This window comes from Mycobacterium sp. E2497 (assembly GCF_001668695.1).
In the GTDB taxonomy this organism is placed as follows: domain Bacteria; phylum Actinomycetota; class Actinomycetes; order Mycobacteriales; family Mycobacteriaceae; genus Mycobacterium.
The window spans coordinates 1-57,671 of sequence record NZ_LZKD01000010.1 but is presented as its reverse complement, the minus strand read 5'-3'; the positions used below and the strand labels follow the sequence as shown (position 1 = coordinate 57,671).

The window sequence follows — 57,671 nt, the reverse complement described above, 5'->3', positions numbered from 1 at the left end:
AGTCGAACTGCGGCTCGATGGCCTCGAACAGCCAATGCCGTTCGGACTCGGGCACTCCCAGCAGGATGCAGATCATCTGCATCGGCAGCTCTGCGGCGATGTCAACCAGGAAGTCGAACGGTTCGCCGGGCACCACGGCATCGAGCAGCCGGCGCGCCCGTGCCCGCAGATCGTCTTCGACCAGCCGGATCATCCGCGGCGTCAGCCCCGAGCTGACAAGTCGCCGGATCTGCGAGTGACGCGGGTCATCCATCATGTTCAGTACCTGGCCGGCGATGGCCAGGTCCTGCAGCAGCGTGCCTCCGTATGGCCGCCCGCCGCCGGTGACCGACGAGTATGTCGCCGGATCCTTCAGCACCTCGAGCGTTTCCCCATACGTGGCGACCGACCAGAAGCCCTCGCCGTCGGGGGTGTTGTCGGTCGGCTCGTGCCAGTACACGGGCGCTTCGCGCCGGTGGATGGCGAACAGCTCGTGGGGAAAACCGTTGGCGAAGTTGTCGAGATCGGTGAAGTCGATCCCCGCGAGCGCCCCGGCGAGAGTCACAGGATCGCGCCCGGCGCGTACTTGGCGGCGTCCGGATAGCGGCTCACCAATGCGTCGATCATCGCCGCCACCTCGTCCACCTGGTCACCGGCCGCACCGACGAACGCCTCCTTGTCGGCGAGCGCGGCATCGAGCGCGGACCGGTCCAGCGGCAGCCGCTCGTCGGCGGCCAACCGATCCAGCAGGTCGGGTTCCGCGCCGCGCTCGCGCATGGCCAGGGCCGTGGCGACAGCGTGTTCGCGGATCACGTGGTGCGCGGCCTCGCGGCCCATTCCGGCCCGGACCGCGGCGATCAGCACCTTGGTGGTGGCCAGGAACGGCAGGTAGCGATCCAGCTCGCGGGCGATCACCGCGGGGTAGGCGCCGAATTCGTCGAGCACCGTCAGGAACGTCTCGATTTGCCCGTCGATGGCGAAGAAGCTGTCAGGCAACGCAACCCGGCGCACCACCGAACAGAACACGTCACCCTCGTTCCACTGCGCGCCCGCCAGCTCGGCGGCCATCGAGGCGTAACCGCGCAGCACCACCTGCAACCCGTTGACCCGTTCGCAGCTGCGGGTGTTCATCTTGTGCGGCATCGCCGACGAGCCGACCTGGCCGGGGGCGAATCCCTCGGTGACGAGCTCGTGCCCGGCCATCAGCCGGATGGTGTGGGCCAGCGACGACGGGCCCGCACCCAGCTGCACCAGAGCGGACAGCACGTCGTGGTCGAGCGAACGGGGGTAGACCTGCCCGACGCTGGTCAAAACGGTTGCGAAGCCGAGGAATTCGGCCACGCGTCGCTCGAGTTCGGTCAGCTTGGCCGGGTTCGCGTCCAGCAGGTCCAGCATGTCCTGGGCCGTGCCCATCGGGCCCTTGATCCCGCGCAGGGGGTAGCGGTCGATCAACTCGCGCAGCCGGGTCAGCGCGATCAGCGTCTCCTGCGCGGCGGACGCGAACCGCTTGCCCAACGTGGTGGCCTGCGCGGCGACGTTGTGGCTGCGCCCGGCCATCACCAGGTCGCGGTATTCCACCGCGCGCTCGGCAAGCCGCGCCGCCACCGCGATCCCATGGGAGAAGACCACTTCCAGGGATCGCCGGATCTGCAGCTGCTCCACGTTCTCGGTCAGGTCGCGGCTGGTCATGCCCTTGTGCACGTGTTCGTGCCCGGCCAGCGCGTTGAACTCCTCGATGCGGGCTTTCACGTCGTGGCGCAGCGCCCGCTCGCGTTCGGCGATCGAGGACAAATCGACGTCCTCGAGCACCCGCTCGTAGTCGGCGATGGCGTCCTGCGGAACGTCCACCCCGAGCTCCGCCTGCGCGCGCAGCACCGCGAGCCACAGCCGGCGCTCGGCGACGACCTTGGCCTGCGGCGACCAGATCGCGACCATTTCCGCGCTGGCGTACCGGGTGGCCAGGACATTCGGAATGCTCACAGACATAGAGCTTACGATCCGCCGCCCTACCCTAGGCAGGATGTACTTCGCCGGCGTCGATCTGGCCTGGGCCGGGCACAACCCCACCGGCGTTGCGGTCGTCGACTCGAGGGGCCTCCTGGTGCACATCGGCGCCGCCTGCGATGACGCCGGGGTGCTCGCCGCGTTGTCGCCCCATGTGCGGGGGCCGTGCGTGGTCGCCTTCGACGCTCCGCTGGTGGTGACCAACCCGACGGGCCAGCGTCCCGCCGAGGCCGCACTCAACCGCGACTTCCGCAGGTTCGAGGCCGGGGCGCACCCGGCCAACACGGCGAAACCGGAGTTCGCCGACGGGCCGCGCGCGGCGCGCTTGGCGCACGCGATGGGGCTCGACATGGACCCACGGTCAGCGGCACCGCGCCGCGCCATCGAGGTCTACCCCCATCCGGCCACCGTGGTGTTCTTCCGGCTGGCGCGAACGCTCAAGTACAAGGCCAAGCCGGGCCGGGGAGTCGACCAGCTCAAGTCCGAGCTGCTCTTGCTGATGGACGGCATCGAAAAGCTCGCGCACGCACCGGTGCCCTTGCGCGTGGCGGGTCATGAGGATTGGGTTCGGCTGCGCCACCGCGTGACCACCGCCCAGCGCAAGAGTGAGCTGCGCCGCGCCGAGGATCCGGTTGATGCCGTCGTCTGCGCCTACGTGGCGTTGTACGCGCAGCGCCGCCCGGCGGAGGTAACGATTTACGGGGACTTCGCCACCGGGTACATCGTGACGCCGTCGTTGCCGGCCGACCGGACCGGCCGCTGATCAATGGGCGCGAGCACGTCGATGAGATCGACCACCGTTCCCACCGCCGCCGCGCGAGGGTCGCGGCCCTCGACCAAAGCGGACACCACGCAGCCATCGACCGCACAGATCAGCGTGCACACCAGCTCGATGTGCACCGTGCGGCCCGAACGCTCGATGGCCTCGGCCACGGCCTCGGCGCGCTGCCGCAGGCTGCGACGCATGGTCTCGCGCAACGCGGGGAGCCGGGTGCACGCGATGTGTCGCTCGTAGCGCGAGATCAACTGGTCGCTGAGCGCCGGGCTGGACACGTCTCCGACCAGCAGGTCGACCAACACCTCGGCGATGGTTTCGGGTCCGCGACGCCGTCGGGACAGGGCGGAGACCCGAGACCGCAGCTGCGCCACCTCGATCATTGCGATGTGTTCGACGGCGCGTGCGATCAAATCGTCAAGGGACGAGAAGTAATACGTCGTCGACGCCAGCGGCAGTCCGGCGCGCCGAGCGACCGCGCGGTGACCCACCGCATCGAATCCGCCTTCGGCGAGCAACTCGGCGGCGGCGCTCACCAGCGCATACCGTCGACGTTCTCCCTTGGGAGTGACTGCTGAGGTCACGAGTAGCCATCGTGCCAGTCAAAGTGGTACTGCATTGCCATTTCCGTCAAACGGCCCGCGAGACCAACGTGGCATGATGGCCCGCATGCCCGAAATGAGCCGCCGCGCCTTGCTGGTCCTCGGCGCCGGCGCCGCGGCGGGCGCAGTGGGCACGTATGGGCTCGACATTTTGTTCAAGCCCCGACCATCTCAGGCCGTGCCGCTGTCACCGGTCGGCACCCAGGGGCCGCTGGCGCCGCCGCCGAGCGCGCCTCTCGAGCCCGCTCCCCCGGGGCAACCAGCACCCACCATGGTGACGGGTTCCTTCGTTTCTGCGGCGCGCGGCGGGATCAACACCAACTGGGCCATCGCGCGCCCGCCCGGCCAGACCAAGGCACTGCGACCGGTGATCGCGCTGCACGGCAAGGGCAGTGATGCGTCCACGGTGATGGCCGGCGGCGTGGAACAGGGTTTGGCGCAGGCCGTCAATGCGGGGCTGCCGCCGTTTGCGGTGGTCGCCGTGGACGGCGGTGGCAGCTATTGGCACAAGCGGGCTTCCGGCGAGGACAGCGGGGCCATGGTGCTCGACGAGCTCATTCCGATGCTCGGGAGCCAGAACCTGGACACCTCGCGGGTGGCGTTTCTGGGATGGTCGATGGGCGGCTACGGCGCCTTGCTGCTCGGCGGCCGGCTGGGTCCGGCACGCACCGCGGCGATCTGCGCGGTCAGTCCCGCACTGTGGCTCTCCTCCGGTGCGGCCGCGCCGGGCGCGTTCGACGGGCCCGACGACTTCGCGGCGAACTCGGTGTTCGGCATGCCTGCGCTGGCGTCGATTCCAATCCGGGTGGACTGCGGCGACAGCGACCCGTTCTACGCCGCGACCAAGCAGTTCATCGCGCAGCTGCCCCATCCGCCTGCGGGCGGGTTCTCGCCCGGCGGGCACAACGGAGAGTTCTGGAGCTCGCAGCTGCCGGCCGAGTTGACCTGGATGGCGCCGCTACTGACGGCCTGAGGCCTGGGCCTGGGGGTGTCCCCCGTCACGCCAGTCACTTCGGCACCAGCACACGGGCATCATGCAATTGTGAAACTCGATATCGCGCGCGATATCAAAGTCGGGGAGAACACAATGCCTTTCGCGGGCCGGATTTCCGTTGGGCCCGCTTGAGGACTCGTGCGACGATCGCAGGGTGACCGCGCCCTTCGACTGGAACTTCCCGTACGCCTGGCCGCGGAAACCGATGCTGGCGGAAAACGTCGTGTGCACGTCACAACCGCTGGCCGCCCAAGCGGGCCTTCGAATGCTCGCCGAGGGTGGTAGCGCGGTCGACGCGGCCATCGCCACCGCCGTCGCCCTCACCGTGGTGGAGCCGGTGTCCAACGGCATCGGCTCCGACGCCTTCGCCATCGTCTGGGATGGCCGGCAGTTGCACGGGCTGAACGCGTCCGGCCGCTCGCCCGCCGCCTGGACACCGGAATACTTCGGCGCCAAGGCCGTTCCCGCGCTGGGCTGGAACGCGGTGACCGTCCCGGGCGCGGTGTCGGCATGGACCGAACTGCATGCCAAGTTTGGCAAGCTCCCGTTCGGCACACTCTTCGAGCCTGCAATCCGATACGCCCGCAACGGGTTTCTGGTATCGCCGACCGTCGCGGACCAATGGAAGGCGCAGCTACCGCTGTTCGAACGACAGCCCGGCTTCGCGGCGGCATTCATGCCCGGGGGGCGGGCACCGAAACCCGGTGAGCGGTTCCAGTTTTCCGAACAGGCCACCACGCTCGAGAAGATCGCCGCGACCAATGGCGAGGCGTTCTACCGCGGCGAGCTGGCCGCCCAACTCGAGGCGCACGCAGCGGCCAACGACGGCGTGATGCGGGCCAGCGACCTCGCCGCTCACCGCGCCGACTGGGTGGGCACCATCAGTGGCTCCTACCGCGGCTACACCGTGCACGAGATCCCGCCCAATGGCCACGGGATCGTGGCCCTGATCGCCCTGGGGATCCTGGAGCACTTCGACATGGCTTCGCTCGCGGTCGATTCCGCCGACAGCGTGCACCTTCAGATCGAGGCGGTGAAGCTGGCATTCGCCGACGCGCAGGCTTACGTCGCCGACATCGAGCACATGCCGGTGCATCCGCAACAGCTGCTCGACGCCGACTACCTGAGGCAGCGCGCGGCCCTGATCGACCGGGGGCGGGCGCTGCCGGCGTCGGCGGGCACGCCGGGCGGGGGAACCGTTTATCTGACCGCAGCCGACGCCGCGGGAATGATGGTGTCGATGATCCAGTCGAACTACATGGGATTCGGATCGGGTGTCGTGGTGCCGGGCACCGGCATATCACTGCAGAACCGCGGGGCGAATTTCGTTGCCGCTGAGGGTCATCCGAACCGGGTCGGGCCCGCCAAACGGCCCTACCACACCATCATCCCGGGCTTCGTCACCAAAGACGGCGCCCCGGTGATGAGCTTCGGCGTGATGGGCGGAACGATGCAACCTCAGGGGCACACCCAGGTGATGGTGCGCATCGCCGACCAGGGGCAGAATCCCCAGGCCGCGTGTGACGGCCCACGGTTCCGCTGGGTGCAGGGCCTGCAGGTCGCCTGCGAGAAAGGCTTCCCCGCCGCGACGCTGGACGAGCTCGGCCGCCGCGGGCATGACCTGGTTGCGGTGGACGACTACAACCAGTTCGGCAGCTGTCAGGCGATCTGGCGGCTCGACGGCGGCTACTTCGCGGCGAGCGATCCACGCCGCGACGGCCAGGCCGCGGGGTTCTAGACGCTGATCTTGCCCTCGGCGGCCAACAGCGCGATATCGCGCCGAAAGTGGCTGCCGGGCAACCGGATCGACCCCATCAGCCGGTACGCCTGCGCTCGGGCCGCAGCGAGGTCGGCGCCGGTGCCCACCACCGAGAGCACCCGACCGCCCGACGAGACGACCTCGCCGTCGTCGCGTCGCGCCGTACCGGCGTGCAACACCCCCTCGGTCTCCACGCCGGTGATCACGTCACCGACGCGGGGGCGGCCGGGATAGTTCTCCGCGGCCAGCACCACCGTGACGGCGGCGCCCTCGTGCCAACGCAGGTCACCGAAGTCGGCGAGCCGGCCGGCACCCGCCGCGTACAGCAGCTGCCCGAGCGGCGATTCCAGCAGCGCCAGCACGGCCTGGGTCTCCGGATCGCCGAACCGGCAGTTGAATTCCACCACCGCCGGTCCTTTTGCGGTGATCGCCAGCCCGACGTACAGCAACCCGCGGAACGGGCTGCCCCGCCGAACCATCTCGGCCGCAACGGGTTCGACGATGTTGGCGACGATGTCCCGGTACAGCTCGTAGGGAAGCCACGGAACCGGTGCGTAGGCGCCCATGCCACCGGTGTTGGGTCCGGTATCGCCCTCGCCGACACGTTTGAAGTCCTGCGCAGGCAACAGCGGCACCACGGTCTCGCCGTCGACGACGCAGAACAGTGACACCTCGGGACCGTCCAGGTAAGACTCCAGCAGCACCGGGTGGCCCGCCTCGAGCAGCGCGGCGGCATGCGCGCGGGCCACCCCGCGATCCGCGGTCACCACCACGCCCTTGCCCGCGGCCAGCCGGTCGTCCTTCACCACCCAGGCCGGGTCGCCCGCCGGCGGCCCGAACCGGTCCAGGGCCGCATCCAAATGGGCGGGGTTGTCGACGGTTTCGCTGGCCGCGGTCCGCACGCCCGCCGCGGCCATGACCTCTTTGGCGAACGCCTTCGACCCTTCGATCCGGGCGGCATCCTTGCTGGGCCCGAAGCAGACGATGCCCGCGGCGCGCAGCGCGTCGGCCACGCCCAGCACGAGTGGTACTTCGGGACCGATGACCACCAGATCAGCCCGGACGTCACGGGCCAGGGCGACGACGTCGTCACCCGAACTGATGTCGACGTCGTGCTGCTCGGCCACCCGGGCGGTGCCCGCATTGCCGGGGGCGACGATTAGTGCCGTGACCTGCGGGTCTTTCCGAAGCGCCAGCAGCAGCGCATGTTCACGGGCGCCCGAACCGATTACCAGGACTCGCACGACACGTCAGACTAGCCCGGGCAAATGCCGCACGCCCACGGCACCCGTATTCGGGTCAGTCCTTGTCCCCGGAGTGCATCTTCAGGGCGGCGTCCACGTTGGCCTTCTTGTCCTCTCCGGCGCCCTTCGCCGCGGCCTTCCTGCGCTTGGCGACGACGGCGTCGACGGCGCCGTTGAGCGCCGAACCCAGCGGGAACCCGAGATAGTGGGTGAGGAAGACGGCCATCTCCTTCAGCTCGGTCTCGGTGAGCTCCCCGTTGAGCAGCGCGGCGTTGATCTGGATCTCGGCCAGGTCGCGGTTCCCGACCGCGGTCACCGCCGTCAGCGTCATGATGCGCTTGTCGCGCATCGACAACCCCGGTCGCGTCCAGATGCTGCCGAACAGGTGGTCGACGGTCAGGTCGAAGTACGCGTCGCCCTCGATGTTGGGCATCTCCCAGCCGTAGACCTCGTTCATCTTCTCGAGGCCCTTGCGGCGAAGTTCGTCCATCACGCCTCTTTCTCTGTGTGTGGCAACCCGAGGCCGGCCGCCAGTCCCTCGTAAGCCAACCGGGCCAGCGGCAGGTCGACCGACAACGCGTCGCCCAAACCTAGCGCCAGGCTGAGGTCTTTTTCGCCGAGGCCGCGGGTGTGCATAAAGGGCTGGTACAGGAAGTTTTCTGGTTCAAGGTCTTTCATGTCGTTGCGGACCATGATGGCTCCCGGCCCGCCGGTGAGGGCGTCGGTGTGACGGACCACCCGGCCCAGCGCCTGCAGGTCCAGGCCCGCCGCCTCGGCCAGTTTCATCGCTTCGCACGCCGCGACATACGACGTGAACGTCAACATGTTGCGCGCCAACTTCATTCGTGTCCCCGCGCCCGGCTCGCCGGCGTGGATGACGACCGCTGCCCAGTGTTTGAACGCCGGCTTGATCCGCTCGTACACCTCGCGATCGGCCCCCACCATGGTGGCGAGCTCACCCTTCGCGGCGGCGGCCGCGCCTCCGCTGACCGGCGCGTCGACGATGTGGATCCCCCGTGGTTTCAGATCGCTGGCCAGTTCCGCGGCCGTGGTATCGCTGATGGTCGAGTGGATCGCGATGACCGTGCCGGACTTGGCGTGAGCCGCCAGTTCGCCGACCACCTCGCGCACCTGCGCGTCGTCCAAGACCGTGACGTGGATGATGTCGGCGGCCGCGACGTCTGCGACGCTGTCGGCCAGCCCGGCGCCCTTCGCGGCCAGGGGCGTCATGGCCTCGGTCCTGATGTCGTAAACCGTTACTCCGCCGGGCCATTCGGTCATCTTGCTGGCCATCGGCGCGCCCATGTTGCCCAGGCCGATGTACCCGAGCTTCGCGTGCTCAGTCATGACCGGATGATCTGCCCGCCGTCGACGTTGAAGATCTGCCCGGTGATCCACGACGCCTCATCGGACAGCAGGAACAGGCACATTCCGACCAGGTCTTCGGGAGTTCCCATGCGAGACAACGGCAGACCCTTGACGATGTCGGCGACCATCTCCTGCGGCGTGGTGGTCCGGTTGGCCTCGGTGTCGATGGGCCCGGGCGCGATCGCGTTGATGCGGATGTTCTGCCCGCCCAGTTCGCGGGAGAGCTGCTGGGTCAGGCCGTTGATGCCGACCTTGGCCAGGCCGTAGTAGTTCGAGTACAACCACGCGGCGGTGGACGACTGGTTCAGGATCGCCCCGCCGCCACGCTTGGCCATCTTCTTGTACACCGCGCGGGTGCACCACAACGCGCCGTCGAGGTTGACGCTCATGAACTTCTTGTAGTAATCGGGGTCGATGGTGAGCAGGAAGTCCAGCTTCATGCCCCCGAAGATCGCCGCGTTGTTGACCAGATAGTCGATGCCGCCGAATTCGGCCAGTGTGCGGTCGGCCATCGCCTTGGCCGACGCCGGGTCGGACACGTCGACCGGGACGGCCAGGGCGGTGCCGCCGTCGGCCACGATCTGCTTGGCCACTCCCTGCGCCGCCTCTGCCTTGATGTCGGCCACGACGACCGCCGCGCCCTCCCGGGCCAGCGCCTCCGCGTAGGCCTGGCCGATGCCGCCGCCGGACCCGGTGACGATGGCGACTTTGTTCTCGAATCGCATGCTTCAAACTCCTCTAGTTGACGGCCGTCGCAATGGTCTTGGTCTCCAGGTACTCCTCGAAACCGGCCAGCCCCATCTCGCGGCCGTTTCCGGACTGCTTGTAACCGCCGAACGGCGCGTCGGCCGAGTACCAGACGCCGCCGTTGACGTTGATCGTGCCCGCGCGAACCCGCGCGGCGACGGTCGCCGCCCTGTCCGGGTCCGCGCCGAACACGGTGCCCGACAACCCGTATGGCGAGTCGTTGGCGATGCGCACGGCGTCGTCGTCGCCATCGTGCGGGATCACCGTCAGGACCGGGCCGAAGATCTCCTCACGCGCGCAGCGGGCATCGTTGCCGAGGCCCGCGATCAACGTGGGCTCGATGAAGAAGCCGACGTCACGGTCGGCCGGCCGCCCGCCCCCGCAGGCGAACGTTCCGCCCTCGGCGATCGCCGAGTCGAGATAGCCCTGGATCCGGTCGCGCTGGCGCGCGGAAATCACCGGCCCGCAGATGGTTCCGGGATCGGTGGGGTCGCCGGCCTTGATGCCGCCCATTGTCGCGGCCGCGATGGAAACCGCTTCGTCATACCGCGCCCGCGGCACCAGCAACCGGGTGGTGATCGCGCAGCCCTGCCCGGCGTGCATGCAGACCGAGAATCCGGCCACGCCCACCGCGCCGCCCAGGTCGGCGTCGTCCAGGACGATGAACGCCGACTTGCCGCCCAGCTCGAGGAAGACCTTCTTGATGGTCGCGGCGCCGTCGGCCATCACGCTGCGGCCGGTAGCGGTCGACCCGGTGAACGAAACCATGTCCACCCGAGGGTCTTTGGCCAACAGCGCGCCCACGCCGTGGTCGCTGGACGTGACGATGTTGATGACGCCGGGCGGAAAGTCGGTGTGCTCGGCGATGAGTTCCCCCAGCACGGCCGCGCACCAGGGGGTGTCAGGGGCGGGCTTGAGGACGACGGTGTTGCCGGCGGCCAGCGCGGGCCCGATCTTGGCGAGGTTGATCTGGTGGGGGAAGTTCCACGGGGTGATGGCGCCGACGACGCCCACGGCCTCACGGGCGATGGTGCGCCGGGTGGGGATGCCCATCGGCGACGCCAGGCCGAGATCCTGGTTGTAGACATAGGATTCGGCGGTGTCCGCCGCGAAGGCCAGGTCGCTGACCGGGATCTCGAGCTGGGCGATGCTGGTGAGCATCCGCGGCGCGCCGACTTCGGCGATGGTCAGGTCGCGCAACTCTTCGAGGTGCCGTTGCATCGCCTGCTGCAGCTGGCGGACGCATCGCACCCGCAGCTCGGTGTTGCGTGACCAGTCCGTCTCGTCGAAAGCGCGGCGCGCGGCGTCGATGGCGCGGCCCATGTCGTTGGCGTCGGCATCGGCCGCGACCCCGAGCACCTCCTCGGTCGCCGGGTTGATCGTCGGGAAGGTGCCGGCGCTGCCGGGCGACATCTTGCCGTCGATGAAGAGTGCACTCACGCCGTCGGCCAGCAAGGCCATCTCCCGCTCCCGTCTGTGCGGACCACATTGACTACGCGAAATCCAGGAGACATTTCGGTGGACAGTTGTCCGATATTCTCCGATGGAACCATAGCCGCCGGGGCGTCGGCGGTGCAAGGGCCGATCCCGGCTACGGCGGCGACGCGCCAAAAAACGCCACATTAACCGGCATCTTCACCGGTCGGGCTTGCCTCAGTCCGAGTCGGTCCGATAGCTTGGACATGTGTCCAGCGATGCACTGGTGGCGATCACGTCGCAGGCCGACCACCAGACCGGCCGGCCGGCGCGCAACCGCCGGCAGGAGGAGACCTTCCGCAAGGTGCTCGCGGCCGGCATCGAGACGCTCCGCGAGAAGTCTTACGCCGACCTGACGGTGCGCGCGGTGGCTGCCCGCGCCAAAGTCGCGCCGGCGACCGCCTACACCTACTTCTCGTCGAAGAACCATCTGATCGCCGAGGTCTACCTGGACCTGGTGCGGCAGGTCCCCTACTTCACCGACGTCAACGACCCGATGCCCCACCGGGTGGAACAGGTGTTGCGGCACCTGGCCCTGGTGGTCGCCGACGAGCCCGAGGTCAGCGCCGCGTGCACGACGGCGTTGCTCAGCGGCGGCGCCGAGCCCGCGGTGGCAGCCGCGCGCGACCGGATCGGCGCGGAGATCCACCGCCGCATCACCTCGGCCATGGGCCCCGACGCGGACCCCACCGCCGTGTCCGCGCTGGAGATGTCCTTCTTCGGCGCGCTGGTGCAGGCCGGCAGCGGCGAATTCACCTACCGCGAGATCGCCGACCGGCTGGCCTATGTGGTGCGGCTGATCCTCACCGGCGCGGCAGAGACGAGCCAGGAGACAACCACCGAATGACCGTTCACGTTGGCGACCACGACCTGGTCCTCGATCCCTACGACTACGACTTCCACGAAGACCCGTACCCGTACTACAAGCGGCTGCGCGACGAGGCCCCGCTGTATCGCAACGAGGAGCTGAAGTTCTGGGCGCTGTCGCGGCACCAGGACGTGCTGCAGGGATTCCGCAACAGCACAACGCTATCCAACAAGTACGGCGTTTCGCTCGACCCGGCGTCGCGCGGTCCGCACGCGTCGAAAACGATGTCGTTTCTGGCGATGGACGATCCCGCGCACCTGCGGCTGCGGACCCTGGTGTCGAAGGGATTCACCCCGAGGCGGATTCGCGAACTCGAGCCCCGCGTCACCGAGATCGCCACCCAGCACCTGGACACCATGCTGGAAAACGCCAAGGGCGGCACCGTCGACTACGTCGACGAGTTCGCGGGGAAGCTGCCCATGGACGTCATCAGCGAGTTGATGGGCGTCCCCGAGCCGGACCGCGCCCAGGTCCGGGCCTGGGCCGACGGGGTGATGCACCGCGCCGACGGTGTCACCGACGTGCCACCGGAGGCTGTCGAGGCCTCCATCAACCTGATCGTCTATTACCAGGGAATGGTGGCCGAACGGCGCAAGCAGTTGACCGACGATCTGACCTCGGCCCTGCTGGAGGCCGAGATCGACGGCGACCGGCTGACCGACGAGGAAGTCCTCGGGTTCATGTTCCTGATGGTGATCGCCGGTAACGAGACCACCACCAAACTGCTTGCCAATGCCGCCTTTTGGGGTCACAAGAATCCGGACCAACTGGCCCCGGTCTACGCCGACCTGTCGCGGGTGCCGCTGTGGGTCGAGGAGACCCTGCGCTACGACACGTCGAGCCAGATCCTGGCGCGCACCGTGTCCGGTGAGCTCACCCTGTATGACACCACGATTCCCGAGGGCGACGTCCTGCTGCTGTTGCCCGGTTCGGGCCATCGCGACGAGCGGGTGTTCGACAACCCCGACGACTATCTGATCGGGCGCGAGATCGGGCCCAAGCTCTTGAGTTTCGGTAGTGGCGCGCACTTCTGCCTGGGCGCGCATCTGGCGCGGATGGAAGCCCGGGTCGCGCTGACCGAGTTGTTCAAGCGAATCCGCGGATATGAGGTGGACGAGGCCAACGCCGTCCGCGTCCACTCCAGCAATGTCCGCGGATTCGCTCACCTACCCATGACCGTGGAGGTCCGCTGAATGCCCCGCTTTGACCCCCTGCCCGCACGCCGGCCGGCCATCGTGGCGGGTGCCTCCTCCGGCATCGGAGAGGCCACCGCCATCGAGCTCGCGGCGCACGGCTTCCCGGTGGCCCTCGGCGCCCGCCGGGTGGAGAAGCTCAACGACATCGTCGGCAAGATCAACGCCGAGGGCGGCGAAGCGGTCGGATTCCACCTGGACGTCACCGACCCCAACTCGGTGAAAGCCTTTGTCGCGCAGTCCGTCGACGCGCTCGGCGACATCGAGATCCTGGTCGCCGGCGCGGGCGACACCTACTTCGGCAAACTCGCCGAGATCACCACCGACGAGTTCGAGTCGCAGCTGCAGATCCACCTCGTCGGCGCCAACCGGCTGGCCGCCGCGGTGCTGCCCGGCATGCTCGAGCGCCAGCGCGGCGACCTGATCTTCGTCGGGTCCGACGTCGCCCTGCGTCAGCGGCCGCACATGGGCGCCTACGGCGCGGCCAAGGCCGCGCTCGTCGCGATGGTCACCAACTTCCAGATGGAGCTCGAGGGCACCGGCGTGCGGGCGTCGATCGTGCACCCCGGCCCGACGAAGACGTCGATGGGCTGGAGCCTTCCGGCCGAGAAGATCGGACCCGCGCTCGAGGACTGGGCCAAGTGGGGCCAGGCTCGCCACGACTACTTCCTGCGCGCGGCGGACCTGGCGCGAGCCATCACGTTCGTGGCCGAGACCCCGCGCGGTGGCTTCATCGCGAACATGGAGCTTCAACCCGAAGCGCCGTTGGCCGACAAGAAAGACCGCCAGAAGCTCGCGCTCGGCGAAGAGGGGATGCCGTCATGACAACAACCGCCATCGTGCCGCGGGTATCCGGCGGTGAGGAAGCGCACGGTCACCTCGAGGAGTTCCGCACCGACCCAATCGGTTTGATGAAGCGCGTCCGGGAAGAATGCGGCGACGTGGGCTGGTTCCAGCTGGTCGACAAGCACGTCATCCTGCTCTCCGGGGCCGGCGCCAACGAGTTCTTCTTCCGTTCGGCGGACGAGGAACTCGACCAGGCCGAGGCGTACCCCTTCATGACGCCGATCTTCGGCAAGGGCGTGGTGTTCGACGCCAGCCCCGAGCGGCGCAAGGAGATGCTGCACAACTCCGCGCTGCGCGGCGAGCAGATGAAGGGCCACGCCGCCACCATCGAGGGCGAAGTCAAGAAGATGATCGCCAACTGGGGCGACGAGGGCGAGATCGAGCTGCTCGACTTCTTCGCCGAACTGACCATCTACACCTCGACCGCGTGCCTGATCGGGCTGAAGTTCCGCGAGCAGCTCGACCACCGGTTCGCCGACTACTACCACATGCTCGAGCGCGGCACCGACCCGCTGTGCTACGTCGACCCCTACCTGCCGATCGAGAGTTTCAAGCTGCGCGACGAGGCCCGCGTCAAGCTCGTCGCCCTGGTGCAGGAAATCATGGATCAGCGAATCGCCAACCCACCCAAGGACAAGAGCGACCGCGACATGCTCGACGTGCTGGTCTCGATCAAGGACGAGGACGGCAATCCGCGCTTCTCCGCCGACGAGGTCACCGGCATGTTCATCTCGCTGATGTTCGCCGGGCACCACACCAGCTCCGGAACGTCGGCGTGGACGTTGATCGAGTTGATCCGCCATCCCGACGTCTACGCCGAGGTGCTGGCCGAACTCGAGGAGCTCTACGCCGACGGCCAGGAGGTGAGTTTTCATGCGCTGCGGTCGATTCCGAAGCTGGACAACGTGGTCAAGGAGACGCTGCGGCTGCACCCCCCGCTGATCATCCTGATGCGGGTCGCCAAGGGCGAGTTCGAGGTCGAGGGTTTCCCGATCCACGCCGGTGACTACGTCGCCGCCTCACCCGCGATCTCGAACCGGATTCCCGAGGACTTCCCCGATCCGGACGCCTTCAAGCCCGATCGCTACAACAAGCCCGAACAGGCCGACATCGTCAACCGGTGGACCTGGATTCCGTTCGGCGCGGGACGTCACCGCTGCGTCGGCGCCGCGTTCGCCCAGATGCAAATCAAGGCCATCTTCTCGGTCTTGTTGCGCGAGTACGACTTCGAGATGGCCCAACCCGCCGACAGCTATCACAACGACCACTCCAAAATGGTCGTCCAACTCGCCCGGCCGGCGAAGGTCCGCTACCGCAAGCGGAAAGCCGGATAAGTCATGGGATTTCGAATTGAAGTGGATCTGGATTTGTGCCAGGGCCATGCCATGTGCGAACTGGAGGCGCCCGACTATTTCCGGGTGCCTAAACGGGGCAAGGTCGAAATAGTCGACCCCGAACCGCCCGAAGACGCCCGCGACGAAGTCGAACGCGCGGTCGATATGTGCCCAACGCATGCACTGTTCATCAGAGAGAAAGAAGACCGATAATGGCGTCACGCGAGGAACTCGAGTCATGGGTCGACCGCTGGCTGCAGGCCAACAAGGACTGTGAGAAGGCCGGTGACTGGCGGCCGTTGGCCGACTTCTACGCCGCCGACGCCACCTACGGCTGGAACATCGGCCCCAAGGAAGACGTGATGTGCGTCGGCGTCGACGAGATCCGCGACATCGCCCTCGGCCTGGAGATGGAGGGCCTGGAGAACTGGGTGTACGAGTACCAGAAGGTGCTCATCGACGAGAAGCAGCGCGAGATCGTCGGCTTCTGGAAGCAGATCGTCAACAAGTCCGACGGCACCCAGGACGAGATCTACGGCATCGGCGGCAGCTGGTTCCGCCTCAATGCCGACAACCTCATCGAGTGGCAACGCGACTTCTTCGACTTCGGCCACGTCGCGAAGATGTTCGCCGACCTCATCGAATCGGGCGACCTCAGCGACGGCATGCAGAAGCGGATCGAGCGCAGCATCGCCGGCGAGAAGCTGCCCGGCTACTACCCGCTCGGCCAGGCGCCGGTCCCGATCTGGTGAGCCGGAGCCCGGGCGGACCAACCAAGCATTTGATTTGTTCCACGCGCTATGCTGACGCGACAAGGGTGCCTGTGGCGCCCGTCACCAAGTTGTCCGGCATGAAGGAGCCGGGCAGCTCTGATCGATTCAAAGGCGAAATGGGGTCAGGACCATCGTGAAGACAAAAGGCGCATTGATCTGGGAGTTCAACCAGCCGTGGTCCATCGAGGAAATCGAGATCGGCGACCCGCAAGCACACGAGGTCAAGATCCAGATGGAAGCGGCGGGCATGTGCCACTCCGATCATCACCTCGTCACCGGCGGAATCCCGATGGCAGGCTTCCCGGTGCTGGGCGGGCACGAGGGTGCCGGCATCGTGACCGAGGTCGGTCCGGGCGTGGAGGACATCGCCCCGGGCGACCACGTGGTGCTGTCGTTCATCCCGTCCTGCGGGCAATGCCCGACGTGTCAGGCCGGCCTGCGCAACCTGTGTGATCTCGGGGCCGGGCTGCTCGGCGGCGCCGCGGTCTCCGACGGCACCTTCCGCATCCAGGCCCGCGGCCAGAACGTCTTTCCCATGACGCTGCTGGGCACCTTCTCGCCGTACATGGTCGTGCACCGCAGCTCGGTGGTGAAGATCGACCCGTCGGTACCGTTCGAGGTGGCCGCCCTGGTCGGCTGCGGCGTCACCACCGGCTACGGCTCGGCGGTCCGCACCGCCGACATCCGGCCGGGCCAGGACGTCGCCATCGTCGGCGTCGGCGGGGTCGGCATGGCAGCGCTGCAGGGCGCCGTCAACGCCGGCGCGCGCTACATCTTCGCGATCGACCCGGTCGAATGGAAGCGGGATCAGGCGCTGAAATTCGGTGCCACCCACGTCTACCCGGACATCAACGCCGCGCTGATGGGCATCATGGAGGTCACCTACGGGCTGATGGCTCACAAGGTCGTGGTCACGGTCGGCGAACTGCACGGCGCCGACGTCGACAACTACCTCAACATCACCCAAAAGGGCGGCACCTGCGTACTGACCGCCATCGGTAGCCTGTTGGACACCAACGTCAACCTGAACCTGGCGATGCTCACCCTGATGCAGAAGAACCTGCAGGGCACCATCTTCGGCGGCGGCAACCCGCAGTACGACATCCCGCAGCTGCTGTCGATGTACAAGGCCGGCAAGCTGAACCTGGACGACATGGTCACCACCCAGTACCGCCTGGAGCAGATCAACGAGGGCTACCAGGACATGCTGGACGGCAAGAACATTCGCGGCGTCATCCGGTACACGGACGCCGACAGGTAACAGCCGCCCCCACCGACTGGGTCCGAATGACCGAGTTCGGGCACCTGCTGGCGCCGGGACGGATCGGCGCCATGACGGTGCGCAACCGCGTCGTCATGTCTCCGATGGAGACGATGTACGGCACGCCGGACGGGCTGCCGTCGCAACGCACCCGCGACTACTTCGCCGCGCGCGCCAGGGGCGGTGTCGGCTTGATCACGGTGGGCGCCACCGGGATCGACCACCACCACCCCGAGACGCCCGGGGGCCTGCACCTGGCGACCGACACGGCCGTCGACGCGCACCGGGCGCTGGTGGACGTGGTGCACGAGCACGGCGCCAGGATCCAGCCCCAGATCGTGCACGCGGGGCCCGACGGCCTGGGGCCCGAGATGTTCGGTGTCCCGTCCCTGGGCCCGTCGGTGATCCCCTCCTACCTCACCGGGCGACCGTCGGTCGAGATCAGCAAGCAACAGCTGTGCGAAGTGTTCGACTTGTTCAAGGCCGCGGCGCGGCGTGCGGTCGAGGCCGGGTACGACGGCATCGAACTGCACGCCGCGCACGGTTACATGCTGCTGGGCTCCTTCCTTGCCCCGCAACGCAATCGGCGCACCGACGACTATCGGGGTGATTCGGCGCGGGGGCGGGCGCGGGTGGTGCTCGACGCGCTCGCCGCGATCCGCTCCGAGATCGGCGACACGCTGCCGATCACGCTACGGATCTCCGGCTACGAACGAGTCGCCGGTGGACGGCCCATCTTCGAGACCGCGCAACTGGCACCGGAATTCGTGGCCGCGGGCGTCGACGCGTTCCACGTCAGCGGCGGGGTGATCGATCGGCTGGTGACCGGGATGGTCAACGGCGCCGACGACGGCGACGAGCTCAACGTCGGGGCCGCGGCGGCGGTCAAGCAGGTGGTCGACGTGCCGGTGATCGCCGTCGGTCGCATCCACGACCCGGTCAGGGCCGAGCGGATCCTGGCCGACGGGCGGGCCGACTTCATCGCGATGGGGCGCCCCCTGCTGGCCGATCCCGACCTGCCGAGCAAGCTGCGCAACGGTCAGGCGCACCGGATCCGCCGGTGCATCTCCTGTGAAAACTGCATCGACGCAATGGAACAGCGATTCTCCGTCGACTGCGCCGTCAATCCCCGCACCGGCAAAGAACGCGAGATGTCCCCGGCTCCCGCCGCACGGGCCAAGCGCGTGGTGGTGATCGGGGGCGGGCCCGCAGGGCTGGAGGCCGCCCGGGTGGCCGCCGAACGGGGCCACCGCGTGATCCTGTTCGAGCGCAGCGCCACGCTGGGCGGGGCCCTGCGCTGGGCTTCGATCCTGCACCCAGAGAATCAGCCGTTCCTGCGCTACCTGCGTGATGAAATCAACCGCAGTGGCACGGAAGTCCATCTGGGCCAGGATATTTCGGCTCAGGACATCGTCGAATCCGCACCGGACGCGGTGGTGGTGGCCACCGGCGGCCGGGTCGCCGTGCCGGAAGTCCCCGGCTCCGAGCTGCCGCACGTGCGGACGGGGCCGGGGCTACGCGAATTACTCGGCGGGCGAGCCGAATCCGGCCCGGCCTGGCAGCGCCTGGGGGCCGCGGCGCTGGGCGGCTGGCGGCAGCGGCTGGTGCGGCCCGCCGCGGTCCGGCTGGCCAGCCGCGCCTGGATGCCGCTGGGGCGGCGGGTCGTCATCGTCGGCGGCGATCTGGTCGCCCTGGAACTGGCCGAATTCCTGGCCAGCCGCGGCCGGCTGGTGTCAATACTCGAGTCCGGCAGGAACATCGCCCCCGAAGTGGGCAACAAACGCAAGACCGAGCACATGGACCGACTCGACCGGCTGGGCGTCACCGTGCACGTCCGGGCCACCGTGGAGCGGATCACCACCGAAGCGGTGGTATTCGCCCCCGCCGGTGGCACCGGCCGGCGGCTGCCTGCCGACAGCGTGGTGCTGGCCGGCGCCGTCGAACCCGACACCACCCTGTTCGACGCGCTCGTCGCCGCACTCCCCGGCGCCCAGGTGCACGCCGCCGGCGACTGCACCGGGCTGGGGCTGATCCGCAAAGCCACAGAGGAAGGCGCGCGCGCCGCGTGCGCGATCTAGTGACAGGAGAGATAACCATGACGCAAACCGCCCAATCCCCGGCACTGACCGCGTCGCAGTCATCATGGCGCTGCGCACAGGCCAAAGATCGGGACGGCTGGCTGGCGCTGATGACCGACGATGTGGTCATCGAGGACCCGATCGGCAAGTCCGTCACCAACCCCGACGGCACCGGTGTGCGCGGCAAGGCAGCCGTCGGCGAGTTTTTCGACAACAACATCGCCAAGAACCAGCTGACCATCACTTGCGAGGAGACTTTCCCGTCGAGCTCGCCCGACGAAATCGCTCATATTCTGGTGCTGCAGAGCAAGTTTGAGGGTGGCATGACCAGCAAGGTACGTGGCGTGTTCACCTACAAGGTCAACGATGCGGGACTGATCACCAACATGCGGGGCTATTGGAACCTCGACGTCATGGAGTTCGGCCAGGAGGACTGACGCGGGCTCGTCCGGCCCCCGCCCCTATGCTGGGGCCATGGCGTCGATCTTCACCAAGATCATCAACCGTGAACTTCCCGGCCGCTTCGTCTACGAGGACGACGACGTCGTCGCGTTCTTGACGATCGAGCCCATGACCCAGGGGCACACGCTCGTCGTGCCGCGGGCCGAAATCGACCAGTGGCAGGACGTCGATGGCGCGACGTTCGCCCGGATCATGGCGGTGAGTCAGCTCATCGGCAAGGCGGTCTGCAAGGCCTTCAAGACCGAGCGTGCGGGGGTGATCATCGCCGGCCTGGAGGTGCCCCATCTGCACGTGCATGTGTTCCCCACCCGCCGCCTCAGCGACTTCGGCTTCGCCAACGTCGACCGCAACCCGTCACCGGAATCGCTGGACGAGGCGCAAGCCAAGATCAAGGCGGCCCTGGCTCAGTTGGCGTGAACCGGTTCCTGCGCCGGCACCTCGCTGACGCGCGGCAGCGTGACGCGGAAACGGCAGCCCTCGCCGGGCGAGGTGGTCACCGTGACGGCGCCGCCGTGCGCGCGGACCAGCGAGTCGACGATCGATAGCCCCAACCCCGTACCGCCGCTGGCGCGCGCCCGCGACGAGTCGGTGCGATAGAACCGCTCGAACACCCGCGACGCGTCCTGCTCGGTCATGCCGGGGCCCCTGTCGGCCACTTCGAGCACCGCGTCGTCGCCGGCGGTGCCGACCCGCACGGTGACGTCGGCGTTGGTCGGGGTGTGCTGCAGGGCGTTGGCGATGAGGTTGCTCAGCACCTGCCGGATCCGCGGTTCGTCGCCGAGCACCTCAGGGGTGCCCGGGCCGTCCAGCACCTCCATGGCGATGTTGCGTTTCGGATCCATCGCCTGCGCGTCGTGCACGGCGTCGCTGGCCAGCGCGAGCAGGTCGACCCGGTTGTGTTCGAGCGGTCGTTGCACATCCAGGCGGGCCAACAGCAGCAGGTCGTCGACCAGCAATCCCATCCGGCTGGCTTCGCTCTCGATGCGCGACAACAGCATGGCGACGTCGCGCGCGGCGCCCTGGCGATACAACTCCGCGAAGCCCCGAATGGTCGTCAGCGGGGTGCGCAGCTCGTGGCTGGCGTCGGTGATGAACCGCCGCATCCGCTCCTCCGAACCGCGCGCCTTCTCCGCCGAGGACTCCGAGGACGCGAGGGCTTCCTGGATCTGCGCGAGCATTCCGTTGAGGGCGAGCGACAGCCGGCCCACCTCGGTGCGCGGATCACGTTCCGGGACACGGCGATCCAGCTGGCCCGCGGCGATCGCCGCGGCGGTCTTTTCGACCTCGGACAGCGGCCGCAGGCTGCGCTGAACCACCGCGAACCCGGCGATGCCGACCACGACGAGCACCGCGACCCCGATGCCGATCTGCAGCCACACCAGGGAGCTGACCGTGTGTTGGACGTCGGACAGGTCGATCGCGACGGTCGTCAGGCCGTGCGGGCCGCGCACCGACACCGCGCGCCACTGGATGTCCGACCCGTTGACCGACGGCAGCGTCGTCGGGTTGGGGCCCACGTCGTTGTTGGGCGGCAGTGCCGGTTCGGAGTTGCGGTCGTTGATGGCGGTGAACGGGGTGCCGTCGGTGCTGATGCCGCGCACGTAGAACTTGGACGGCGGGCGGCCCGGATCGGGGCCCTCGTAAGGGGGCGGCGACTGCTTGCGCGGGGCCTGCGCCCAGCCGCGCGACGCGTCGAGCAGTGTCTGGTCGATCCGGGAGACCAGGCTGTGCCGCAGGATCGACGTGACCGCGATGCCCGACACGGCCAGGCCGCAGGCCACCAGCACCAGGGTGGCGGCGACCAGCCCCACCCGAAGCGGCAATCCACGTCGATACTGCTTGGCCATCGAGGGTGACGCTTCGCTACCGGCGGTGACCGACCGCGGGCTCAACGCGGTTCCCGCAACACATAGCCCACCCCGCGCAAGGTATGCAGCAGCCGCTTCTCCCCGGTATCGATCTTGCGCCGCAGGTACGACACGTAGGACTCGACGACATTGACGTCACCTCCGAAGTCGTAACGCCACACATGGTCGAGGATCTTGGGCTTGCTGAGCACCGTGCCCGCATTGATCACAAAGTAACGCAGCAGCGTGAACTCGGTGGGCGACAACGAGACCGGTTCACCGGCCTTCCACACCTCGTGGGTCTCCTCGTCGAGTTCGATGTCGGCGAAGGTGAGGCGGGCGCTGCGGGGCTCCGCTCCCCCCTTGCCCGCGCGACGGAGGATGACGCGCAACCGGGCAACCACCTCTTCGAGGCTGAACGGCTTGGTCACGTAGTCGTCGCCGCCCAGGGTCAGGCCGGCGATCTTGTCCTGCAAGGAATCCCGGGCCGTCAGGAACAACGCCGGGGCGTCGATACCGTCGGCGCGCAGGCGCCGCAGCACCCCGAACCCGTCCATGCCGGGCATCATCACGTCCAGGATCACCGCGTCGGGCCGGGCTTCCCGCGCCCGGTCCAGCGCCTGGGCTCCGTTGGTCGCGGTATAGACCTCGAACCCCTGGAACTTCAGGCTCACCGAGAGCAGCTCGACGATGTTGGCCTCGTCGTCGACCACTAGGACGCGAGCCTCCGGTTTGGTTTCGCTTGGGGTTGCCGCGGTCATCAGGTTCTTCTACCCCTTGGTTGTACGTTAGCTATGTGAAGATTGTGTGGTTGCTGAGAGCTCAGTGCCAACACTCTGATAGTAGTCTGCCAGGAATCGCGACCGTGGCGTGGACCTGCGCAGCTTGACGCCCTCGCGTCGCGAATAAACTCGTGGGATGAACCTCGCCGCACGCATCGTCTCGGCCGCGACCGCCCCGGCGCGCGTGGGGCTTGCGGCCGCGGACGCCAGCCTGACCGTCGCCAGCGCGGCGGTGGGGGTGGCGAAACGAGCGCTGGGTGACGGCGGTGCCGCCGGAACGACGGCCATGACGTCCATGCTCGGAATCGACGACGCGATCGTTCGCGCCAACCGGCTCGCCCGGTTGCTCGACGACGACGCGCCACTCGGGCGGGCGGTCGCGCCGGACGGACCGATCGACCGACTGCTGCGCCCGGGCGGCGTGGTCGACATGCTCACCTCGGATGGCGGTCTGCTGGACCGCCTGACCGCCGAGGGCGGCGGACTGCACCGCACGCTGCAGCCCGGCGGGCTGGCCGATCAGCTGGTCTCGGAGGACGGCTTGATCGAGCGGCTGCTGGCCGAGGATGGGCTGGCCGATCGGCTGCTGGCCGACGGTGGCCTGGTCGACAAGCTGACAGCGAGAAACGGGCCGCTGGATCAGCTCGCCGACGTCGCCGACACCCTGGCGCGGCTGACGCCCGGGATGGAGGCGCTGGAGCCGGCGATCGCCACGCTGCAGGACGCCGTCGTCGCGCTGACCATGGTGGTCAACCCGCTGAGCAACATCGCCGACCGCATCCCCCTGCCGGGCCGGCGCCGTCCGTCGTCGCGGGCGGTGCGCTCAACGCGCATGATCGACACCGGCGAGTGACCGATTAGGCTTGACCCCGCTTGACCCGGCCTCCTTAGCTCAGTGGTAGAGCACTCGCCTTGTAAGCGAGCGGTCGTCAGTTCAATCCTGACAGGGGGCTCCCACTTTCGGTTCCGGTCGGTGCTGGTAGAGGCGTTTTCGCCGTCGAACGATCGTGCGGTTGCGACGTTTTTGCCCACAGTTTGCCCACACTCTCTGCAACAGATGAGAGGTCTGAGTCGAACAAATCGGCGTAGACGTCCAGGGTCATCGCGGCGCTGGCGTGCCCCAACATCCGTTGCACCACCTTCGGATTCGCCCCGGCACTGATCGCGAGCGACGCCGCCGTGTGCCGCAGGGCGTGAGCCGTCACGCGCGGAAACGTGGGATCGGCCTTTCGGCACCGTGCGACCGCGCCGGATAGCCAGGAGTCCTTTGACGCGGGCGGCCCCATGTAGCGGCCGGACGGCGTCGGCCAGAACAGATCGTCGCGGCCCTTGCCCCGGGCGACCTCGGCGAGTGCGTCAATGACGAACTCGGGCAGCACCACAGCCCGGTTCTCATTCGACTTCAGGGTGCCGACCACGATCTTGGTGCCCACCTGCACGGCGTTGCGGTGCAACTCGATGCGTCGGCGCAAAAAGTTGACGTCGCCAACCCGCAGCCCCGCCGCCTCGCCCCAGCGCAGTCCTCCCACACCCAGGAGAAGCACAAGCGAGCGGTAGCGCCCCGATTCGTCGGCGAGCGCGTTTAGCTGGCCTGCGGTCAGGTACACGTTGCGCCGTGGGGGGCGCTTGGGCAGCTTCACGCCGCGGGCGGGGTTCGACGCCAGAAGGCGGTCCTGCACCGCGTCGTCCAGTATCCGTGCCAGTACCGAGTAGGCCGTCTGCACAACGACCGGACCTCGGTTTGTAGCGAGTTGCGAGACCCATGCCTGCACCGCGGTGAAGCGGATCTCGGACACCCGGCTGCGTCCCCAGGTGGGCTCGACGTGGACCCGCCAGGCGCTTTCGTACGACCGGAAGCCAGACGGCTTCATGTGACCCTGGCGGCGCTCCAGCCACGCCGGGCCGAGTTCCCGTATGGTGATGCGACCCAGCGTCGGTGAAATGTACTCCCCGCGCAGCTTGGCCACTTCCACGGTGGCGGCGAATTGCTCGGCGTCCCGCTTGGTCCTGAAACCGCGCTTGTCGGTCTGCCTGCGGTCGGGCGTGCGGTACCGGACGCGATAGCGCTTTCCGTGTGCAGTGTCGTAACTACTTATCGTCGCCACGAGCCGCCGCCTCTATCGCAGCCTGGAGCTCTTTCCGCAGCTCACGGCTGACTTGGCCACGCTTCTGGGCGTTCGCCCCGGCGCCAGCTCGTCGATCGCGTTCCTCCGAGAAACTCTTCTTCCACAACGTTGTCGACCATTCCTTCAGCTCCGCCCGCGAGATACCAAGAGCCTTCCTCGTCCGCTCCTCGGTTGCGCCAGGGGCATCGGTTATCCCCCCCGCGATCAACGATGCTCCCGCCAATATCGACTCTTGATGGGCCTCCCAGCCAGCGGTTATCGCAGCGGTTACCCACTCGGGTGACGGCAGCCCCCTGAAGCCTGGCTGATATGTGACCAGGTCGACGATCTGCTCACTCGACAGCAACAGCGATTCGTTGAGCTGGATGGGGGCTTCGGAGCGAAGCAGCTCGGGCAGTGCGGCATCGGCGCAGCCTGCGTCCTCCAACGCCAAGCAAAGGGCGACGAGCGTCGCGAGGTTTGGCGCAACCCGTCCGGATTCGAAGTCCGCGACACGAGATTCCGACCAATTTAGCCCCCGCTTGCGCGCCGCGATACTCACCTGGTCAAGCGTCAATTCCGCAGCTTTTCTCAACCGATGGGCGTTCTTGCCGATCACCTCGGCCAACCGCATGGCAGCGCCGCCAGCTTCCGGAGCTGGAGTATCCATAATCACAGCCTACTAGAAAACGGGAGAGTTGACTCCGCGCTGTCCGAGGCGTATCAAGATAACAGCCCTCCAGAAAACCAGAACCTTGACGGGAGTCTCCGAATGATCTCAGAGCTGGCCACACCGGCCGAGGTTGCGGACGCCCTGCGCACTACGTCCGCGAGCCTCGCACAGATGCGATACCGAGGCGATGGGCCAAAGTTTGTACGCGCTGGGCGTCGGCGCGTGCTGTACCGGTGGGTCGATGTTGAGCAGTGGCTCGAGGAGTCCCTGCACGTCCGCACTGATATGTAGCGGAGCGGAGGGGGTGGCCAAACGACCAACATAGGCGCCCACGCCGCGGGCTGACAAAACATCACCGACTCCATTGAGGGGGCACATCACATGTCGAGGACACCGGCGGTCAACGAGAACCCGCAGGCTATCGCCGACAAAGCGAAGTACGAGTACGTCATGCTCACTGAGCAGCTTGGGGCCTTGGAAGACCGAATGACCGAGCTCGCAGAGGCTGGGCTGCTCGATGCCGACGAGTCATCAAATTTGCGGGACGAGGTGTTCCGCATCTGGGAGGGCGTTTGTGCGGCCACACTATTCGCGTTGGTGCCCGACGACTGGGATTTGGAGGCGGACTGGGACACCTTTGCGGAGGATTGGAACACCTACAGCGACGGCCGAACGGTGCTCACCCGGATCCGGATAGAGCCCCGGCCGCACACCGACCCTAACTCGGTACACAACGAAGAAGACGACACGTACTTGCTCCTTGACGACACCGGTGATGAGGGCGTGATTTATTACCTCGCGCCGCCTGGCCCCGCGGACGACCAACTCGTCGATGATGTCCCGCAACAGTCCGACCGGTAAGCCCGAAGGCCTGAGATGCTCACCGAGAGCCTCTTTGCCGACCCCCTGTGGGGTAACCACAGCCCCCTTGTCCTGAGGTGGCACCATGACCAACTACGGCCGTTGGTCGAGCCACTTCGCCCTTTCCTGCCGGACAACGCGACCGATCGAATGCGGTACGCGGTCGCGAGTGTCGCGCGGTCGATGGTGGTGGCGAAAAAGCAGACCGGTTACGGGGTGCACTACGCCCGGGCAAAGGATTTCTACCGCGTGCCCAAGCGGTACCGGGAAGGCGACGCCTTCTACACCTGGCACTACGTGACGGGCGCCATGGACATCTTGCGGGGCGCCACGCTAATCGAGCAAGAGGTCGGGCGCTGGTCGGGAACCTTGCGCACCTGGAGGGGATTGCAGTCGGTGTCCTGGGCGACCGCCACGCTCATGGGACTGATCGGGCCACTGGTGGACCCCTCCGAGCCCCGGGGCGTGCCCAGGCGCGTGGAGACCGTCGTCTTGCGTGACCGCGCCGACAAGGCCGACATCGACTATGTCGAGACGGCGGAGACGACGACGATGCGAGACCAGCTGCGCGTCATCAACGAAGAGGTAGCGCTGCTCGAGCTGCACCACCAAGGAGATCGGCTCGGCGTCCCGCCGCTCCGCCGGATCTTCAACGGGTCCTTCGACCGCGGCGGGCGCCTCTACTGCCACGGCGCCTCGTACCAGAACATGTCGTCCGGGCAGCGCCTCGAGATAACGGTGGCCATCGACGACACCACGCGCCCAATGGTCGAAATCGACTACTCCAACATGCACATCAGCATGGCCTACTGCGAAGCCGGGACGGCGCTACCGCCCGACGACCAATACGCCATTCGCGGATTCAGTAGGGGGCTGGTCAAGATGGCGGTGAACACGCTGTTCAACGCCGCCACCGTCCGCAAGGCGACACTCGCGATCACCGAGGCACTGCGTAAAGACCCCGAGTTGCGGGCGGCGAGCGGCCTCACTTCGAGCGATCGGGCACCATGTCTCAAGCTGGCCGAAGGGGTAGTGGCCGCGATCGAGACCAAGCATTCCGGGATCAAGGAGCACTTCGGTTCAGACTGCGGGGCGGCGTTCCAGCGCAGGGATTCCGACATGGCGATCAAGGTCCTGACCAGGATGCTCGACAGCACCGGGCGGTGCCCCCTGCCGGTCCACGACTCCTTCCTAGTAGCCGACACCGATGCCGACATCCTCGGCCGAACCATGACCGACGTGGCCAGCGAACACGGCCTTCAGCTGCGCCTCAAAGACTCCAGGCGCCCCTGATTCGACCCTGCCGGGCGCCCTCGATCAGAGCAGGTCACGGCCAGTTACCTCCTATACGAGGGGTAGGGGGGTAGAGGGAGAGGAAGCAAAGCAGTCTGGCAGGGGGGAACGAGGGGGCGATGACCAGCCTCACGCCGTTCTTCCCCTAGCTGACTCGGCCGTGCCCGCCTGCCTGGGGGTCACACGTAGGTCAACGAGCCGCTGCCCTCGGGTCCTTGCGGCACACTCGCCGCAGCTCACGACGTTGGCCTACCCATGCCGCCACTACTACCCAGCGGTTGCCGACTGGATGCTGGGGTGCAGCGATAAACATCGCACAGGACCCGCGACACCAGCGCATCATCTCCAGCGACACAACTACATCGCAAGTACGAGCGTCTGGACCCCGTGCACGCAGATGGCACGGTGGCCTCCCTGCTTGCGAGCAGGCTTTTTTGTATCGGGACTGTGCGGGAATCATCAAATCTTCCTCAAATATCGGGCCGTTAAGTACGACCCAATCGCCAGTTCGGATTCGCGCTTCGGATGGGCGGCCGAAAGCTCGGCGCCGAGCCTGGGCAGGATCTCCCACTCGGATCAACGATGTCGAGCTGGGCGACGGAGCTCAAATGCGACGCTGACGGGAGCCCAGCGGGAAGTGAACCGCCCAATTCTGACTTTCGTCACGCAGGTTCTCCGGGCGGTAATGGCAATTCGCTTACGAGGTCTCCAGCGTCGATCTCGAGGCCGTCGGCGATCTTCACGATGGTCTCCAACCTAAGGCTTCGTTGTCCCCGTTCCACCTTGCCGAGCTGAGTCCAATGGATTCCGCAGCGGACAGCTGCGGCTTCCTGGGCTGAGGCCCAGGGCCATGCGACGGTCGCGGACCCGTTCGCCGAACACGCGGGTGGTCTCGTTGAGAGGTGGCTTGGATCCGTCGTCAGACACGAGGGCAACCACATACGGCCCACGCGGAATCGACCAGAGCGTGAGGTACGCATGCGTATTGACCCCATGTCTAACCGGCCTATAAAGTTGCCACGTTGGCTCGATCACCGGCGTCCTGGGGCATCGGGCAGGCGGCTCTCAACTCCGGTTCTCCAAGAATGCGACAACCGAAATGAAATTCACGAAAGCATTTGCTGGAGGACTTGCCGCCGTCGCGTTCAGCGTGCCAGTAGTCGCCGCCACGGCGACCACGGCTGCTGCCCAGAACTACGAGCCACATGACAAGCACTTCGTGGTGGCCGACGCGTTCAAGCCGGATCGCCAAGTCTGCAACGCCCAAGGCGTGTGCTGCACCTTCGACGCGCTCGGGAATGTCGCCGACTGCCTAATTCCTGGGTCCCCTGGCTCCCCAGGCAACCCGGGCCAATACTCCGATCCCTATCCGACCAACGCCGTACCGATCCAACCGCGCGGCCCCATCGACCCAGCCCACAGCACACCCTGGGGACCCTGATTCTAGGCCGTCGAAACTGGCGACCTGGAAAGAATCGAAGAGGCAAATGATGCTCAACACCGTCGCCGCGGTAGCTGTCGCAATGGCGTTGGTCGGGGCGCCGCTGGGCTCGCTGGCGCCGCAGGGATGCCCTGCGAACTGGGTGGCCAGACCCGCCTACACCTGGCCGTACCAAATGGGGTGCTACCCGCCGGAGCCACCACCACCGCCCAACGGGCACTTCCCACCGTGCAACAGCGTCGACCCTCGATATTGCCCAGGGTTGTGGAACTGATCCGAGCCCGGCCATTGCGACTCCACGAACCGCATGCCTTGAAGGAGCGACCATCTGATGAGGGTTATCGGGGCGGTACTCGCCGCAGCTGCCCTCGCTTTAACGCCGTTGTACGCCTCGGGTAGCGCCCACGCCGACGCCGCGCAGGCGGGTTACGTCAACCAGCTGAAGGCCCACGGCACCCCGGGAACGAGCGACCAGCTGCTGGCCAACGGCTACACGATGTGCCACGCACTGGACGCCAACCACCAACCGTCGTGGGCCAACGTCGCAGCCAACTCGGCAGGCCCCTCGGGGTTGTCCTTCGTCGAGACCGCCTACGAGGTCGGCGCCGCGATCCGGTGGCTGTGCCCGGCGCAGGGCTGGCAGATCGAGGAACTGGCCCAGGCGGTCCAGGCGCCCGAAGTCCGCGCTGTGCGGGCCGGGTACGCAGGAGGCTGACCCGATGCGGCGCTTACCGGCTCGGACCATTAGGGAGGAGGAACGTGCACACCAAACGTAGTCTCACGGTGGCAGCACTTGTCGCGGCGGCCACCGTTGGCTACGCATCCCCCGCGCGGGCCGACGACGGGTTGAGTGGCACCTACAACTACGTGAACGAGACGGGCTTCACCTCGACCTGGACGGTCACCCCCTGCGGTCCCGGGTGCGCCCACGTGTTCACCAGCCACAGCGCCGCCAACTACGACCTCAAGTTGAGCAATGGCCGATGGGTCGCCACGGTCAACCCACCGGACGCGGTGCACTGCAGGGACGGCACCACGGCCCAGGCGACGGTCACCATTTCGGTCGACGCCGCAACGCTTACCGGCACCAGCACCACGACGAGCACGGCCGGGGTGTGCGGCGACCCGCCCCGAACGTACGGCCCCGACACGTTCACCCTCACCAAGGTGTCGTGATGCCCTTTCGTGCAGGGGACGACCGATGACCGCCCTCCGGATCGTGTTGCCGCTCGGCATCGTCGCCATCATCGCGGGCCTGGTCATCGGCAACACCAACATCTCGCTCGCCTCGGCGCAGGGCATCTCGTGCGGCTCCGCGTTCGGCGGGGGCTCGGGCACCCTCGACCCCTACGTGGAGACGGCGTGCGCACCGCTGCTCTCCGAGCACCAGCTCTGGGCGACCGTCTTCATCGTCCTGGGCGTGGGACTACTGATCAGCGCCGTGGTCCTCTACCGCGCCAACCAGCCCACGGCGGCGCCCACAAAGACCCTTCCGCCGCCTTCGGGAGCCACGAAGCGCGGCTGGTACCCCGACCCGGCGGGCACCGGCAAAGAGCGTTACTGGAATGGCAAGGGGTGGAGCGACCTACCGCCTCGGTGATTAACCAGCAACCGGGACATGAACGACTCGAAGGTCGGCCTCGAAATACACACTGCAGCTCCATCGGGTCTGCTTTGCTTGCCCGATGGCACTTCCACAAGCCTTAAAACCCCACGTTGTCCCGATCGAAAAGGCACTCGAGGGCGTGATCGGTGCCGTCCGTACCGCACGTTTCGACATGCGCACTGACGAGCGAGATCCAGATAGCGGTTTGAGCGTCGAGCAAGCCCGCCAGGGTATTGACGAGGCGATGCGGAACTGGGCCGCGGTCCACGAGGATTTCGTCGCCGCACTTGATGCGACATTGAACGATCTGCCCGCCTTCGAGTCGGAGATCAACTTAGCCCTCGGGGCACTGTCGGTGCTGGACGCCGGGGTTTCGACTGAGATTGCTCTCGCGCAGCCACTGGAAACGCTGGACGGGAACCTCAAACTCGCCGACGTCCCCGACTGGCCGACGGAAGCGCGCGCCGTTCTTGAGGTGACCGCTTTCGGATCCCCAGGAGCTGCAGACGAGGGCCTGATCAGGCTGCTGCAGGTTGGCACCGACGACGACCCAACCCCCGAACCCCCTGGGCAGGTCTATGGCGACGCTGTGGGCCACGCGATCCGGGTCATTCGACGCCAGACCGCGGAATCGATCACCAGTGTGTTCGTCGGACTAACTGCCGTCCCGGTCATGGACGCCATCCCACTCCCGGCCAACAAGGAACTCGTGGACGTCTTGCGCGACCTCTTAGAGGAGCCGGGCTCCTGGGCAGTGGAGGAAGCTGTCAAGGAATTGCCACGAGGTATTTCGAAGTGGTGCCGGTGGGCGCTCGGGAAGGCCACCCAACTGCTGAAAAGGGTTCTTGGTGAGCAGCGCTTCGAAGCCCTCGATAGATTGCTGGCCAAAGGTGCGACTACTAAGACCACGGACTTTATTTCCCAAACGTTGGTCTGGGTTTACGACACGGGCGACGTCATAGAGCGCGGCGAAGCGGCATTCGACCCTGCAGGCCAGCCCCTGAAGAAATCAGAGCGCAACAGGCGAGGCGCACGGCTCGGAAAGCTGGAGAAGTCCAACAAAAAGTGGTTAGGGCCGATAAAGCTTTTGTCGCCGGGAGTCGGGCATCTGTGGTACGTCCCTATTCCGCTTCCGGTTCCTCCACATGCCCTTCCTGCCGCCCCCGCCGCGGCAGCGGTATTGCTTGCGTGGACGTTGCTTTTATCCGGGGACCAACTGGACACCCGCTACCCCTACCCCAATTTCTGGAAGGGTGTTGTGCGTCGCGCAAAAGGCGAGTAAGCACGCCGGGCGATGGCGATCAACTGCGTGAGTTCGCTGGCGACCGGCGACCGATAACGGCAGCAACGCGGTTTTGGTGTCTCGAATCAGACCGATTGCCGAACAGCGTGGGATCGCCTCTCGGCGGTTCTGTTCTCCCGCGATCGGGTGTGCCGGAAGTACATCCCTAAAGCGCATTGTTCGGAAATGTGGGAGCGACCATTTTCGGTGCCCTGCTGGACCGGGGTGCCCGCGGGATCCGGCGATAATGATGATGGCCGGACATCGCAGAAGGCCCCACCGTGACGACGTTGAGGAGTGCGAAGTGGTTAAGCAATTGGGCGGCCCTGCCGCCGCGCACGGCTGGACGTGGGCGTGGCAGCGGTGTGGCCGCTTCGAGTACCGAAAGTGCTTGACGCGCTTAACGAATCCTGACCACCTGGTACCTAATGCGCCGCAGCGGACGGACGTGCAGTCCCTCCGGATCGCCGCTCGGTATGCCGCTGGGATGCCCCCGGCTCGGCGGCCAGCACCTTGATCGTCGTTACCCAGGCGTTCACCGATCACGGCGCTGCCGAAAGCAGAATCAACGTCCCCCTATCGCAAACAACGCGTACTCAACGACTTCCGGCGTCTGCTGCCACGTGGGATCAGACGCCCACTTCTCGGCCCGCTCTAGGTAACGGAGGTAGTCCGGCTGGCGCACCAAACCGGTCGGCGGCACCGTCCCTGGCGCTATATCGGGTTCATTGAGGGCGTCGCGGACCCGCTTGTCGAGCACTAGCGGTCGTGGCCGGTGAGCAGTGGTGTACCCGGCGAAATACAGCAGTTTGGTGCCGAACGACATATTCAGGCCGTCAATCTTGTGCGTATTGAGGAGCGCGTGCCAACCAGCACCAGCACCCTCAGTCCGTGTTATAGCGACGACGAACCGAATCTTGTCCTTCGCGCCGGCGGTGGCGAGGATTGTCTGGACGCGGTGCGGCCCATAGTCCTTCGGAGCGAATCCCCACGCCATAGCGATCATGAATAGGTCGACCGGATCAGCATCGGCTTGGTTGTGGATGAACCGCCGCGCGATTCCACGTTCCGCTTCTGAATGGGCAGCGAGCTTGCCGTGGGCAGCTTCGTGGCCTTGGAACGCGGCGGTCCACCGTTCGGGTACCCACCTGACGCGATGCGCGTCGACGTCGGCGACGGTGTAGCGCCGAATCCGGTCTGGTACACCGTCGTTCATCGCAACCCCGCATTACCATGCCGTGAAAGGCGTCAATCGACTGCTGACGACAGCGACGATACTCAACGTCGGCGACAGGCCGCAGCTAACCGCCTTGCCCTTGGCGACAACGGACGCTAAACCTCTTGTACCGCGGCGTCCTGCTTCTTCAAGACCTTCAGGGTCCTGAACACCGTGCTGCGACTGATTCCGAACATGGAGGTCAACTCGCTCACCGGTTCGCCCTGCTGGTATAGGCGGAGGAGTCGCTTCTGCTGGGCCGCGTCGAGCTTCATGGGCTTGGTGGCGGCCAGGCCACGGGCGAGCCGAGCCTCGCGGGATGCGGCGCGCCGCTCCTTTCCGAGTTCGAGTTCCAGTTCCGCGATCGTGGCCATGATGCTCGTGACAGCACGCCCCGTCGGGGTGCTCGTGTCCACCCCCTCGCGCAGCGACCGTACGTGGACGCCGCGGGTGGTCAGCTCGTGCAGGGCGGTGGCGACTTCCCGAACGGATCGTCCGAGTCGGTCCACGGCGACGACGACGAGGTGATCGCCTTCGCGGAGCCAGCCCATGCACTCGCTCCAGCCCGGCCGGTCACTGCCAGCGCGCCCGGAGGCGGTGTCGCTGAAGATCCGGTCGGGCGTGATCCCTGCGGCAGCGATGGCGTCGTGCTGCTGATCGACGGACTGCTGCCCGGTGGACACCCGGAGGTACGCGGCGGTGCTCATGGTCACAATGAACCACCGGAGCCCGACATTTAGTTCGATGTCAGATCTCGCGGAAGTCGGACTCGCGTTGTGACACTAGGAAATCAGACTCGGCGACCTGCGCAGATCTGACGGTTGTAGTAGAGCGCGCGCTCGGTCCCAGTTCTTTAGAAATGACAGACACTGCGCGGCGAGCGATCGGTGAGCCCATCCGGGTGCGCGCCTCGGCTCGGGCATCAGGTGATGTAGCTGAACTGCTGCAGCCGCCGGCGCGCAGTCTGCCGTTCCTCCTCGCTGAACAGGTTGGCGAATTCGGGCTCGACCACTAAGGCTTCGACGGTGAGATCCATCCGCCCACGTTCCCACAACGCCGCGAACACGTCCGACACCGCAGGGGCGGCGAGAAGCTTGCGGGCGGTCGGCAGCGGACCCAGCTGGGCCAGAATGCTGCGCAAGTAAGCCGGGTTGGAATCCGCCTCAGCCTGGGACCGGGCAAGGTTATTCATTATCCGCCGGCCGAATTCCGCTTCGGCGTCATCCTGGATCGGGTTGACCGGCAGAGGTTCTGCGCTGTGGGCGGACGGTTCGCCCGCGGCGGTGAGACTCTCGGACTCGACGTAGCCGAGCAGCGCGTCGACCGAGGTGAACACCTTGTAGCCGAGCTCCTCGAGTCGCGGCAGGTCGGCGTCCTGGGGATCAAGTTCGAGAACGACCGGGTCGCCTAGTCCCGTCTGCAGTCCCTCGGGCCAAAATGCTTCGGCGACAGCGAGTTCGGCACCTGTAGCAGGATCAGCGATTCCCGTGTCGACGTCGGGTTCGGCAAACCCCCGGGCACGCAACTCCTCGATCAGGCCGCGGAGTTGCTCGGCGCGAGGGTCGTCGGTGGCCTCGGGTTCAACTTGTAGCGGTTCAAGTGCCACCTCGTTGTGCGGGGTCTCCGGGTTGCGCAGGCTGTCGAGGAAGGCTTGCGCTGACCCGGCGAGCAGTTCGCGCCGGGCCGCCAGGAAGTCGGCGTACCGGTCGACCTGCCACAGCGCGGGGTCGGTAGGGATCCACTGCGACTGCAGCACACCCGGGTGCTTGGCCTCCACCTCGGCGAGGTAGTCCGCTGGGGCGCGCATGCCAATCTTGATGTTGGTGTCCTGGGTAAGGAAGCAGAAGTTGGCGATCGCGTTGATCTCACCGCGGTCGAATCCGTACTGGCGTAGAAGCGCTTTCGGGAAGATGTGGTGTACCTGCAGAGAGGTGAGTTTGCCGAGCAGTTCGGCGCGCAGCTGCAAGCCGCTGCCGAAGTCGCGGGCGCCGTCGACCCGGGTCAGCAGGTACAGCAGCGGGTAAAACCGGGAGCCGCGGGTCGAGCCGTGAAAGTCGTCGGGGGAGATTGTCAGCTGCCCGCCGCGAGACCGCTCGAGGGCGGTGATCAGAGCGTCGACGCCGCCGCGGGCAGCCGTGTCATAGTCCTGCTGCAGGATGGTTTCGGTGGACCCGCTGAACCGGCCCCACAGTGCGGAGTGGACGTACCAAAACAGCACTTTGTCCCGATGGGCGCTGTCGGTGAAGCCACCACCATTGAGGTGCAGCAGCCGGGTGATGACCGGTGTGGCGTAGCGGCCCATCAGAACGCGGTCGTGGTCGAGGCCCAGCCGGCCGGAGGCGGCGTCGAGGAAGGTGCCGATGTGGTTGGTGGAATCGCGCAGCGCGGTCTGGAAGTCGGTGGCCGAGACCTCGCTGAGGAAAGAGAACAGCGCCCGCCCGGTGGCGACGGCGGTGACGTTGCGCAGCAGCCACTCCAGGGAGAACTTGTATCCGCCTTTGACCTGCCAGCGGTTTAAGCTGTCCCGCAACTCGTTACGGGCATCAGGCCATTCGGCGCATAACTTTGCCAGGGCCAGGTCCCCCTTGGACAGTTTGGTGCCGCTGGAGTTGACCTTGTTGAAGATGTCGACGACTTCGTCGACGGTCGTCCCGGCACCGGTGATCTTCTCGGAGTTGAAGTTCCGGTTCCCGATCTCCTTGATCCGGTTGAGCCGTTCCAGGTAGATCTTGAGGACATTGCTCTCGACGCCAGGGAAGGCGGTGAGGTATTCGACCGGGCCCTTGCGGAACAGTTCCGTGACGTTCACCCACGCGGGGTCGCCGGCCATCTTGGTGGGAGCGTAGAACTCGAACACCTCTTTGTCGACGTTGAAGTGCAGCCCGGTGAAGGCGTTGGCATCGCCCTCGAAGAACGGCGGCGGGGTGCCTCGGATCACCCCGTACATCGAGGTCACCCGTTGCTGGCCGTCGAGCAGCAGTTGTCGGTTGCCGCTGCCGGCTACCGACCCGCGCACCGTGATGTCTTGTGAGGTGGTCTCCCACACCAGCAGACCGCCGACCGGATAGCCGCGGTAGAGCGAGCGCATCAGGCCGCGCACCTGGTCGCGGTTCCAGACGTATCCGCGCTGGAACTCGGGCAGCAGTACTGCGCCGGAGTCGATTTCGTCGAGCAGGGTGGAGAGCCGAGTCACTGAAGTGTTCCTTCGGATGTGGGGGCAATGGCGGTCACGAAGGGGCTGGGTGCTCCGTGCCAGGTGACGAGGAGTTGTTCGCGGGCGCGGGTGCATGCGACAAACAGGACGCATTTCTCCCGTTCGACGTCCTGGTCGTGGGTCTGCTTGTCCTGGTCGACCGGGGTGACGGAGCTTGGCGCCGGGATCAGTTTGGCGCCGACCCCGGCGGCGACGACGCAGCGGAACTCCAGGCCCTTCATCCGGTGCATGGTGCCGACGTTGACAGCGTCCTCGCCAGTGGCAGCCTTAATGAGGTCCACCGTCGGAATGCCGTGCGCGTGCAGGACGTCTTCGATCTTGGAGCCAGACCAGCGGGCCCGGGTGGCAATGCCTATCTCTGCGGGAGAGATGCCCTGGGCGATCCACTCATTCACGGAGATGGCGATGAAGTTTGCTTCGGCGTCGGCGGTGTCGAATCCGGCCAATGCGGGCGGGTTGCCGTGCACGTAGGATTTGCAGCCGGCGATGGAGTCCAGGCCTCCTTCCATGTCGTCGATGGGTTCGCCGCGCAGCAATCCCAGGCTCCAGCCGAGTATTTCGGCGGTGGTGCGGTAGTTGAGGTTCAGCCGTGCCGAGCGGCCGGCGATGTTGATCCCGACATCGCGCAGGCTGACCCGGTTATCGTAGATGCGTTGGTGGGTGTCGCCGGCGATGAAGATATCGTCGCCGACGTGCGGAGCAGCGGCGCGCAGCAGTCGCCACTGGTCGGGACTGAGGTCCTGGGCTTCGTCGATGATGATGTGGCGGTAGGGCTTATCGGTGCTGGCATTCAGCAGTGTGGTGGCTTCCCGCCGGATGGTTTCGTGGGTCCAGGCGCCTAGTTCGGTGAGTAGCTGTTCGAATTCCCACATCGCCTGCCAGGCCTGGGCGCGCTGCGCTGAGCCGAGCGGGCGCCCCCGGCCGGTGCGTTTGGCAGCCAGATAGGCGTCGGCAGAACTGATTTGGCGGGCAAGAATGACCTGGCGCCACTCCTCGGTCAGGAACACTTCGGTGAAGCTGAGTCCGAGTTTGTCGATGACGGACCGCCAGAGCCGCTTCTCCTCATCGGCGCTGATGAGGCGGGGGGCGCCGTGGGCGCGGCGGAACACGCGGTGGGCCAGTTTGTCGACGTGGGCGACCTCGATGCGGTTCTCAACATCCTCATCGTCGACGATCATGTCCAGCCCGTTCTGCAGGCTGTCGGACAGGGTGGACGTGAACGTGGTGACGAGCACTCGTCCGTCGTTGCGTCTGGCGAGCATGTGCGCGCGGTGCAGCGCCACAACGGTTTTGCCGGTTCCTGGCCCACCAGTGACCCGCGCCGGGCCGTTATAAGACGCGTCGACTACGGCGCGCTGGGTGGGGTGCAGGTAGACCCGCCAGGTGGCGAACGGGTAGGCGAAAACGTTCATCAGCTCGTCGGGGCCGTGGACTAGGACGACACGGTCGCGGCTGCGCAGCACGGCAGCATCGAGGTCATCCGTGTCGACCGGTTCGGCCAGGATCGCCGCACCCAGGTCCGACCACACCTCGTCGGGGGTGAAGCCAGCGGCCAGGCCGGCCAGAACATCCCACTGGGTTTCGGGCAGCAGTGCTTTGGCAGCCTCAAGTTGGGTTTCGCTGCTTAAGGCACGGGCGAACTTCAGGGTGTCGTCGTCGATGCCGAGCCGATTGAGGTCCGCGTTACTGACGTTGGCGAATAACAGCGTGTCAGTGGCTCGGGCGGTCTTCTGCAGTTCGGGGAGGGACTCTTGCAGGGCGGCCTCGTCGCGGATCTCGATGCCTCCGGTGGCCTTATTCACCGAGATGTTGCTGCGCTGGGCCCAGTCGTAGGCGTCGTCGTGGGGCAGCACCTTTAACAGGGTGTAGACATCGCCGGTTTCGGGGGCCAGCAGGATGCCGCGCCAGGACTGGTCGATGCGGATCGACCGAAACCGGGGGTTGCGGGCATTGTTGATCTTCTCCAGGTGCAGCCCTGTGTGGGTCGCGGTGTCGAACTCGTCAAACACCTCGGTGACCCGTTTGGCGACTGGCTTCTCCAGCTTCACCAGGTCAGACAAAAAACCTTTGTCGATGGCGAGGGTCGGCATGTCGGTAGCTACTCCCCAAATGTGTTGTCAGCGTATAGCGGGACTCACTTGCGATGACGGGGACCCGATCCTGCCGGGATGTCGGCGAGCGGCGTCCACCCCTTGCCGCCCTTAGCCATCGCGTGGGCCATGCGGTCGTAGGCCTCCATGACGAGACGCTTGGTACGGTACTCGCGGAGGTCGCGTTCTTCGTATTTGCGGACGACGTTGAAGGAGTCGAGGACATGTTCGGCCTCGCCGCGATGGAGGCCGAATAAATGGAGGAATGCGGCATCCAGATCTGCGCGGAGAAGCCTACGTCGTTCGGAATCCCAGCGGAACGGCGTCCCATCATCACCAAGATCCTCTGCGTAGGGCTTGAGACGCCAGGAGGTATAAGACAGTTCGAGCACATATGGCACCACCCAATCGGCAAGAGATGATTCGGGTTGCCATTCGATCGGATCGGCGAACGCCTGAGGCAGTGGACAGGCCAGCTGCTTAACGGTGAAGTACTTCATAGACGTGCCGCTGATTTTCTGCTTCGCAACGTAATCGAATGCGAGACTTGACCACACCGCGTGCAGTTGGACCGCAGACACGACGCTGCCTGGGAACGCTAGAAGAAACTTGTCACCGACCGCCGAGGTGGGTAGCACTGCTGGTATAAACGTCCGCTCATTGCTCGCGTTGGTGATGTCGCGCCAGCCGAGTAACCAAGCTCGGTCCCACTTTCCCTCAAGGGCGCGAACAACTTCGGTCCGTTCTACCCAATACCGTGCCAACGGCTCCATATCGGGGTCGTCGTGCTCTTTCTCGGTGGACCGGGGAAGCGTGCCCTTGTTTAGCTGCTTCTGTGTGGCCCCAAGGTAGGTAGCGAAGCGATGGTCGAAGTGGCTGAGCATCTTGGCCTCGTACAGCGGCAAGAATTCCTGGTGACGACGTTCGTAAGACCACCCGTCGAAATGAGCATTCGTCAAGTCATCGGATGAGTGAAACAAGTGCGAGGCAGAGGCCATGTTGAAAAGTCCTTGGCTAAACGTCAGTCCCCAGGGATTTCCGTCTGGGTCGTCGTCGCGGAGGAGGACCGGATGGCGGTCATAGACACCCAAGGTGATGTCGGCGTCTATGCGACTGCGGAATACCGGCAGAGTTCCCGTATTCGGGTTGAGTTTCAGCACTTCGTTTGGCGCAAGTTCGAAACGGCGGCTGGACAAGTCAGCAACATAGCGAGTGTAAAACGCAAACCGGCTCCGCTTGACTTGGCGGCCAGTGCCAAGCATCACAGTTACAGCGAACCGCAGCTGATTGTGGACGTCGGTGAAAATTTTGGCTTCATTTTCGAAGTCGTAGAACGCATACAGCCGCCTCTTGCTCAGCGTGTTGGAGAAGAACGCTGATGTGGTCTTGTCTGTGGCCAATCCGGTCGGAGTGAGTATTCCTGCGGCGCCGTGCGGTCCGACGACGGTGCGCATCGTCTCAGCAAACACGCTATAGGTGTTGATCTTTCCTGTGGCTGTCAACGGATAGCGTCCGCCACGAACGAAATGTGTCGTCGCCTCGGACTCGCGAGCGGCGTCTCGGTATCGCTGATAGAGGTATGGATCGGTTTCTTTAAGTGCCTCAATCATTTTCTTGCGGGTCGCAGCGTTGGCTGCTTCTGCGATGTCGTCGCGCCCTAGATTGCTGAAGAACTGCTTGTCTTCAAGCTGAAGCGTTTCCCAGGGCGGATTACCAATGACGCAGGAGAAGCCGCCGCTCCACCCGGTGACCGGATCTTCTCCGCCCTCACCGACCGTGAAGATTGCGGGAAACTCCAAGTGCCAGTGGAAGAACCGGTACTGGCGAGCCAGCCCATCAATTTGCTTGACGATGCTGTCCGGAACATGCTGCCCTTCGGAAAGGGCACGCAGCGTGGCATGGGTGATGCCATGGCCGGAGCTGTGCGCGCCAGTCTTGGGTTGGACGAAGGCGACGCACCAGGCATCCGCGGCCCGCTTAGCGGCCTTGAGATCGCGATCATGTTCGAGCTTGCGCCAGGCGTCGGAGCGGGTGCGCAGTTGGGTGAGGTTGGCGATGGTGCCGGCGTCGGCTTCCATGGCGGCCCTGTGGAATTGGCCGGTGTCGACGTTAAGAGTTTCAGAGCCGAATTCGAAACTAAGCTGGTCGGCATTGGCTTCGCGTTCGGCCTTGTTGCGTGCCTTCAGTTTTGCGGTCCAGGTCTTGTCGTCGTCGCCGAGAGCGACGAATGCAGTATCTGGGATGTTCTTCTTCAGCAGGCCCGGGGTGGTGCCGAGCAGGGCGTTGCCGACGCGGAAGTGGGCGTCGAGGAACGGCAATGGCCGGCTGGCGTCGAAGGCTTCTAACCAAAGCGCGACTTTGGTGATCTCGATGGCCAGGTCGTTGACGTCAACGCCGTAGAGGCAGCGTTCAATGACGTCGGCAGTGGCCGCGCGGACGGCGGCGGGGCTGGGTTCGGTGTCGCCGGTACGGACCTCGGCCAGGGTGGTGGCGATGCGCCGCGCGGCACCGACCACGAAATGTCCGCTGCCGCAGGCGGGGTCGACGACGGTGAGCTCCAGCAGCGCTTTCTCCGCGTCGGACTGTTTTCGGGCTTCTACGATCAACGGATCGAGCGTTTCGCTGAGCACGACGTCGATGAGTTCGGTGGGGGTGTAGTAGGAGCCGGACTTCTTGCGTTCGTTGCCAGCGGCGACGGAGAGGCTAAAGGTGTGGCCAGCGGGGTCGTAGCGGGGGGTGTAGGCGAGCAGCCCCTCGTACATGCCGCCGAACTCTTCGCTGTCGAGGTTGCGGTAGTCGACGTTGCGGGGGGCGCCGGTCTGCGGGTCTTCGATCTGGGACAGCGCCTTGACCGCCGCGAGGAAGGCATAGTTGGGCAGCCGGGCGCCGTTGAGGATGCCGAGGAAGTCTCGGGCATACAGGCTGGCGCCCAAGCCGCTGAGCCCGAGGGCGGGCAGGCCGTTGCTGGCCAGGGCGTCCGTGACGATCTGGTGGGCATCCCACAGGTCGGTGTGGCGGCCCCCGGCGTGGGTGGTGGCCAGCTTGCGCAGCCGTGCGGTGGAGAAGTAATTGGAGTAGCGTTGCCGCGCTGCGGGTTTGGCGACGTCGGTGTGCAGCAGCTCCCGGTCTTCGGCGACGAACAGCACGATAAGCCGATAAGCGATGCGCAGCAGGGCGCGGTGCAGGTCGCGGTCAGCGTCGGGGGCGCTGGCCAGCGCGTCGCGCAGGTGAGCGTTGTCCGGGCAGGCCAGGAAGCCGTTGCCGAGGTGCTCCATGGCGACGGCGATGCCGTTTTGCAGGTTGAGCCGGGCGCGTGAGCCGACATCGATGGCCTGTAGGCGCCAGCGTTCCAGCCAGCAGTTGTCCAGCCGGGCTTCGGGCAGTTCGGCCTCGGCGTCAGCGTCTGCCTCGTCATCGCTCTCGACGGCAACAGCAGCAGTTTGTTTGGCGGCCGCGTCGGTGAGCCGGGGGGCGAAGCGCGTGGCGTGCGCGGTGAGGAACAGCAACCGGAAGTCGGCGTAGAGCTGGTTGGCGAAAATCTCGTCGAGGTCAAACTCGACGTAGGACTGCCGGGACAGTGCCGACGCATCGCGCAGCAGCCGCAATTGGCGGCCGTTGGACAGGATTGCCCACAGCGCCCGGTCTTCCCGGTTGAGGTAGTCCTGCACCATCGACTGCGGCGCTCGGGCGGCGACCCCCCCGGTCTTGGCATCCAGGGCCACCCGGGCGCCCACCAAGTGGATGGGCACCCAGGCGGTGGGCGAGGCGGCGTCGGGGTAGGACCAGCGGTGGGAGATCGGGAAGTGTGCCGTAGCGGTATCGCCCAGTCCGGGCTTGACGTCGAGGCCGCCGCTGACGACTTCGATTCGGCCCCAACCGAGCTCGTAGAACAGCGGCAGCAGCCACTTGTCCCGAGTGACCTTCGTGGCCGGGTCGGTGGCGGGAAGTTTGGCCAGCGCTTTGTGCCATTCGGCGTAGGCGGCCAGCATGGCGTCCCAGGCCCTGGCGATGGCGGCGTTGACCGTCATCCCGGGAGGCAGATGGTAGTCGGCGGCGGTTTGGCCGGGCATCCGCAGCTCGGCGGCGTTGGCTAGGACGTCACCGGTGAGCACGGTGCCCACGGTGCTGATGAACCGGAACGCGGACAGCGCGCTCATCGGGCGGCCCCTTCTGGGAGGAACACGTAGACCCCGAGCACGTCGGGGGGTGGTAGCAGTTTGGCTGTCACCGCCTTGCCGCCGGCGCGGCTGCCAGCGCGCACGTCACGGTGCTCGGCGACGAGCTGGTCGGCTTTGTGCCGGCCGGTGGCCTCGAGGTGCCTGTGCAGGTCGGTCAGGCGGTGCAGGGCCCGGGTCAGCTGGGTGTCGGCCAGTGCGTCGGCGACGTTGGCGGTGGGCGGGATGGTGAGCAGCTGGTCGACCTCGTCGGTGGGCAGCCAGTCGATCTGGTCGCCGGTGGCGGTGTAGGCCAGGAAGTGGGCGTCCTCGGCGACTTGGGTGACGGTGGCGCGTGATCCGGGCAGGGTGACCTCGAAGCGGTAGCGCACCACCAGCAGTGTGGTGACCTTGTGCACGGCGGAGGAGCGGGCCACCGCGGCGCGCCGGCCGGGCCGCAACAGCGCGGACAGGGTGGGGTCGAGCGCGGCGTCGAGCACGTAGCGGGACAGGGTTTCCACGACGGGGTCGACGCGGTTTAGTACGTGGTGACCGGGCTGCACGGGCAGGGAGCGGTGGAAGTGCAGGCGGTGGTCCTTGGCCGCGGGAAGCTGGTTGCGCACTTCGGGGGGCAGGGTGTCGGTACGGGCGGTGAAGCCGTCGGTGGTGTCTGCGATGGTGGCGCCGAGCAGGGACAGCGCGGCGCGGGCGAAGTGTTCGGCGTCGGCGGGACCGCCGAGGGCGCTGCGGATCTCGTCGAGGAGTTTGGATACCGCGGCGGGTTTGATGCCGGCCTGGCGGAACCGGGACCGGGAAGCCTTCTCCCGTTCGGCGACGTTGAACCATTCGACCTCGACAGCTTCGGCCAGCGTATGCGAGGTGGCCGCCCCGAGGTCGAAGGCCAGTTGTTCGGTTTCTTTGCCGCGCAACAGCAATGACTCCCAGATGGCTTTCATGACGGTGGTGGAGTCCACCGGCACCGGCACCGACACCCCTGTGGCCTTCAGGATTTTGTTGTGCCGGCGGATCAGGACGTCGAGCACGATGCCGTCGATCCCGTTGTCCTCACCGAAGTAGGTGATGGTGCGCACCGTGTCGGCTTGCTGGCCGAACCGGTCCACCCGGCCTTCTCGTTGCTCGTGGCGGGTGGGGTTCCAGGCGAGGTCATAGTGCACGACGGCGGTGAAGCCGTCCTGCAGGTTGATGCCTTCTGAGAGGCAGTCGGTGGCGATCAGCAGTCGCGGGCCGGGGTGGTCGGTGAGGGTATTGACCCGGAGTTCGCGCTCTTCTGGGGGCAGGTTGCCGGTGACCGCGTCGATGCGCAGGCCGGCAACCTTTTTGGTCAGGGCGGTGCCCAGGTGCTCGGCGAGGTAATCGGCGGTGGGGATGTAGCGGCAGAATACGATGGGGTGGTAGCCGTCGGTGAGCAGGCCGGTCAGCAGCGGAATGAGCCGCTTGAGTTTGGCGTCGGCCTTGGGGCCCTTGAGCTCTGCTGCGGCAGCGGCAAGTTCGCGGAGCCGGCGTTGGGTTTTGGTGGGTTTGGTGTGTTCTTCGATGTCCCAGCCGAACGCGGTGTCCTCGCCTTCGGTGGTGTCGTCGATATCGGTGTCCAGGATGCGGGGTTCGGCTCGGGCGTCTAGGGATTCGGTGGTGTCGTCGGCGCTGAGCGCGGCCCGATTGAGCAGGGTCTGTTCGGCGGCGGCAGGGCTGGAGGCCAGGCAGCGCAGCAGAGCGATGGCCGACCACCAGCGGACCCTGCGGTGCACGGCGGTCAGCGTCGGGTCGTCGACCTCTTTGCGGACAAAGGCCATGACGTTGTCGAACAGCTCCCGGTAACTGGAGGTCAGCTGATACGAGGTCTCGGTGGACTGCCGCTCCGGGAACGGGGTGTCCTCGTCGAGGTACTCGCGGATGTCGGCGCGCTGACGCTGAATCATAAACTGTGCCAGCAGCTTTCGGTCGTTCTCCCGATCGCGGCCGGACAGGTCTGCGGGCAGGTCGGCCAGGCGGGTGTCGAGCAGACCGATGAGGGACTGCCAGGCCTCATCGTCGCCGCTGTGCGGGGTGGCGGTCAGCAGCAGCAGGTGGCGGGTGGGGTCGTCGGCGATCTTGCGCAGCAGCGTGTAGCGCAGGTGGGCGTGCGAGGTTTTGGCCGCGGTGGATGCGGCCACGCAGGTGTGAGCCTCGTCGACGATGACCAATTCCGGGCAGTACACCGCGAATTCGTCGCGGCGGGTGTGCTGCTTGATGAAGTCGGTGGAGATCACCAGATGGGGGTAGTGCTCGTAGAGGGTGGATCCGAACGGCACGGTGCGTTGCAGCCGGTTGACGGTGGAGGGCAGCAGCAGTTGGGCGTCGATGCCGAACTTGGTGGCCAGTTCGGACTGCCACTGTGGGGCCAGCTGCGGGGAGCACAGCACGGCCAGTCGGTCGGCGTCGCCGATGGCCAACAGTTCAGCCACGATCAGCCCGGCTTCCACGGTTTTGCCGATGCCGACCCCGTCGGCGATCAGCAGCCGGGTGGTGTCTTGGGCGGCGGCCATCATTAGCGGCACCAACTGGTAGTTGCGGGGGGTGACGCCGATGCGGGCGAAGGAGCGGAACGGGCCGCCGGTGGCCTGAAACGACAGCCGCAGCGCGTCGCGCAGCAGCCGGGCGCGGGTGCTGTCGCCGCGGTCCTCAACCGTGGGCGGGGTGAACACCGACGGGGTAGGGTGGTCGAAATCGCGCAGCAGCAGCGTGGTTTCGGCGTCGCTGCCGCCCAGTGGACGGGCGTGCAGCATGGTCTCGGTGCCCCCGGGGATGACCAGCCAGTCGCGGCCGCGGGCGCGAACCAGGGCGCCGGGCGGGAAAGTGGTCGCCGTCATGCGCTGGGGTTCCCGGTGCCGAAGATGTCGGGATGCGCCGCAATGGCAGGCAACCAGCCTGCTTCGACGTCCGTGTACTTGAATCGCATTACCAGCCAGCCGAGTTCATCTTCAAGCCTCATCTGCGCTTTGTCGTCCTTCTGATGCTGGTGATCGCTGTCATGAACCGGGCCGTCGATGAACACAGCGACGCTCATCCCCGGTGCGTGGTAGGCGAAGTCCGGGCGAACGTAGTAGCCGTCGACGATCTGCTGCGCTTCGTCGGGCAGTCGGTATCCATGGGCCTTGAGCAGGTCGAGGAATTCCCGTTCGAGGCTGTTGCTGACGGCCGCGAGCTTCTCGTACTGCTCGTCGGGGGTCTTGCTTGCGTCGGGTTCCGCTTCGGTTGACGCCCGAGCCAGACGTTGCAGCAGCCCGAGCACGGTGTGGCGGTCGAGGTGCTGGTGGTCCCATTGGTTGGAGTACGACAGCAGGCAGTCGTAGCAGGCTTGGGCGCAGTCCTCTCGGGCGTACGGGGCACGGCGCCGGTCCTCGCCGGTGTCGGGGTCGAAGTGGAGCAACTCCAATGCCTTTCGGGCGACAGTTCGCAGCTGGCCGTCTTCGGTGGCGACTCTCCGCAGCACACCGGCCCCGCCTTCGGCTGCTTCGAAGAACAGAAGTCGCGACCAGGCATTGTCGCCGGTGTGGCCGGGCAGCGGCTCGACCGCCAGTTCGCTGCTCTCCAGTTGGTACACCGTTTCAACGCCACGCTTGAGGGCATACATCAGCGCCATCCGCTCCTCAGTACCAATGCCGGGGGCCAGGTTCATCACCATGGCGTTGCGGCGGTCTTCCACGTAAGGCACGACCAGCCGGATGCGGGGGTCCTGGCCTTCGACGTTCTTGGCCAAGTCGGCCTCCTTGGCCCACCGGCCTTCCAGGGTGTCGAGTAGATAGCCCTTGACGTGTTTGTCCTTGCGGCGTCGTAGGCCGACGTTCATGCGGCGGATCAGTGCTGTGTCGCCGTAGGTGATCGCGGCCACCTCGTGGTCGTCAACGGTGATGGTGCTGGTGGTTTGCCCGGCGCGTTCGCCGTGTGGCACGAACCGGATCGAGGTGACGATTTCGTAGCCGGCGCGTTGCCGTTCCTCTTCGTCGGCGCTGATCCGGTCGCGGCGACGGGTTTTCACCGACATCAGCCGCATCATGTGGGTCAGCGTTTCGAGGGAGGCGCCGTTGCAGTGCTGGCACAGTTCCACACCGGTGGGGTTGTCGTGCAGGTAGCCGCAGGTGTTGCAGCGCTTAATCTCGGTGATGTTGACCCCGGCGCCGTCGTCGCGGGCCGGCAAGCTGACCCGGTCCACCTCGTAGCGTGCGCCCTCGTGGTAGATGAAGGCGTTGGGGCCGAATTCGCTGATCGCGATGAACCGGGGCCGCTGCACGTAGTCGCCCTGGCCGTTCTTGGTGCGCCGGTCGGCTGGGATGAATGCCGCTAGCGGCAGCCGGGGGAAGGAGTAGCCGGGCAGGAAGCCCTCGGAGGCGAAGTAGCGGTAGGGGTAAAAGTCGCTCTGCACGATGTCGTCGACTTGGCCGCGAAGCAGGTCCAGGGCGGCGCGGGCCTCGATGATGCGGGCTCGGGCGCCGCGTTTGGCCGGTTCGGAGGCGCCGATCTCCTTGAGCACTTTGTTGGAGGCGTCGAGTTCGGCCAGCGCTTCCCTGTATAGGGTGCGCCACCGGTCGGCGGCATCGTTGAACTGCGCGGGGGCGCCGGCAACGGTGTCTTTGACCCAGTCTGGCCTCCACCATGGTGCCCGAGTGACCTCCGGCGTGGCGGCCAGCACTTTGGTGATGGCGGCGGTGGCGCCGGTGCGGGCGGCGTCGGAGTTGATGGTGGTCAGCACCTCGGCACGCAGCGGCAGGCCGGCCTCGTCGATGTCGATCAGGTCGACCATGCTGGCCTTAAGGTCCAGCTCGCAGGTAGCCAACCAGATGGAGTGGGCGTGCGCCCGGACTAGATCCTGGTTGCCCAGTTCCAGCCGGGGCGGGGCCACCGTCCCGGCGACCATGTCGTGGCTGCGGCCGAAATAGTAGGCGTCGTGAGCGTTTCCAGTGGCGCAGTAGGTCAACACTACGGCGGGCTGCCCGGAACGACCGGCCCGTCCGGACCGCTGCGCGTAGTTGGCCGGGGTGGGCGGGACGTTGCGCATGCCGACTACGTTGAGGCTCTTGATGTCCACGCCAAGTTCCATGGTCGGCGAGCAATAAAGCACCGGCAGTTTGGCATCGCTGAACAGCTTTTCGCGTTCCTGGCGAATGGTTGGTTCAACCTGGGCGGTGTGTTCGCGGGCCTCCAAACCGACAAGTCCCTTGGCGGTCTCCTCATACAAATGCCTGAAGAACGGGTTGACCCGGCCCTGTTTCTGGTTGCCGCGGATCGGGTCGGGTGCGCGGGATTCCCCAGGTGCGGAACGCCATTCAATCAGACTGGACTTGATCTGGTAGCCGGTGCGCTTGTTGCGGCCCTTAGTCTCGGCGAGAATGCCGGCCTTGGCCATGGTGGCGAAAAGGCCGGCGATGACGACGTCGGCGTCGGCGGGCTTGAGCCGGTGGTCGTGGCGCGGGAAGCGGTCATGGCGGCGCAGCCACCGTCCGTAAAGGCCCAACCCGGAGACGTAGAGGTCGCCACCGAACGACCCGCCGCGGGGCCGGCTGCCCGGAAAGGCGGTGCCGGAGTAGACCCCGGTCTCATCCGACAATGTCCACGGCGCTTTGAGCCATTGGGCGCTAGCGCGTTTGATCGCGTCATATTTCTCCTCGGTGAGGAACTCCGACTCGATGCACAGGTTGCGCCGCATCTCGTCGAGCAGCGCATGCATGACCTTCGCGCGTGTGGCCGGTTCGGCCCCGGCCAACGGCTGGCCGGCGTCCTGCCACTTGGTGTCGTCGGCAGCCAGGTCGTCGAGCCCGCCGTAGCTCAGGCGCAGTTGCCCGGTCTGCTCGAGGTTGGGCATCGTGATGCGCCAGCCGCGTTTCAGGTCGGCCCACACCCGGTAGGTCACAACGTCGCGCAAGGCGCGGGCGACCTTCTTGCTGGGCATGGGTTCCAATGCGCTTTCCGGGTCGCGGGCGAACAGGGTGAGGTCGCCGCCGAGCGCCTTGAGCACCTCCATGCCGAGGTTGTCGTCGGTCAGCGGTTCCTCGGGATGCAGTTCCTCCTGGTGCTTGGCGGCCCGGTAGAGCGCCGACCGGACCAGACCGACCAGGGCGAAGTCGTTGAAGTGGCCGGCCTGCAGGCTGGCGTCCTGGCGGTTGTCGCTGAACGCCAGGAACTTTCGGGCCTCGGCGTCGAGGTCGGACTGCGTTCTCAGGGTGCGCACCACCGACTGGGTGAGCACCGTGACGGCGCTGGCACGCCCTTCGGTGCCCAGGCTGGAGACCCGTGAGAATTCCGACTGCTGGGAACTCTCGTAGCTAGTTTTGCAGGACGGGCAGAAGTCGAGGCGTTCGAAGAACGCCACCGGCAGGCCGTCCTCGACAACGGTGCCGAACTGGTCAACCCGGTAGCCGACCGGCAGACGGTTCACACGTGTCTTGTCCAAACTGCGGTGCTCGCCGTCGACGATGATCCAGTCCTCGGGGAGCATGTCGAGCACGGCGGGGTCGGCGGGGCTTGGCCAGGGTGCGCTCGAGAGGAACAGCAGTCCGGTGGCGTCAGCCTGCTCGCCGCGGGTGTCGTTGAGCGGTCGCGGACTGAAATTCTCGGCGTTCTTGTCGAGGTTCACCACCAGGAATTCCTGGCCGCATTCGCGGCAGAACGCCAGCGGGAACAGCGGCCGACCCGGCGTTCCGTGCGGGGCGCTGCGCTGGTACTGCGTGGTCAGGTAGCGGTTTTCGGCGGCTTCCAGGGTGGTGTACACGGTGTCGCCCTTACCGATGAACTGGTGCAGTTTGAACGCGAACAGCGTGACACCCGCGGGGTCGCAGACCTTCGAGCCGGCCAGCAACAGCTCGCGCAGCCGTTTATCGCAGGTCTTGGCGTCCACACCGGTCAGCGCACTCAGGTCGGTGACAGCGGTGCTGAGCCGTCTCGGGGACTGCCGCGCGAGACGACCTTCCTTGTCGGTAAGCCCGAACGTCTCTTCAACCCAGACGGCGAGGGGATCGACCCGCAGCGCCTCCCACGTGGTGGCGGCCTCACGGCCGAGCCGGGCGGTCAGGGCCGCCGGGTCGGCACTCCCCGTGGTGGCCCGGCGCAGGGTTTCGTCGATGACGTTGCCGGCGGCGATCGGGGTGCCGAAGATCATGGTGGCCACCGCGGCGACCTGCTCGCGCTGGGCAGCGCGAGTGCCCGGGCCGGCCATGGTGGCGCTGGTGCCGATGCACTGCAGCGCGTCGGCGCCGACAGCGCCGCGCAACCGGCGCACCAGCATCGCGACGTCGGCGCCCTGGCGGCCGCGGTAGGTGTGCAACTCGTCGAGCACCAAAAACGATAGGTTCTTCGCGCTGGCAATCAGGCCCACCCGCTCCTTTGGGCGGGTCAGCATCAGTTCAAGCATCACGTAGTTGGTGAGCAAGATGTCGGGCGGCTCGGCCAGGATCCGCTCCCGGTCCACCCGCGACTCCTGGCCGGTGTAGCGCTCGAAGGTGACCTTCGGGTGCTCGGCGCCGAGAAACTTCTCCAGCTCGTTGCGCTGGCTGTTGGCCAGGGCATTCATTGGGTACACCACGATCGCACGCACCCCTTTGCCGGAACCATCGCGCAAAACCCGGTCGACGATCGGCACGATATAGGCCATCGACTTGCCCGACCCGGTCCCGGTGGTCAGCACGTACGATTCTCGCCGGTTGGCGACCTCGAAAGCGTCGGTCTGATGCCGGTGGAAGGTGATCTCGCGGCCGGGGTCGCTCGGCTCACTGCGCACCCGGAAAATCTCCGCGGCCGCCGGGTGCAGCACCTCGCGGCCGATCAGTTCGCTGACCGTGCCTCCGGGTTCAAAGGCGGGGTTGAGCGCCAGCCACGGTTCGGGCCACAGCAATCCGCCGTCGATCTCGTCATCGACCTTGGTGCGCACCCGATCGTCCTGAATGTTCAGGAACCCCTCGACGAAGGACTTGTAGTCACTTAGTACTTCGTCAAGAACACCGAACGCGTCCACCGTCGCACCCCCATTCGAGCCCTGATCACAAACCTATGACCATAGTTCTCTTTCCGAAGAGGATCTGGCGTTTGCCCGTGCCAGCGGCAGGGGCCGGTCTTGGCCAGTGCACCAGGCCGGTCGGGGACAGGAGCCCACCAAGAGCTCGAGGGTCCCGGGTTCAACGTTCGAGTCGTATCTCGAGGGTCGCTTTAGGGCACTGGCTTCATCCCGGTCAATTAGGGTGCGACTCCGCTGAAGCGCTGTACGTTACGCCGTGCTCTTTGAGCCAGCTGCCGAACGCCAAAGTTGGCATCGTTTCGTCCTTATAGCGTCGTGCGACGATCGCAAGGAGGTCATCACCGCCTTCTGCGCCCAGTGCGGCACACAGGGGTCCAATATTTTCCGGTGCGACGTGGTAGGTGTACTCGAGGTCGTCGCATTGCCACTGGGCGGAATCCAGAACCTTGAGGGTGAACCCGTCAGCCGCTGTATACGATGCCCAGCTGGTCAGTCTGTGCTCATTGCCGTTCGGGCAGTCGTCAGGTTCGCCACGGTAAAAGGGTTCGAGGGCTTCGTCGTCGGTGTCGGCCACAACGCTATCGTCCACCGACCCGGCGGCCTTTTCGACAAACAGGGCAGCCTGAATATCGGCCTCACTGGGATTTAACGGCTCAGGCTCTGACACACAGGTGCGCCACCTCGCTCATCATTCCCAACAGCTTGGCCCTCGCTTTCCAAGGCTCTGCGCCGAGCGACGCCGGGGCTGGGGACGCGGGATCGCCTGGCCGGCGGCGCCACCTTCGTGTAGGGCAAGTATCGGCGGACGAAAGCGGCAGCGAAAGTTGAGGTAGCTGATATGAATTGGTACGAGAAAGCGGTCCAGGCCGCCAACCGGATCGACACGGCCCACACAACGCCGTGGAAGTTGGCGAGTGCCTACGCCCTGCTGTCCATCGCGGAAAGCCTCGCGGGGCAGTTGCCAGTCAGCCGGCAATCGGCCACAACGCGCCAGGAGCCAGCAGTTGCGGCGCCCAACGGCGGGATTCTTACCCTCGCCGAAGTTGCGGAGATGACACGCCAACAGCCGTCCACATTGCGGTGGTGGCGAGCGGTCGGCCAGGGTGGACCTAAGTCGTTCAAGCTCGGTCGGCGGGTGATGTACCGCCGGGCCGACGTCGAGCAGTGGCTGGCTACCCAGGTGGACGGCGCACGATGAGGGAGCACCGAGACGATGCAGGAATACCTCGACAAGGTTCTGCCCGGCACCTCAAACCGCCGTACCGTCGAACAACGACCACCAGCGATAGAGGCAAAGCAACGCCGCCTGCCCGGTAAGCCACGGCCAGCCGATGACGTCCTTGCCGAATATGAGAGCCACAACAGGAAACGACGCGAACACATCAAGCCTCCGCTTTGGAGGTTCTGGGCGCCCGACCCCAGCGACGTATTCCGGTGGCGTATCGAACTCGATTGTGGGTGCATTGAAGAACGGTTGAAGAACTCGTATTGCGCCGCGGGCAAACCGAAACCGGATAGCACCATCGCCACGTCTTCCGATTTTGACGGGTTGGCCCAGGAATGGCTGCCACCGGGCGAGTTCGTGTGCTGCGGCAAGCACCCAAAGAGGCTCAAGCCAATCCGCAACGTTGCCGATTGGGGCTACCGCGAGGTGCGGGAGTTCCCGGCCGATCCGGTCGAGCCGCCACAGATGTGGGCCGACCACCCCGACATATGGGCAGTCATCCGGCACCCCGAGCCGCACAAATCCGCGTTCTGGAAAACCCTGCTGGATTGTGGGCACTTCGCCGACGTGGTTACCGATGTCGATTGGAAACCCGAAGACGGCCTGACCCATCCCACGCCCGAACGGCTTAAGGAAATGCGGGCCGAGAGGGCGGAGCTAGACAGGTGGCACAAGCACCTGTTGGACGCCGACTGGCCTCGGCCCGCCCCATTCCACGAGTGCTACATGTGCTCTGTGGTGCGGAGGCTGGTGGCCTATGAACCCGTCGATTGGGTTTCGCCCAAGCCAGACCCCATCAAGCCACCGAAACCGAAGCCGCCGTCGCGCAAGTCGCTAGAACGACGTTTACATAGGCTCGAGTCCGATGCAGCGCAGCTGCGGGAACAGCTGAGGAACCTTCCAATCGAAGATTGAGCCCCACCCGCCGTCATCTCTCGACCAAGCGGATCGAGCCACTCACCACGCGAGAACCCCTGGCGTGGGTGCTAACTCGTTAGGCCCCGGCCTCAAGCCAGTTGGCGAGGCCGGGGCCGTTCGACTAGAGCACAGGCCTCACGGCCCTCTCCAACGCTGGTCCCGAAGCCGTTTGTTTCACCGGCCGCATCGGAGTGCACTGTTAACAAGTTTAAGGGACGCTTACTCATTCGAGCGACGGCCACACCCCGCCTGTGAAGATTTCAGTCCCCGGCGCAATCCGACCAGAAATCCGCACTAACAGTCGCGCATGCCAGGGCGCACCGTGGTTGTTCTGCAACAACTCCACAACTCCACCCCCAGCGCGCACCTGCCGGGCATAGTCGACAAGGAGGTCGGGCATCCACCCGATAGCCGCGCCGTCGGCTGTTCTGAGCAGCAAGGCCCTTGGGTTGACCACGTTGGTGCTGTCATCGTCCAACACGAGCCTGTCGCCCGCACGGAGCGCATTGGCGTTAGCTTCCGTCCTATTGTCACCCACGGCGTACCGGACCCCACGCGCTAGAAAAATTGCCTCGGTGGCACCGTCGGCTGCTACCGCTGGCGCTTCAGCGAGGTGAACGCTATCGCCCTTCTGCCAACCGCCACTACGGCTCAAAATGTCAAGCGTCGAAGCGTCAACTGTGAGACCTAGCCAACGCACGTATTCGGGGAAGTCCGGTCGCTTGCGATCCATCGCTCGTAGGTCAAAGAACGGCCAAAGCCGAACCGACCGATAGACCTGCTCGAAGTCTGGAAAGCCAACGAATGGGCGGAATCCCTCAACGGACCCGCCGACACCGTCGAGGTACTGAAATCGATACCCGTCCACCAGGCGATCCAAGACCGCGACCGGCGTGATGACACGAAGCTGGGTGTTACGCCATGCAATCGCGAAGCGTCGTAGGGTTCGGACGGCTTGCGGGACAAGCAACTCAGCAAAGGGCATCAAGCAATCTCCCTCGGTTAACCGCAATTAGTTCGACGATGAAGCGACGGGTGATATCGGACAGATCTGGCGCGGCTGCGACCACATCATTAACGGAACCACGCTGCACCGACAAAAGTCGGTCACGCCAGTATTCCCGTGTCTCAGGTAAGCAGAGCGCTACGGCGGATTGTGCCAGTTCAACGAGGGTCTGGCACCTCGCGCCTGCGCGATGTTCGAAGCAGCGGGCACGGCCACGGCTGGCCCATTGAGCCACTGCGGCCGTGCCGCCCTGCAGCAGTTGCGCACGCTTTTCGTCATCTAGCGTAAATCCGAGACTGGCCGCGTGGTCGAACGACGCACACAATGCCTCCGTTTCTGGGGCACCCGGGGGCGGCAGGATGACAGCCCAGTTGCGTTCATGGCGGTCGCCATGTGCGAGCAACGCATCAAATAGGAGGTAACCTGCGAACGCATCGAAGGCGCTGAACGCCGAGGGCAATTTCGACTCCGGCGGGACCGCAAACCGTCCGAGTGCGCGACGGACATTCTGCACGTTATATCCAGTATGTTCAGGATTTCTCGGTTCGTAGTCAGAAACGACCTCGGGCATCAATACCTGTCCGAGCTGCAATTCCCAACCCGGCAATCGAGCATCTTCGACTAATGCGCCCGCTGTGCCGTTGCGGCTAGCCAGTTCGACTCGCGCCACGGGGACTCCCACGAGTCGCGCAAGCTCAGAACCAAGCTTCTCCACGAGATCTTCGCGCATAGACCTATCCCGTGCGGGACGCGCAGGCTTGAATAGCCAGGTGCGAGCTCCCACGCCAGGATGCCTCAGCCAGTCGTGCTGATGCATGCCTTGGTTCTCAATCCCGGCAACTGCCCAGTCCTCAACAGGCAGGACGGACCACCGCGCGACCATGTGGCCCATTCTTCCTTGATTGAGCTGCTGTCCTCACCCTCTTTGCGTCCTTGCGCAGCGTTAAGCGGATAGCTTGGCTTTCCAGCCCGACGCGGCCAGGCGCGGACGGGCGGGTCGTGACCACAAATTGCCCACAACTTGCCCGCAGTTACAGATATCTCCCGCCATCGCCGGTGATGAGATTTCGCTGTTAAAAGTGGTTATCGCCCTGCTCCGCTGCACCGTCATGCGAGTTCAATCCTGACAGGGGGCTCCAATCGCTTAGCCGCACAACTCGACCGGCGGTAGTCGCTCAGGTTTGGCGTCGGTCGCGCGCCGTCAGATTCCGGCGCAGACACTGACGAACGGAATAGGCGCGCAGACGCTGACCCAGACATGTGGCCTGGGGCCGTTGTACGGGGGCGGCGGAGGCGGGGCTGCCGGCGGCGGTGGCGGCGGGGCCAGTGGTTGCGGAGCCTGCGCGAGAACCACACAGCTATCAGATGGTGCGTCGTAAACGGTGCCTTGGCCACATTCAGCGGCTCGACTTACTCCCGGCGACAGACATGTCGTGATGAACACCAGCGCGAATACGGCTGGGACCATGAATGCCAAACGGTTAGCCATGCTGAGCATCCCATATCTCCGTGCAGGGAGATCGTAGTCCCAACAGCGTTGCTAGAAAAGGGCCGACCGGTTCTGGGTAGTACCGGCCGCAGGGGGTACGAAACCGGTTAGGGCCGGCCCGGGATGCCGTCCAGACTTCCCTGGATGCCCTTCAGGTCGCCCTGGATTCCGTCCAGTTGCCGTTGGATGGCCTGCAGATCGGAGAGGGTGTTCTGATAGGCGGGCTGCAGCTGGTCCGCGACGGTGGGGCGAGACTGGGGGCAATACGAGACGATGGCCCCCGCCGTCACTTGCGCGCTTTGATCGGCGTCCCACACCGATGATCGCTGGACGAACTGGACCGCGTCCGCGAGGTTGGGTTGGCGCGCCAGGAAGTCGCAGACCGCGTGCCCTTGGGCCGTCACGTACTCCTGGCTGGGAACCGGTACGCCCTGACGCTTCAGCGCGGTGACGAACGCCGCGTCGGCAATGTCAACGTGCGGTGCGGGCGCTTTCGGCGCCATCCGGTTGGGGGGCGGCGCGGCCGACGCCGGGGTTTCGGTCGGCTGCGCCGATGAATCCTGGTGCTGAACGGTGAACACCACCAGCACCACCGCGGCGGCGACGGCGACCAGCGATAGCGGCATGGCCGCGAAAAGAGCCCGGCGGAACAGCGGGCGCTTACGCCGGCGCGCCCTGCTCCTCGCAGTGTTGCCCCTCGACGGGTTGCCGGCGAGGGTTCCGGCCGCGGGCACCCCCGTCGAGTCGGTCGAAGACGCCCCCGTGTTGTGGGCCAGGAGCTCGTCGAGCAGCTCGTCAACCTCCCAAGACGACAGCCGACCGCCCTGCTCGCGCATGGCGCGGCGCCGAATGGCGATGCGCCGCAATTCTGCGTCGATGGTCTCGCGGTCGCGCATATCAACAAGTTTGCGACTGCCACGGCGTTGTCACAAGCCTCGGGGCACAGGGGGCGATCGGGTCAGCGCCCGCAGACCGTCAACGGGTGCCCGCAGGGGTGCCTGACCCATGTGACGCCGCCCCGGCCTCGGCGGTCGCAGCGCGGAAAATTTTGGTGTGCGCAGGCCCGAATCATCGAATCACGCTGTTTATCAAGATTATTCGAGACCCAGGCCCTTTTGATCGCCCATCAGCACTTGACTGCATGAAAAACATTCTGGTGCAGCCGATTAGCGTTCGCAGATGCAGCATGTGCTACGGTTGCCGAGGATGCCCGTCGGCATCCATTCAAAATGAGAGAAGTTGAAGGTATGACACAGGGAACTGTGAAATGGTTTAACAGCGAAAAAGGCTTCGGTTTTATCGCTCCGGACGGCGGCGCAGCAGACGTGTTCGTCCACTACTCGGAAATTCAGGGGGGCGGCTACCGTTCGCTCGAAGAGAACCAACGAGTCGAGTTCAGCGTCGAGCAGGGGGCCAAGGGCCCGCAGGCAGTCGGAGTGACTGCCGTCTAGCGCGAGTTCTACTCCATGTGGGCTGGTGGGAGCTTTCCCGCCAGCCCACAGTGCGTTGCGGGTGTACATTGGTGTGAGCGGTCGCGTTCGCCTTCCCCAGCGATTTCCTACGCGGAGGGGCGCATCTACGAATCGGCCGCTCTTCGCTCCACCACTTCCGTTTGGGCCGAAGTCAAACCAAATCGAGGAGCCCCACTCCATGACATCGTCCGACCTGTTTTCGCATCGCTACGAGCCCGAGGTCGTGTCACGCCCCGCCCGCGATGGAGAACCGGTGCAACTTCCGGCTTTCTCCGACCGCCCCAACAGCGATCCCAGCGCCGCGACGCCGTCGTAGGTGGTGTGACCGGGACCGGGCGCCGCGCTCACCCCGTCCCCCTCGCCTGAAGATCCGTTTCGTCTACTGGTCGGGTGGCGCACTGGCGCCGGGCGTCGAGGTTGCGGTCGTAGACGTCGGCCAGTTCGGGCGGGATGCGTGGCCGGGTGATCGAGTCCCATTCGGGGTGCCTCCCGATGGCCCGGTACGCGGCCTGCTCCCGGTGTGCCGCCGCTATCAACGCCGGCTCCGGCGTTGAGGGGTCACGCAGCGCCCGTTCGTCGGCGACCAGGTCGTCGGCCAGTCGTGCGGGATCGGTCGCCAGCTGGGGCTGTTCGCCGAGGGGTGGGCTTGGTGCGGCGGGCGCCGCCCTGGATGCGAGCGGAGTGGCCGCCGCACTCGGTCCGTTCGCAGCGGTTGGCGCGGTGGCGGTCGGCTTCACGGCCGACGATGAACAACCGGCGATTGTGAACACGGCCACGCAGAGCAACATCGGCGCGGTGTGCCGTATTGTCCGGATATTCGCGACGCGGTCACGGCTCACTGTGATCACTTCCGTCGATTGCCCTGATCAGTCTTCCGCATCGAGCGGTCCGACATCAATGCGGCCGACCGACCGCGGCGCCGGCGGAAGTGGAAATTCCTTCGAGTTGCGGCCGATACCGGCGCATTCCAGACTGGGAAATCAGCTTCCCTGCAGAGCGGAATTGTTATATGCCTGACGACCCGGCCGGACCGTCGGCGAGACGAACCGGGGTCCTGATGCGCCCGGCGATTCTGGTCGCAGTGCTGACGGCGTTTGTCGCCGGACCGCAGATCCCGCCTTTATTGCCGCCCGGGTGCGCGATTGGGTGGACCATGGTCGGGGGCGTGTTGATGTTCGTGCCCGACTGCACGCACCGGTCTCAGGCTCCTCCACCGCCCCCGACCATGGTCC

Annotated in this window: 48 protein-coding genes, 1 tRNA gene and 3 pseudogenes (1 of these 52 running past the window's edge); 27 read left to right on the top strand and 25 right to left on the bottom strand. The window is 66.0% G+C overall.

The features are described from left to right. A protein-coding gene (locus tag A5713_RS00775; RefSeq protein ID WP_068091492.1) for a cytochrome P450 crosses the window boundary here: on the bottom strand, positions 1-544 show its start. 704 nt of this gene lie to the left of the window's left edge; 544 of the gene's 1,248 nt are visible here — the first part of the coding sequence; its start codon is at positions 542-544; its stop codon lies off the left edge, out of view. Continuing rightward, positions 541-1,959, bottom strand: a complete 1,419-nt coding sequence (purB, locus tag A5713_RS00770) for an adenylosuccinate lyase (protein WP_068091489.1) — start codon at positions 1,957-1,959, stop codon at positions 541-543. Before purB ends, A5713_RS00775 begins: the two co-directional genes overlap by 4 nt. A gap of 40 nt (positions 1,960-1,999) precedes the next feature. On the opposite strand from purB, the gene A5713_RS00765 reads away from it, so the two are divergent. Beyond that, positions 2,000-2,746 (top strand): DUF429 domain-containing protein, encoded by a 747-nt coding sequence (locus A5713_RS00765; protein WP_068091486.1) that lies wholly within the window; start codon positions 2,000-2,002, stop codon positions 2,744-2,746. On the opposite strand, the gene A5713_RS00760 is transcribed toward A5713_RS00765, so the two are convergent. Then, positions 2,680-3,342 (bottom strand): TetR/AcrR family transcriptional regulator, encoded by a 663-nt coding sequence (locus A5713_RS00760; RefSeq protein WP_067918842.1) that lies wholly within the window; start codon positions 3,340-3,342, stop codon positions 2,680-2,682. The two genes, A5713_RS00765 and A5713_RS00760, sit on opposite strands and share 67 nt — an antisense overlap. Before the next feature lie 73 nt (positions 3,343-3,415). Here A5713_RS00760 and A5713_RS00755 point away from each other — a divergent pair, with 73 nt between their 5' ends. Both A5713_RS00755 and A5713_RS00750 read left to right on the top strand, forming a co-directional pair. Next, complete coding sequence (locus A5713_RS00755) at positions 3,416-4,333, top strand: alpha/beta hydrolase-fold protein (protein ID WP_068091483.1); 918 nt, start codon at positions 3,416-3,418, stop codon at positions 4,331-4,333. 175 nt (positions 4,334-4,508) lie between these two features. After that, positions 4,509-6,092 carry a gamma-glutamyltransferase family protein gene (locus tag A5713_RS00750; protein WP_068091481.1) on the top strand — a complete coding sequence of 528 codons (1,584 nt, stop codon included), beginning with the start codon at positions 4,509-4,511 and terminating at the stop codon, positions 6,090-6,092. Here the strand turns inward: A5713_RS00750 and purD are convergent. The 5 genes from purD to A5713_RS00725 are packed head-to-tail and all read right to left on the bottom strand — an operon-like array spanning position 6,089 to position 10,933. Continuing rightward, complete coding sequence (gene purD / locus A5713_RS00745; protein ID WP_068091479.1) at positions 6,089-7,357, bottom strand: phosphoribosylamine--glycine ligase; 1,269 nt, start codon at positions 7,355-7,357, stop codon at positions 6,089-6,091. The genes A5713_RS00750 and purD overlap by 4 nt on opposite strands. A gap of 55 nt (positions 7,358-7,412) precedes the next feature. After that, positions 7,413-7,847, bottom strand: coding sequence for a carboxymuconolactone decarboxylase family protein (locus A5713_RS00740; protein WP_067761468.1), 435 nt, complete (start codon positions 7,845-7,847; stop codon positions 7,413-7,415). Beyond that, a complete protein-coding gene (locus A5713_RS00735) occupies positions 7,847-8,704 on the bottom strand; it encodes an NAD(P)-dependent oxidoreductase (RefSeq protein WP_068091476.1) in 858 nt (285 codons plus the stop codon). The genes A5713_RS00740 and A5713_RS00735 overlap by 1 nt, the downstream gene beginning before the upstream one ends. Continuing rightward, a complete protein-coding gene (locus A5713_RS00730; RefSeq protein ID WP_068091474.1) occupies positions 8,701-9,450 on the bottom strand; it encodes an SDR family oxidoreductase in 750 nt (249 codons plus the stop codon). Before A5713_RS00730 ends, A5713_RS00735 begins: the two co-directional genes overlap by 4 nt. 13 nt (positions 9,451-9,463) lie before the next feature. After that, entirely contained in the window at positions 9,464-10,933 is a 1,470-nt protein-coding gene (locus A5713_RS00725; RefSeq protein ID WP_068091471.1) for an aldehyde dehydrogenase, read from the bottom strand. A gap of 223 nt (positions 10,934-11,156) precedes the next feature. On the opposite strand from A5713_RS00725, the gene A5713_RS00720 reads away from it, so the two are divergent. The 10 genes and pseudogenes from A5713_RS00720 to A5713_RS00675 all read left to right on the top strand — a co-directional run. Continuing rightward, complete coding sequence (locus A5713_RS00720) at positions 11,157-11,795, top strand: TetR family transcriptional regulator (RefSeq protein ID WP_068091468.1); 639 nt, start codon at positions 11,157-11,159, stop codon at positions 11,793-11,795. Beyond that, positions 11,792-13,009, top strand: coding sequence for a cytochrome P450 (locus A5713_RS00715; RefSeq protein ID WP_068091466.1), 1,218 nt, complete (start codon positions 11,792-11,794; stop codon positions 13,007-13,009). The genes A5713_RS00720 and A5713_RS00715 overlap by 4 nt, the downstream gene beginning before the upstream one ends. Then, on the top strand, positions 13,010-13,834 hold the full coding sequence (locus A5713_RS00710; RefSeq protein ID WP_068091464.1) for an SDR family oxidoreductase: 825 nt from the start codon (positions 13,010-13,012) through the stop codon (positions 13,832-13,834). Beyond that, positions 13,831-15,189 (top strand): cytochrome P450, encoded by a 1,359-nt coding sequence (locus A5713_RS00705; protein WP_068091460.1) that lies wholly within the window; start codon positions 13,831-13,833, stop codon positions 15,187-15,189. Before A5713_RS00710 ends, A5713_RS00705 begins: the two co-directional genes overlap by 4 nt. Before the next feature lie 3 nt (positions 15,190-15,192). Further along, on the top strand, positions 15,193-15,402 hold the full coding sequence (locus A5713_RS00700) for a ferredoxin (RefSeq protein WP_068056310.1): 210 nt from the start codon (positions 15,193-15,195) through the stop codon (positions 15,400-15,402). After that, a complete protein-coding gene (locus A5713_RS00695) occupies positions 15,402-15,941 on the top strand; it encodes a hypothetical protein (protein WP_068091456.1) in 540 nt (179 codons plus the stop codon). Before A5713_RS00700 ends, A5713_RS00695 begins: the two co-directional genes overlap by 1 nt. 154 nt (positions 15,942-16,095) lie before the next feature. Beyond that, entirely contained in the window at positions 16,096-17,223 is a 1,128-nt protein-coding gene (locus A5713_RS00690; protein ID WP_068091451.1) for an NDMA-dependent alcohol dehydrogenase, read from the top strand. Between the two features lie 26 nt (positions 17,224-17,249). Then, a complete protein-coding gene (locus A5713_RS00685; protein ID WP_068091450.1) occupies positions 17,250-19,301 on the top strand; it encodes an FAD-dependent oxidoreductase in 2,052 nt (683 codons plus the stop codon). A gap of 17 nt (positions 19,302-19,318) precedes the next feature. Beyond that, complete coding sequence (locus tag A5713_RS00680; protein ID WP_067922018.1) at positions 19,319-19,738, top strand: ketosteroid isomerase family protein; 420 nt, start codon at positions 19,319-19,321, stop codon at positions 19,736-19,738. A gap of 37 nt (positions 19,739-19,775) precedes the next feature. Beyond that, positions 19,776-20,066: pseudogene (locus tag A5713_RS00675) on the top strand (HIT family protein); the annotation flags it as partial. An 85-nt stretch (positions 20,067-20,151) separates the two neighbouring features. Here A5713_RS00675 and A5713_RS00670 read toward each other — a convergent pair. Together A5713_RS00670 and phoP are read right to left on the bottom strand one after the other, a co-directional pair. Beyond that, positions 20,152-21,610, bottom strand: a pseudogene (locus tag A5713_RS00670) (sensor histidine kinase). Between the two features lie 41 nt (positions 21,611-21,651). Beyond that, positions 21,652-22,371, bottom strand: a complete 720-nt coding sequence (gene phoP / locus A5713_RS00665; protein WP_067201572.1) for a two-component system response regulator PhoP — start codon at positions 22,369-22,371, stop codon at positions 21,652-21,654. A gap of 157 nt (positions 22,372-22,528) precedes the next feature. On the opposite strand from phoP, the gene A5713_RS00660 reads away from it, so the two are divergent. Both A5713_RS00660 and A5713_RS00655 read left to right on the top strand, forming a co-directional pair. Continuing rightward, complete coding sequence (locus A5713_RS00660) at positions 22,529-23,245, top strand: hypothetical protein (RefSeq protein WP_067922013.1); 717 nt, start codon at positions 22,529-22,531, stop codon at positions 23,243-23,245. Between the two features lie 28 nt (positions 23,246-23,273). Then, positions 23,274-23,345 (top strand) — tRNA-Thr (locus A5713_RS00655). Here the strand turns inward: A5713_RS00655 and A5713_RS27140 are convergent. After that, positions 23,322-24,497, bottom strand: a complete 1,176-nt coding sequence (locus tag A5713_RS27140) for a site-specific integrase (protein WP_082972700.1) — start codon at positions 24,495-24,497, stop codon at positions 23,322-23,324. The genes A5713_RS00655 and A5713_RS27140 overlap by 24 nt on opposite strands. Next, on the bottom strand, positions 24,481-25,167 hold the full coding sequence (locus A5713_RS00650; protein ID WP_156751692.1) for a helix-turn-helix domain-containing protein: 687 nt from the start codon (positions 25,165-25,167) through the stop codon (positions 24,481-24,483). Before A5713_RS00650 ends, A5713_RS27140 begins: the two co-directional genes overlap by 17 nt. Before the next feature lie 384 nt (positions 25,168-25,551). Here A5713_RS00650 and A5713_RS00640 point away from each other — a divergent pair, with 384 nt between their 5' ends. Both A5713_RS00640 and A5713_RS00635 read left to right on the top strand, forming a co-directional pair. Then, positions 25,552-26,031, top strand: coding sequence for a hypothetical protein (locus A5713_RS00640; protein WP_068091440.1), 480 nt, complete (start codon positions 25,552-25,554; stop codon positions 26,029-26,031). A gap of 150 nt (positions 26,032-26,181) precedes the next feature. Beyond that, positions 26,182-27,324 carry a hypothetical protein gene (locus A5713_RS00635; protein ID WP_068091437.1) on the top strand — a complete coding sequence of 381 codons (1,143 nt, stop codon included), beginning with the start codon at positions 26,182-26,184 and terminating at the stop codon, positions 27,322-27,324. A 662-nt stretch (positions 27,325-27,986) separates the two neighbouring features. On the opposite strand, the gene A5713_RS27135 is transcribed toward A5713_RS00635, so the two are convergent. Next, complete coding sequence (locus A5713_RS27135; RefSeq protein WP_369804339.1) at positions 27,987-28,265, bottom strand: helix-turn-helix domain-containing protein; 279 nt, start codon at positions 28,263-28,265, stop codon at positions 27,987-27,989. Positions 28,266-28,423: 158 nt separating this feature from the next. Here A5713_RS27135 and A5713_RS28020 point away from each other — a divergent pair, with 158 nt between their 5' ends. From A5713_RS28020 to A5713_RS00615, 5 genes are all read left to right on the top strand, one after another. Next, positions 28,424-28,765 carry a hypothetical protein gene (locus A5713_RS28020; protein WP_156751691.1) on the top strand — a complete coding sequence of 114 codons (342 nt, stop codon included), beginning with the start codon at positions 28,424-28,426 and terminating at the stop codon, positions 28,763-28,765. A gap of 331 nt (positions 28,766-29,096) precedes the next feature. Beyond that, positions 29,097-29,480, top strand: coding sequence for a DUF732 domain-containing protein (locus A5713_RS00630; protein ID WP_082972699.1), 384 nt, complete (start codon positions 29,097-29,099; stop codon positions 29,478-29,480). 68 nt (positions 29,481-29,548) lie between these two features. Continuing rightward, the gene (locus A5713_RS28590) at positions 29,549-29,941 is read left to right on the top strand and encodes a hypothetical protein (protein ID WP_197516257.1); all 393 of its coding nucleotides are present in this window, start codon (positions 29,549-29,551) and stop codon (positions 29,939-29,941) included. 25 nt (positions 29,942-29,966) lie between these two features. Next, on the top strand, positions 29,967-30,365 hold the full coding sequence (locus tag A5713_RS28585; RefSeq protein WP_068091431.1) for a DUF2510 domain-containing protein: 399 nt from the start codon (positions 29,967-29,969) through the stop codon (positions 30,363-30,365). Positions 30,366-30,450: 85 nt separating this feature from the next. Next, a complete protein-coding gene (locus tag A5713_RS00615) occupies positions 30,451-31,653 on the top strand; it encodes a hypothetical protein (protein ID WP_156751690.1) in 1,203 nt (400 codons plus the stop codon). Positions 31,654-32,218: 565 nt separating this feature from the next. Here A5713_RS00615 and A5713_RS00610 read toward each other — a convergent pair. From A5713_RS00610 to A5713_RS00575, 8 genes are all read right to left on the bottom strand, one after another. After that, on the bottom strand, positions 32,219-32,869 hold the full coding sequence (locus A5713_RS00610) for a hypothetical protein (protein WP_068091419.1): 651 nt from the start codon (positions 32,867-32,869) through the stop codon (positions 32,219-32,221). Positions 32,870-32,985: 116 nt separating this feature from the next. Then, positions 32,986-33,576, bottom strand: coding sequence for a recombinase family protein (locus A5713_RS00605; RefSeq protein ID WP_068091507.1), 591 nt, complete (start codon positions 33,574-33,576; stop codon positions 32,986-32,988). Between the two features lie 215 nt (positions 33,577-33,791). Further along, positions 33,792-36,062 carry a DUF262 domain-containing protein gene (locus A5713_RS00600; RefSeq protein ID WP_068091414.1) on the bottom strand — a complete coding sequence of 757 codons (2,271 nt, stop codon included), beginning with the start codon at positions 36,060-36,062 and terminating at the stop codon, positions 33,792-33,794. After that, positions 36,059-38,173 (bottom strand): UvrD-helicase domain-containing protein, encoded by a 2,115-nt coding sequence (locus A5713_RS00595; RefSeq protein ID WP_068091412.1) that lies wholly within the window; start codon positions 38,171-38,173, stop codon positions 36,059-36,061. The genes A5713_RS00600 and A5713_RS00595 overlap by 4 nt, the downstream gene beginning before the upstream one ends. A 44-nt stretch (positions 38,174-38,217) precedes the next feature. Beyond that, the gene (locus A5713_RS00590; protein WP_068091409.1) at positions 38,218-42,330 is read right to left on the bottom strand and encodes a DNA methyltransferase; all 4,113 of its coding nucleotides are present in this window, start codon (positions 42,328-42,330) and stop codon (positions 38,218-38,220) included. Further along, complete coding sequence (locus A5713_RS00585) at positions 42,327-45,194, bottom strand: helicase-related protein (protein WP_068091406.1); 2,868 nt, start codon at positions 45,192-45,194, stop codon at positions 42,327-42,329. Before A5713_RS00585 ends, A5713_RS00590 begins: the two co-directional genes overlap by 4 nt. Continuing rightward, a complete protein-coding gene (locus tag A5713_RS00580) occupies positions 45,191-50,329 on the bottom strand; it encodes a DEAD/DEAH box helicase (protein ID WP_068091403.1) in 5,139 nt (1,712 codons plus the stop codon). The genes A5713_RS00585 and A5713_RS00580 overlap by 4 nt, the downstream gene beginning before the upstream one ends. Positions 50,330-50,543: 214 nt before the next feature. After that, the gene (locus A5713_RS00575) at positions 50,544-50,996 is read right to left on the bottom strand and encodes a hypothetical protein (RefSeq protein ID WP_068091398.1); all 453 of its coding nucleotides are present in this window, start codon (positions 50,994-50,996) and stop codon (positions 50,544-50,546) included. Positions 50,997-51,167: 171 nt separating this feature from the next. On the opposite strand from A5713_RS00575, the gene A5713_RS29565 reads away from it, so the two are divergent. Both A5713_RS29565 and A5713_RS00565 read left to right on the top strand, forming a co-directional pair. After that, entirely contained in the window at positions 51,168-51,527 is a 360-nt protein-coding gene (locus A5713_RS29565) for an AlpA family transcriptional regulator (RefSeq protein WP_068091393.1), read from the top strand. 15 nt (positions 51,528-51,542) lie between these two features. Continuing rightward, positions 51,543-52,469, top strand: coding sequence for a hypothetical protein (locus A5713_RS00565; protein WP_156751689.1), 927 nt, complete (start codon positions 51,543-51,545; stop codon positions 52,467-52,469). Positions 52,470-52,695: 226 nt separating this feature from the next. Here A5713_RS00565 and A5713_RS00560 read toward each other — a convergent pair whose 3' ends face one another. From A5713_RS00560 to A5713_RS00555, 3 genes are all read right to left on the bottom strand, one after another. After that, a complete protein-coding gene (locus tag A5713_RS00560; protein WP_068091390.1) occupies positions 52,696-53,457 on the bottom strand; it encodes a hypothetical protein in 762 nt (253 codons plus the stop codon). Further along, positions 53,444-54,208 carry a hypothetical protein gene (locus A5713_RS27125; protein WP_231980203.1) on the bottom strand — a complete coding sequence of 255 codons (765 nt, stop codon included), beginning with the start codon at positions 54,206-54,208 and terminating at the stop codon, positions 53,444-53,446. Before A5713_RS27125 ends, A5713_RS00560 begins: the two co-directional genes overlap by 14 nt. A gap of 866 nt (positions 54,209-55,074) precedes the next feature. After that, positions 55,075-55,863 carry a DUF732 domain-containing protein gene (locus A5713_RS00555; RefSeq protein ID WP_068091386.1) on the bottom strand — a complete coding sequence of 263 codons (789 nt, stop codon included), beginning with the start codon at positions 55,861-55,863 and terminating at the stop codon, positions 55,075-55,077. A 351-nt stretch (positions 55,864-56,214) separates the two neighbouring features. Here A5713_RS00555 and A5713_RS00550 point away from each other — a divergent pair, with 351 nt between their 5' ends. Together A5713_RS00550 and A5713_RS28580 are read left to right on the top strand one after the other, a co-directional pair. Then, positions 56,215-56,418: a cold-shock protein gene (locus tag A5713_RS00550; protein WP_067922008.1), complete on the top strand. Its 204-nt coding sequence runs from the start codon at positions 56,215-56,217 to the stop codon at positions 56,416-56,418. Between the two features lie 199 nt (positions 56,419-56,617). Beyond that, the gene (locus A5713_RS28580) at positions 56,618-56,755 is read left to right on the top strand and encodes a hypothetical protein (protein ID WP_197509181.1); all 138 of its coding nucleotides are present in this window, start codon (positions 56,618-56,620) and stop codon (positions 56,753-56,755) included. 55 nt (positions 56,756-56,810) lie between these two features. Here the strand turns inward: A5713_RS28580 and A5713_RS00545 are convergent. After that, positions 56,811-57,227 (bottom strand): annotated as a pseudogene (locus A5713_RS00545) (lytic transglycosylase domain-containing protein); the annotation flags it as partial. Positions 57,228-57,448: 221 nt separating this feature from the next. Between A5713_RS00545 and A5713_RS28885 the strand changes: the two are divergent. Beyond that, positions 57,449-57,671, top strand: a 223-nt coding sequence (locus A5713_RS28885) for a hypothetical protein (RefSeq protein ID WP_231980202.1), incomplete at its 3' end; no start/stop codon positions are given.

Bases quoted from the DNA above. Each gene is read 5' to 3' on its own strand.
- A5713_RS00595 (WP_068091412.1), bottom strand. From the start codon at position 38,173: ATGCCGACCCTCGCCATCGACAAAGGTTTTTTGTCTGACCTGGTGAAG.
- A5713_RS00640 (WP_068091440.1), top strand. From the start codon at position 25,552: ATGTCGAGGACACCGGCGGTCAACGAGAACCCGCAGGCTATCGCCGAC.
- phoP (WP_067201572.1), bottom strand. From the start codon at position 22,371: ATGACCGCGGCAACCCCAAGCGAAACCAAACCGGAGGCTCGCGTCCTA.
- A5713_RS00685 (WP_068091450.1), top strand. From the start codon at position 17,250: ATGACCGAGTTCGGGCACCTGCTGGCGCCGGGACGGATCGGCGCCATG.
- A5713_RS00615 (WP_156751690.1), top strand. From the start codon at position 30,451: ATGGCACTTCCACAAGCCTTAAAACCCCACGTTGTCCCGATCGAAAAG.
- A5713_RS00715 (WP_068091466.1), top strand. From the start codon at position 11,792: ATGACCGTTCACGTTGGCGACCACGACCTGGTCCTCGATCCCTACGAC.
- A5713_RS00695 (WP_068091456.1), top strand. From the start codon at position 15,402: ATGGCGTCACGCGAGGAACTCGAGTCATGGGTCGACCGCTGGCTGCAG.
- A5713_RS00705 (WP_068091460.1), top strand. From the start codon at position 13,831: ATGACAACAACCGCCATCGTGCCGCGGGTATCCGGCGGTGAGGAAGCG.
- A5713_RS00755 (WP_068091483.1), top strand. From the start codon at position 3,416: ATGATGGCCCGCATGCCCGAAATGAGCCGCCGCGCCTTGCTGGTCCTC.
- A5713_RS27135 (WP_369804339.1), bottom strand. From the start codon at position 28,265: ATGTGGTTGCCCTCGTGTCTGACGACGGATCCAAGCCACCTCTCAACG.
- A5713_RS00605 (WP_068091507.1), bottom strand. From the start codon at position 33,576: ATGAGCACCGCCGCGTACCTCCGGGTGTCCACCGGGCAGCAGTCCGTC.
- A5713_RS29565 (WP_068091393.1), top strand. From the start codon at position 51,168: ATGAATTGGTACGAGAAAGCGGTCCAGGCCGCCAACCGGATCGACACG.
- A5713_RS00610 (WP_068091419.1), bottom strand. From the start codon at position 32,869: ATGAACGACGGTGTACCAGACCGGATTCGGCGCTACACCGTCGCCGAC.
- A5713_RS00680 (WP_067922018.1), top strand. From the start codon at position 19,319: ATGACGCAAACCGCCCAATCCCCGGCACTGACCGCGTCGCAGTCATCA.
- A5713_RS00555 (WP_068091386.1), bottom strand. From the start codon at position 55,863: ATGCGCGACCGCGAGACCATCGACGCAGAATTGCGGCGCATCGCCATT.
- A5713_RS00660 (WP_067922013.1), top strand. From the start codon at position 22,529: ATGAACCTCGCCGCACGCATCGTCTCGGCCGCGACCGCCCCGGCGCGC.
- A5713_RS00730 (WP_068091474.1), bottom strand. From the start codon at position 9,450: ATGCGATTCGAGAACAAAGTCGCCATCGTCACCGGGTCCGGCGGCGGC.
- A5713_RS00585 (WP_068091406.1), bottom strand. From the start codon at position 45,194: ATGACGGCGACCACTTTCCCGCCCGGCGCCCTGGTTCGCGCCCGCGGC.
- A5713_RS00725 (WP_068091471.1), bottom strand. From the start codon at position 10,933: ATGGCCTTGCTGGCCGACGGCGTGAGTGCACTCTTCATCGACGGCAAG.
- A5713_RS00700 (WP_068056310.1), top strand. From the start codon at position 15,193: ATGGGATTTCGAATTGAAGTGGATCTGGATTTGTGCCAGGGCCATGCC.
- A5713_RS28585 (WP_068091431.1), top strand. From the start codon at position 29,967: ATGACCGCCCTCCGGATCGTGTTGCCGCTCGGCATCGTCGCCATCATC.
- A5713_RS28020 (WP_156751691.1), top strand. From the start codon at position 28,424: ATGAAATTCACGAAAGCATTTGCTGGAGGACTTGCCGCCGTCGCGTTC.
- A5713_RS00765 (WP_068091486.1), top strand. From the start codon at position 2,000: ATGTACTTCGCCGGCGTCGATCTGGCCTGGGCCGGGCACAACCCCACC.
- A5713_RS00550 (WP_067922008.1), top strand. From the start codon at position 56,215: ATGACACAGGGAACTGTGAAATGGTTTAACAGCGAAAAAGGCTTCGGT.
- A5713_RS00590 (WP_068091409.1), bottom strand. From the start codon at position 42,330: ATGAGCGCGCTGTCCGCGTTCCGGTTCATCAGCACCGTGGGCACCGTG.
- A5713_RS00740 (WP_067761468.1), bottom strand. From the start codon at position 7,847: ATGGACGAACTTCGCCGCAAGGGCCTCGAGAAGATGAACGAGGTCTAC.
- A5713_RS27125 (WP_231980203.1), bottom strand. From the start codon at position 54,208: ATGCGCGAAGATCTCGTGGAGAAGCTTGGTTCTGAGCTTGCGCGACTC.
- A5713_RS28580 (WP_197509181.1), top strand. From the start codon at position 56,618: ATGACATCGTCCGACCTGTTTTCGCATCGCTACGAGCCCGAGGTCGTG.
- A5713_RS00565 (WP_156751689.1), top strand. From the start codon at position 51,543: ATGCAGGAATACCTCGACAAGGTTCTGCCCGGCACCTCAAACCGCCGT.
- A5713_RS00630 (WP_082972699.1), top strand. From the start codon at position 29,097: ATGAGGGTTATCGGGGCGGTACTCGCCGCAGCTGCCCTCGCTTTAACG.
- A5713_RS00635 (WP_068091437.1), top strand. From the start codon at position 26,182: ATGCGGTACGCGGTCGCGAGTGTCGCGCGGTCGATGGTGGTGGCGAAA.
- A5713_RS00650 (WP_156751692.1), bottom strand. From the start codon at position 25,167: ATGGATACTCCAGCTCCGGAAGCTGGCGGCGCTGCCATGCGGTTGGCC.
- A5713_RS00735 (WP_068091476.1), bottom strand. From the start codon at position 8,704: ATGACTGAGCACGCGAAGCTCGGGTACATCGGCCTGGGCAACATGGGC.
- A5713_RS00710 (WP_068091464.1), top strand. From the start codon at position 13,010: ATGCCCCGCTTTGACCCCCTGCCCGCACGCCGGCCGGCCATCGTGGCG.
- A5713_RS00560 (WP_068091390.1), bottom strand. From the start codon at position 53,457: ATGCCCTTTGCTGAGTTGCTTGTCCCGCAAGCCGTCCGAACCCTACGA.